Origin of the sequence: Nostoc sp. JL33, from assembly GCF_017114985.1 — a bacterium.
GTDB lineage: Bacteria > Cyanobacteriota > Cyanobacteriia > Cyanobacteriales > Nostocaceae > Nostoc.
In genome coordinates, this window is the sequence record NZ_JABXKP010000087.1 from 1 (window position 1) to 57,671 (window position 57,671).

Consider the following 57,671-nt stretch of genomic DNA (forward strand, 5'->3'; position numbering starts at 1 on the left):
AAACTTACCGAGTTTGCTTCCCTCTATTATATGTAGCTTCATATTAAATTGGTATAAGAGTATTACAAGGGACTTCCAGCACAAGAAAGATGGATATTAACCTCGTCATTAATGCGATTACCGCTTCGCTAGAACTGGCTCTGCTAAAGTATTTGCAATGATTTTACCCTTTATAATCACAAAAGTAGGACTTTGTCAATGTACAAGTCCTAAAAATTTATATTTATCAAATTACGCTCAGGCAAAAATTCAAAAATTAGAACTGTCTGCAATTTGAGAGATTTATTAAACTTGAAAAACCTTGTTTAATAGTTGCTACCTCACCTCTTACAAATACAACTTAATTAAATAAATTAGCCTCAAATACAAACCTTAGCTGCCAAAACATTGCGGTGCTAAACTTCATCCTATGACATCTAATCAACCCTCTGAGCAAGTTGTATCTGAATCTACCGCTAATGAAGCGTTTGAGGTAGAGCAGCAAGACAATACAGATAGTTTATTTCCCATTGTTGGCATTGCCGCCTCTGCTGGTGGATTAGAAGCATTTACACAGGTACTCAAACATTTGCTTACCGATACAGGGATGGCATTTGTGCTGATTCAACATTTAGACCCTAAGCACAAGAGTCTGTTGAGCGAGATTCTGGGAAGAACAACTAAAATGCCTGTCACTGAAGTGCAAGACGGCGTGACTGTAGAACCTAACCAGGTCTACGTTATTCCGCCTAACACTAAGATGATCTTATTTAATGGGGTGTTGCAACTCACGCCGCGAGAGAAAGTTGATGGTAAATATATGCCTGGTGATGCGTTCTTTACTTCCTTGGCAACAGATCGAGGGCGCAAAGCGATCGCAGTGGTTCTATCTGGGGCGGATGGAGACGGTTCACTGGGGCTGAAGGCAATCAAGGCAGCCGGAGGCGTGACTTTTGCTCAGTGTGAAGACACGGCAAAATTCGATAGTATGCCTAATACTGCTGTTGCCACAGGGAATGTCGATTTTGTGCTGCCGCCTCAAAAAATCGCAGAGGAACTGGTAAACCTCAGTCGCAATGCTTTTCTTTGTGGCTCATTGCCGCTGCTCAGTGTTGAGAAATTGCCCGAACAGGGAGATGCCCTGGCAACTATTTTTGTATTATTGCGATCGCAAACTGGCGTTGACTTCAGCCACTACAAGCCCAACACCCTTGATCGCCGAATCCAGCGCCGAATGCTGTTGTATAAACTAGAACGCTTGGAGGATTATGCCCAGTATTTGCAAGAGAATTCGGCTGAAGTCAAGGCGCTCTATGAAGAAATTTTGATCCACGTCACCCATTTTTTCCGCGATCCCGAAGCATTTCAACTGTTGAAAGAGCGAGTCTTTCCCACTATCATGCAAAACAAGTCGGCAGCGTTGCCGATTCGGATTTGGGTAGCAGGGTGTTCGACGGGCGAAGAAGTGTATTCCATCGCTATCTCCTTGCTGGAGTTTTTGTTGGATAAAGTAACCCAGCCGCCGATCCAGATTTTTGCCACAGACATCAGCGACATGGCAATTGAAAAAGCCAGATCAGGCATTTATGCAGAGAATCAAATGGTGGAAGTCTCACCAGAGCGCCGCCGCAGATTTTTTAATGCCCTTGAGGGCGGTAAATATCAAATTAACAAAGCTGTCCGCGAACTATGTGTGTTTGCTCGACAAGACTTGGGCAGTGACCCCCCTTTTTCCAACTTAGATTTAATTAGCTGCCGGAATGTACTGATTTACTTAGACGCTACGTTGCAAAAACGGATATTGCCCATCTTTCATTACAGTCTCAACCCGACTGGCTTTCTGCTACTAGGAACTTCAGAAAGCACAGGTAAATATTGGGACTGGTTTACTCTGATTGATAAAAACTATAAAATTTATGCCAAGAAACTAACTTCAGTTCGTCCAACTTTTTCGTTCGTTACCAGCAATTATCCGATAGTAAAAGTGGACGAACCAAAGCCGAGCAATGAGAATCCATCAGATGAGTTGGATTTAGAGAGAAAAACTGACCAACTAATCTTGAATCGCTATGCCCCCGTGGGTGTGGTGATCAACGACAAGATGGACGTGCTGCAATTTCGGGGAGAAATCGATCTTTACCTAAAACTTGCACCTGGGAAACCGAGTCTTAACTTATTCCAAATGGTGCGCCAAGGCTTGCTCATCGAGCTACGGGCGACAATTTATCAGGCACAACGGCAAAAAATTCTAGTTAGAAAGCAAGGGTTACGGATTGAAGAGGGCGATCTTTCCAGAATCATCAATCTTGAGGTGATTCCATTCAAACCTGCGACTAAGGAAGAATTCTACTTTCTGGTTTTATTTGAAGAAGCCCCACCCACAGTTAGCAACCTCAGTCCGGTAAATTCTGAAAGCTCAGAGCCGGGAGATATAGAGCGTGAGATTGTTCGGCTCAGGCAGGAACTCGCAACCGCCCAGCAAGAGCGAACTGCTACTCAAGAGTATCTGCAAGCGGTGATCCAAGAGCAAGAAGACATCAATCAAGACCTGAAAGTTGCCAATGAAGAAATCCTCTCCAGCAATGAAGAGTTACAAAGCACCAATGAGGAGCTAGAAACTGCCAAAGAAGAGATTCAAGCAACCAACGAAGAACTCAACACAACTAATGAAGAACTTCGTAGTCGAAATCTGGAATTACACCAAGTTAACAACGATCTCACCAATTTGCTTGCGAGTATCAATATTCCGATTTTGATATTGACTTTGGACTTACGGGTTCGACGTTTTACGCCAATGGCGCAGCGGCTTTTCAATTTAATTCCCGCCGATGCTGGACGACCCTTGAGTGACATCAGAGCGAATCTCGATCTTCCTGACTTAGAAACTCTAATTTTGGAGGTACTTGACACACTCGGTATCAAAGAATTAGAAGTCCAAACTCTGGAGGGACATTGGTACAACCTCCGCATCCGTCCTTATCGCACCACAGAAAACAAGATTGACGGTATAGTGTTGGTGTTAATAGATATTGATGTTCTCAAACGCAGTGCAGCAACCTTAGAACAAGCCCGGAATTACGCTGAAGCGATTGTGGAGACGGTACAAGTGCCGTTAATCGTGCTTGATTCTGATTTCCGGGTGAACAAAGCCAATCGCTCGTTTTATGAAACATTTCAGGTTTCACCATCAGAGACAGCGCAATCTCTGATTTTTGAACTAGGGAATGGTCAGTGGAACCTGCGCGGACTACAACAGATATTAGAAGACATTCTGGTTAACGATACCACTGTTCAAAACTTGGAGGTGGAGCATCGTTTTGAGCGGATTGGGAAGAAAATCATGCTGCTCAATGGCTGGAAAATTATTCAACAGGGAGATGCCGAAAGGATTTTGCTGGCGATTGAAGATATTAGCGATCGCAAACAGTTTGAGTTAGAGCGATCCAAGCTTCTAGCACAGGAGCAGTCAGCCCGTCAACAGGCCCAAATTGCCAACCGAGCCAAAGATGAATTCCTGTCGAATCTCTCCCATGAACTTCGTAACCCGCTCAATACTATACTGGGCTGGGCGCAACTTTTCCGCAGCCGCGATTTAGATTCTTCAGCAGTAACTCGTGCCTGGGAAGTGGTGGAGCGGAGTGCTAAACTGCAAGCTAAATTAATCGATGATCTGCTGGATGTCTCACGGATTACGAGTAGAAAGCTTCATTTAAATACTCGTGTACTCGATCTAGTTTCAGTAGTGGATGCCGCCATTAAGTCTATAGAATTTTCCGCAGAGGCGAAAAGCATTCAAATTGTTTTACAGTTGAACTCGGCGACAGTTGTCGGAGATTTTGATCGCTTACAGCAAGTTCTGTGGAATTTACTTTCTAACGCGATTAAGTTCACTCCACCCGATGGGCGAGTGGGAATTATGCTCGAAGCTGTAGATAGTCACGCCCAAATTCGAGTCAGCGACACAGGAATTGGCATCCGGGCAGACTTGCTGCCCTATGTTTTTGATCGCTTCCGCCAAGGAGATTCCAGCAGCAGCAAAACAACTCAGGGACTTGGATTGGGCTTGTCAATTGTCCGTGATCTGATAGAACTTCACGGTGGAACAGTTCAAGCACAAAGTCCAGGCGAGGGAAAAGGAACCACGATCACCATCAGGCTGCCTCTGCGCTCAATGCCACCGAAGATTACACGGCTAACTTAATTTAGAGCCGAGCGTTTTGTGGGAGACTCTGGACACATTAAATGGTAAGACTCAATCCCTTATCCTTGAAGGATTATGCATCTTAGCTGTAGATGATCAAGCGGACAGCCGCGATTTAATCAAGTGGATGTTAGAAGACTTTGGGGCTGAAGTAGTGGTTGTTACATCGGCAAAAGAAGCGATCGCGGCTTTAACTGAATCTCCTGGCAAATATGATCTGCTTCTAGCAGATATTGGGATGCCAGAGGAAGATGGTTTCTCCCTGATTCGTCAGGTTAGAGAGCTTGAGGCTGAAGTTGGGGGACAAATTCCAGCAGCAGCAATCACTGCCTATGCTACCGAGCAAGAGCGGCAAAAGGCGATTGATGCTGGTTTCCAAATGCATCTAGCTAAACCGATTGATCTGACTCAATTGGTATTGGTGATTGCAAATTTGAGTGGACGAGCCACAGATGAATGAGTGCTATTTTTGAGCTGGGGGAGATGGGGCGGTGAAGAGGAGATTATATAGAGCAAAAATATATACTTATAAGAGCGCATCTGCTATGCACGAAAATTGGTGAAAGAGTTGACCTGGGGAACATCCGAGAGTGAAGATAAAAGGGTTAGATATCTTGTCACAGTACTAAGCACATCTGATATCGGCTTATTTCCTTTCATTTCCCTACTTTTGGGGTAAAGAGGAAGGATAGGGGCGATACTTATTAACGCGGCAAAAAACTTAAATAAGTACGCACGGATTGCTAAGACGTGCGGCAGTCGCTACAACGGGGAGCCACCCCCTTGCGGAGGTTCCCTCCGTTGGGGGGAGTGGCGTGGGAACCCCCCCAACGCGCTGCCTTGCCTGGACGCAGAGGGTTAAATGCGCCGTTGCACCCCGATGAAGCGTCAAGAAATAGCTGATTAAATCAAATTCAAGCGATTTAATTATATATTTTGTAGCAGATAGTTGTGGAAAAGAAAATGCTAGGTGTAAATGTTGTTATGAAAGTTGGCGATCGCGTCCGCGTTAAAGAGTCGGTAGTAGTGTATCATCATCCTGAACATCGAAATCTGCCTTTTGACATCAAAGGCACTGAAGGCGATGTAGTAGGTATTGCCACCCAATGGCGAGACAGACCTGTAAGCGCTAATTTCCCGCTTGTAGTCCAGTTTAGTAAAAAGTTTAAAGCCCATTTACGTGAAAATGAATTAGAAGTCATCTAAATCACTCATCGGCGGCGAAACCACTGAAAAATATTCAGTTCGCCGCGCATTCTTTTAAGGTCTTGGCGGTTCTGTTCTGCTATTGTATAATACCATTCACAATAACGCTGATACTCTGACCGTGACCGAACTTCGTGGTAGAACTGGTGGGTTGTTTGGTGAGCGGCAAAAGCTTCCTCAACTTGGGGTTGAGGGGATGGCATAATATAAGGTAAATTTTTAGACATAAAGTTAAGAGTGGGGAGTGGGGAGTGGGGAGTGGGGAGTGGGGAGTTTTCAATTGAGGGAATTACCGCACTTTATAATTAATAACTCATAACTCCTAACTCCTAACTTTCTAACAACTCCTAACTTGATTAAAGCCAACCGCGTAAGCGATAGATAAAAGAACCAATGTACTCTTTTAAAGCGCTGGTAAATTGGTGTAAGTTGTCGGTATCAGGTAATAAATTCAGTATAGCGGCTTTGGGCGTGCTGCCGAGTTCTTGCAAATCACGCTCACTAACCAGAAAATCAGTCGGTGCAGGAATGGCATAAATTCCTTGACGCTGGAAAATCTGAAGCGATCGCGGCATATGCATTGCAGAAGTAACTAATAATACCTGACGAATGCCACGCAATGACAAAATTTTTCGGACATTCACTGCATTTTGATAAGTATTCAGAGATTCAGATTCTTGGACAATCGCCTCAGATGGAATACCAATAGATGTAAGTATTGTTGCCATATCTGCCGACTCTGGTGAACCACCTCCACGCCAATCAATGCGACCTCCGCTGAGAATGATTATAGGCGCTTTTTTTTGGCGATATAGTTGTGCGGCATAAATCACGCGGTCGCCTGCTTCACTCAAATCTACAGTAGGTCTTGGGGGAAAAGCTGATTTAGTTGCGCCACCTAAAACCACAATTGCTTCTGCGACTGGTATTTGGGCGGGTGGAATTTGCCTTTCTAGCGATCGCACTAATGATTTAGCGATCCAAGCATTACTACAAAATAGCAATAAAGCTAGGGCAAAAGCAATTGCGATCGCCGCAGTGCGCGGTCGTTTCCACAACGTCACCAATGCTACTAGCAAGCTTACGCAGGCTAGTCCTAGTGGATAAAAAAATAGTGGCAGTAACTTGGATAGATATAAAAACATAGTGGGGAGTAAGAATTTTAAATTTTAGATTTTGGATTAAAGAATTGAAACTTAATCCAAAATCTAAAATCTAAAATCCAAAATTGAATTGGCCAATGCCCCAATTATTACTTTTCCCAAAACCTGAAATTGATAGTACTTCCAGGAGCGCGACGGTAACGGCGGCCGGCTCTTCTTGATTGCCGTTTGTTCATCCTCTCGTTTGTTGGTTCAACTTCCTCTTCGCCCTCTTCTGGTTCTTCAACTTGCAACTGAGTTCTAGTTGGTTCCTTACTTCCCCACCAAGCAGTAATCCAGCCTCCAGCTAAAGCCCCTATTCCACCTAGCAAGATACTCATGGGTGCTGGATACCCTAAATATACAAAGCCAAGCATGAAAAATAACCAATATTTCAATCCTGTATCGACACCATCAGAGGATGCTACAGTTGGAGCCTCAGTGCTATTATTGGTTACATTTGTGATCCAGCTTAAGATGAAACCACCAGTGATACCTAAGAAGATGCTCAGGGCTGGTGCAGAGCCGGTCATTATTAATATAAATATTAAAAATGCTCCAAATAAGAGCTGAGAAAAGAAACTGGGAGAAATACTAAAAAAGTCGTTCTTTTTGTCTGCCATAGAGTAAAAAAGCTATTGGGGAATTACTGCTTTTAATTGTGCCTGTTGTGGTTGAGTTGTATCTAAAATTTTTACGTAGGATTGTTCTTCTTCAGTGAAAGGTTCAGCTTGTTTGATTTGTGAGGCTAATAAATCGGCGGTAGCATCAGCGATATCACCAGTGCGATTGTTCAAACGCTCTTTTAGAACTTCAAGAGGTGCTGTGCATTGGATAATCTGAAGCGGAAGTTGGTGCTTTGTAGCTTGAGCGATCGCATCTTGCCGTAACTGCTGTCTATCATACTTGGCATCCAAAATCACCGAAAAACCTTGATTAGCCAGTATAATTCCCAATTCCAACAGCCGTGTGTAAGTTTTCTCGGTCATCTCTGGTGTATACAAATCATCGCCACCCTTTTCCCACAGAGGAATTCCTCCTAGATGTTTCCGCACCGCATCCGAACGAAGGTGAATCGCCCCCAGTTGACGAGCTAAATACCGTGCTGTGGTACTTTTACCAGAACCCGACAAACCGGACATCAAAATTAGTTGTCCCAGCTTTGGTTTAGTGTAGTCCCAAGCCTGTTTGTAATAATCAGCTGCGGTTTTTGCCGCCTCTTCCTTTACCGTTGCGGGTACATTCGGATCGTCTAGCAAAAATGAATTTACTTTTGCCCGGACATAAGCCTGACGACTTAAATACAAAGGCAATACCTGTAAGCCTTCCCAATCTCCAGTTTGCTCGACGTAGGCATTCAAAAACGCATTACCCAAGTCTTGACGTTGCCGCGCCTCTAAATCCATCACGGTGAACGCTACATCGTACATCACATCGACAAAGCGAAACGGCTCGTTAAACTCAATGCAATCAAACAGCAGGATTTTGTCGTGCCACAGTGCAATATTTCTCAGGTGTAAATCCCCGTGACATTCACGAATATAATCGTTATGAATTCTGTTAGCAAATAATTCTGGACGTTCTACAAAAAAGTTATCTGTATATTGCTTTGTTTCTAGAAATTGCGCCTGCGTCTGAGGGCCACCAATATACTTCTCAGCTTGCTGATAATTCTCATCAATTGCAACCCGAACTTCTGGCACTTCACCAAAACTGCGAATATAATCATTCGTCTGTGCTTCGGCATGGTATTGAGCCACCACCCGTCCTAACTCTTCTAGGTGTGTTTCATTTAAGTTACCCTGTTCAAAAAGTGTACTTAATAGAGACTCTTGAGGAAACTGGCGCATCTTCAGCACGTATTCTACAGCCTCAGTCTTTCCCCCTAACTGATATTGCTCTCCTACCAAAGTTATGGGCAAAACTTCTAAATACAATTCACCAGCACCCCGTTGATTTAACCGTAACTCTTCCTGACAAAAATGCTGCCGCTTCTCTAAGGTGGAAAAGTCCAAAAAGCCAAAATTCACAGGTTTTTTCAACTTATAGGCATAATCCCCAGTTAACAGTACATAAGAAATGTGGGTTTGAATTAGTTGAATAGGTTCTGTTACCGTATGGGGATAAAATCCAGGCTGCAACATTTGCTGAATTAAAGCTGGAAGAGTTACTTCTGTCATCTCTTTTCTTTCTTCTCTAAATACAAAAAAACCAGGAGTTCTCCCCTGGCATGATCAAGAATTATTACACAGTTTATCTAGCTTAAGTAACTGCTTCAGCTTCTGGCTCAATATCCTCAGCGCTGATTTGCGGCGGCAAAACGCTAACAATAAGTCGCTCTGGTTCAGCTAGAGGTGTTACACCTTCAGGAAAAACTATATCACTAATACTTAAGCTGTCTCCCATTTGCAGGTTAGTGACATCGATTTCAATTACCTCTGGGATATTTTCTGGCGCACAACTCACTTGCAATTCAGTGATTACGGTGTCTAACACACCACCATCTTGTTTAACACCAATAGCAGTTCCCACAAAACGGAACCGAACTTCTACAGTGGTGTCACCGTGGCCCGCAACCGCGAAAAAGCTGAGATGGTAAGGCGTACCTTTTGCTGGATGGATCTGAAGTTCCCGCAGCAGGGCTTTGCCGCGCCAAGGTATATCAGTCACGTTTAAATCAATCAAAGTGTTGTTGACTGAAGCTCTTTTGAGCAAGCGCTCAACAGTTTTGGCCTCAATAGTCAAAGAAATAGACTCTGTACCCTTGTGACCGTACAAATTGGCAGGTATCAGTCCAGAACGACGCAAAGCTCTAGGCTTGCTGCCTTCTGGGCGTTTTTGAGATTCGACTGTAATAGCCATAGAAGTTGTCCTTTGTCATTTGTCAGTTGTCAGTTGTCATTTGTCCTTTGTCCTTTGTCATTTGCTAATGACCAATGACTAATAACTAATGACTAATTTACGCACTAAGTAAGGTAGCAGGTGTACCGTCGGGGTGCAATAAAGCGCGTTTGGGGCCGTGGATGGGGTCTTCTACAATTATGGTTTGATCGCGGCTTGCTCCTAGTGAGACGATCGCGATCGGGACTTCCATCAATTCGGCTAAGAATTTTAGATAGTCCAGGGCTTGCTGTGGTAACTCTTCTAGGGTGCGGCAGTGAGTTGTTGACACTTGCCATCCTGGTAAGGTTTTGTAGATGGGGCGACATCTGGCAAATTTACGGGAACTGGTGGGGAAATATTCGGTGCGATCGCCATCTATGTCATAGGCGACACAAACTTGGATTGACTCTAATTCATCGAGGACATCCAGTTTGGTGAGCGCCATACAATCCATGCCGTTAATCCGCACCGCATAGCGACCGATGACCGCATCAAACCAGCCGCAACGCCGTTTGCGACCGGTGGTTGTGCCAAATTCGGCACCGCGATCGCACAACAATTCTCCCAACTCTCCATCCAATTCCGTGGGAAATGGCCCCTCTCCCACCCGCGTTGTATAGGCTTTCGACACCCCAATTACCCGGTCAATCATTGTCGGCCCTACCCCTGTACCAACGCAAGCCCCGCCCGCCACAGGGTTAGAGGAGGTAACATAGGGATAAGTTCCGTGATCTAGGTCAAGGAGCGTACCTTGTGCGCCTTCAAACAAAATATTGCGCCGTCGCCCAATCGCATCGGATATTTTGTACGATGTATCAACAACGTAAGGCCGCAAGCGTTCTGCATACCCCAAATACTGTTCAATCACCTCTTCTGGATCTAGAGGCGGCAAGTTGTAAAGCTTTTCTAAAATGACGTTTTTATAATTAATCGTCCACTCCAACTGCTCACGTAGCCCATCCGGGTCCATCAAATCTAAAACCCGAATGCCTATACGTTCAGATTTGTCAGCATAAGTCGGCCCAATGCCCCGCCCTGTTGTGCCGATCTTATGGCTTCCACGTCGTTCTTCAGATGCCTGGTCAATCAACCGATGATAAGGCATCGTTACGTGGGCTGTCTCAGATATCAGCAGGTGGTCAGTGGAAATATTTAATTCTTTTAGTTGGTCGAGTTCTGCGATCAAAATCTGTGGATCGATCACTGTTCCACACCCGATTATGCAATCGGTATTTGGATACAAAATACCAGAGGGAATCAAGTGCAGCTTAAGGGTCTGACCTTTGACTACAATCGTGTGTCCAGCATTGACACCCCCTTGGTAACGTACCACAACATCTGCCGAACGGCTGAGTAAGTCAGTTATTTTACCTTTTCCTTCATCGCCCCATTGGGCACCTATGACAATGACGTTAGCCAAGAGCTTATTTTAAGAAGTAAAGTTTCCACAAACTATAATTTTTAACATATTCTTTGAATCATGTCAAGCTAATTCTAGAACAATCTAGCTGTTTTCAACAAAGACCAATTTTATCAACTCTGTCGGCATAAGAGTCCCCCACTAGTACGCCACGGCGTAAATAGAGCAACCATTTCAAATCCCTCTGATAGCTTATTCCATAATACTTTTGAATGCGTGACTTCCGCCTTGCGGTACTAGCTTGTCTGGAGTAGATATATTATCTGGCTTTGTTTTGGATTTACGGATAATGCGGGGTTAATTAAAATTCCAAACATAGAGACTTTGCAATGCAATATCTCTAAAAACATTATGGATAGGCAACTGATCTTATCCAACTGCATTCGCTATACTTACTACTAAAAATGAATTTATATTAAAAATTAGCGGATTTATTTGTGAATCTTATGTATAAATTATCATTCCCAAAAATCCAGATATTTACAACTTTAACAGATTGTATTTTGCTACCCGTGTTATCAAAATTCTTAAAATATTCTCAGTATTTGTTTTTAATCTTTAATCTTAACTGATGGAGGTCATCTGCGGCAGAAAGGGCGATCGCATGATCGAAAAATGGTATCGAGTCCCAAAGCTGAAAGCAATATTCCTCCTAGCATTGGCAGTTGTATTTACTAGTGCTGTAGTCTCATATAGCAACACTGTTAATTTGATTCACAACCAGGAATGGGTGAGATACTCCTACGAAGTTGTTACCCAGCTTGAAAGTATCCAACTTACACTCAAAGATGCTGAAACTGCACAACGTAATTATTTAATTACAGTAGATGCAGATGATTTACAAACCTATATTGCAGCTGATCAACAAACTAATAATAATATTCAGATTCTCAGCAAGTTAATTGCTAAGAACCATCAAAAGCAGCAGTGGATTTCTTTGCTGGAGCCGAAAATTACCAACAGCCTCAAAATGCTGCAACAAGAAATTTCCCTCAGAGAAAACCAGGGATTAGAAGTAGTTCGGCAGCAAATCTTATCTGATAAAGATAAGCAAATTGGCAAAGAGATCCAACATCTGATTCACGACTCTTTAAAGGTGGAGCAAAATTTATTACAGCAGGTAATGCAGGAATCACAAGCAAGTTCCCAAAAGGCGATAGTTACATTTTTTATCGCTGCTATTGTGGGTTTGGTGCTGGTGACTTTGCTGTATGATTTCTTGTGGCGTTATATCAGGCAACTTCAGCAGACGGAACTAGCTCTACGCCAAAGCGAAAATCGTTTACGAGCCATGATAGATGCAGAACCAGAATGCATCAAGTTAATTGCCAGGGATGGCACCCTTTTAGAAATTAATGCCTATGGGCTGGCAATAATGGAAGTGGAAAGTGCTGATGTTTTGATTGGTAAACCAGTTGATGCCCTAATTGTACCAGAGTATAGAGCAGCCTTTGCCGAATTGCATAAAAGTATCTGCCAAGGTAACAAGGGGACTTTGGAGTTTGAAATCGTTGGATTTAAAGGTACTCGCCGCTACATGCAAACTCATGCCGTACCACTGCGTAACGAATCTGATCAGACGTTCATCCATTTGGCACTGATGCGAGATATAACCCAGCAAAAACAACTAGAAGCTCAACTTTTGCGATCGCAACGTTTGCAGAGTATCGGCACTTTAGCTTCTGGTATCGCCCATGATCTCAACAATATATTATCTCCAATTTTAATGTCAGTTCAACTGTTGCAGAAGAAATTGCCTGATCAGCAGAGTCAGCAAATACTGCAAACTTTAGAAAATAATGTTAAACGCGGTGCTAATTTGCTCAAGCAAGTTTTGTGCTTTGCACGGGGCGTTGAAGGCAAACGGACGATTTTGCAAATTCAGCCTTTGATGGTAGAAATTGAGCAAATTATCGCTCAAACATTCCCCAAAAGCATCATCTGTCAGATAGATATCCCCAAAAAACTATGGTACGTCTGTGCAGACACAACTCAACTACATCAGGTGCTGATAAATTTAGTAGTCAACGCCCGCGACGCTATGCCCAATGGCGGTATTTTAAGGATTGCGGCGGAAAATGTGGTGATTGGTGAACATTCTGCCCAAATAAATATTGATGCCAAAGTGGGTTCTTATATTGCGATCGTGGTGACGGATACTGGTATGGGGATGTCTTCGTTAGTCCAGCAACGGATTTTTGAACCATTTTTCACTACCAAAGAGGTAGGCAAAGGTACAGGTTTAGGACTTTCTACGGCGTTGGATATTATTAAAAATCACGGTGGTTTTGTGAATGTTTACAGTCAGGTAGGCAGAGGCACTCAATTTACAATGTACTTGCCTGCCTCAACATCTAAAGACGCACATTCACTGTCTCCAGAACTGGAATCAGTTATAGGAGATGGCTAATTGATTTTGGTGGTGAAAGTATCACAGACTACAAAAAATCCTATCAACCAAAACTTTCTGTCCACGTTGGAAATTGGTTCAGAACTTACGCAAAATACCTCTCAAACTCTTATTCCTCCGTGTTCTCTGTGCCTCTGTGGTTCGATTTTCCCTTACCTGTGCGTAAGTCCTATGGTTAATAGAAATAAAAAATATTAGTTAATATGATATGCCGTTATCACTATTGTCTTATCTGGACTATATACAGACTCGACTCTTGGGTATTCGTTATGAATCCACCATACTTTTATTCTATTAGACTGTGCAGGTGCGCTACCTGAGATTGAATATCCTGCCTGAGTCATTAAGGTTTCAAAAGTATTTGAGTCGAGAACCGTACAATTAAAAGCTGTTAGTCCCTGTATCTGATGTCTGTTTAGGGTCATAGCTACCCTGGTAAGTCGTAAAAATTCTATATCCTGGTAATACTAAAGCAATTCCAGTGTAACTGTGAATTTTACCGGGATATTTATAGGGAATATCATCTGGTACGCTCCCACCAATGCGAAAACTAAAGCCAAGTAGCCATATATACAAACCAGGTAGTAGTAAATCCATGCTATATGCAATAGCTCTCATTGCCTCATTTTCTTTGAAAGAAGCACAATTTCTGGCTATAGCGAATTTTTTGGAGATATTTTTCAGGTTTGTGGTTTCTAACATCGTCTTTCAATCCCCGATAGGGATTTAGATTTAGTAAGTTTCAAGCGTTTCAATCCCTATAAGGGATAAGGTGTTTTGCAACATATACCCTCCGAGGGTATATGTCAAGTTAAAAGTTTCAATCCCTATAAGGGATAAGGTGTTTTGCAACAAAAAATTATGACAACTAACAAGTTAATTGATTGTAGTTTCAATCCCTATAAGGGATAAGGTGTTTTGCAACTTTCAATTGGGCGAGGCAATAGGTACATTTAACCTACGTTTCAATCCCTATAAGGGATAAGGTATTTTGCAACCTTATTTGAGGGATTGTTTCAGGAATGGATGGAATAGTTTCAATCCCTATAAGGGATAAGGTATTTTGCAACATACATACACACTACATCAATCTGACTTCAGCACAGTGTTTCAATCCCTATAAGGGATAAGGTATTTTGCAACGGCTGATCTTTGAAAGCTTTACTGTATTTGGGTTTTAAGGTTTAGTTGCGCGTATGCGTACATAATAGCAAAGTTTTCAAGCTCTTGTAAGAATGGAAAGTCTTTAAAATACTTATACCGCAAGGTGCGCGACAGTTAATCGAATAGGGCTTTTGAGAGCATTTTTACCATCAGCTAAAAATTAGCGATCGCCTATTAACAATGGGAACAGCACCTTTAAACGGTTAACTTCTGCTTGTGTTTCTGTTACACTATTAAGTTTTTAAGACTTAACTTTGTTTGAGCTAACCGCAAGTGGATTAAAAGTGAGAAAAATTAAACTACTGAGTTTGATATTAATTAGTTTGGCAATGGCGTTATGGTTTAATTTGCGTTTCTCAACACCGTCAATACCAACTGTGGCATCTTCACCACCAAAAACTATCCGCTACTTCGAGCGCACCTTGCCCCAAAGCATAGCTCATATCGTGTTAATTCCAGCTAATAGCAGATTTTTGGTAACTCCTGCACTATCACAGAAGCTAGCCACTGTAGAGGAATTCGCCCAGAAGCATCGAGCCGTAGCTATTTTGAACGCAGGCTTTTTTGACCCAGTTAACCAAAAATCTACATCCTATGTTGTCCGACAACGCAAGTTGGTCGCTGACCCCAAGGAAAACGATCGCTTGGTGAACAATCCCAACTTAAAATCTTACCTGGGTCAAATATTCAATCGCACAGAATTCCGCCGCTACTTATGTGGGAAAACTATCAGCTATTCGATTACGCAACACAGTCAGTCACCACCAGCAGGTTGTCAGTTAGTCGATGCTATAGGTGCAGGCCCAAACCTATTACCAGAACTCACGTTAGCACAAGAGGGCTTTGTAGATAATGCCACCAAACGAGATGCACTTGGCAGCAACCAACCCAATGCCAGAACTGCCGTGGGTATCACCCGTGATGGCAGTGTTGTGTTAGTTATGGTGGCTCAAAAATCCTCGGCTCCCGCTAATGGGGTGTCCTTACCAGCATTAGCTGATTTTATGAAAACTCTTGGTGCTGATAAAGCGATGAACCTGGATGGAGGGAGTTCGTCTTCGCTTTATTACAATGGCAAAACCTTTTACGGTAAGATTGATTTGGAGGGAAATTCTATCAAGCGTCGCGTGAAGTCGGTTTTGCTGGTTCAGGAAAACTAGTATTCAACACTATATATTGCAGCGATTGGGCTTTATTGGGGCTATACCTACCCACTGGTAGATTTTTACCATAGCAGCAATCTGGCGATCGCAATTGAGTCACAATGATAAGAGACAATCATTGAAGGTGCTGTCATGCCTCGTCTACCTCAAATTGTTCAGAACTTGTTCCTTCGTTTTGAAGGTTTGTTTGGTGTTTTATTCCAAAGTGTTTCTAATTTTTTCGGAAAGATATTTGGTTTTTTTGCCCAGCTTTTCGGATTTACTAGCTCTGGTTATTTCTTGGAACCTGATGAGGCGCAAGCCATAAAGCAAGCTTCAGCAAAACAGGCAATTGAAACGAATCAGGATAACACTGCTAAAATTCCTGCCACTAACCGCCGTAGTCCTAATGCCAAAATTGACGACTACTACCTCAACATGGCTCGTGATGTCAAAAAGAACTAACAAAAGCCATCAACTGGAGGGCTTGTGATTAGATATTGCCTCCGGTGAAAGCTTTGCGCCATCACACTGCCAATTTTTCCTCTCAGAATTTTATAAATTGCTGCCGCCTGCACTGGTGTAGTGTGAGGGCGCTTTTCTTTAAAAATCATCCAGCCACAATTAATGGATTGGTATGTGCGTAGGCTAGCAAGAACCGCAGGCATCGCACCTTTAATAAAAATTAGGGCCAGTTTGAGGCTGGACAATAGCTAGAGAGATTGTTGAAATTGAATATTTTCTTGATTTTTAACTTACCAAATCAACCAAGGCGTTGCTCCGAAAGCGGACTATAGATGAAACTGAGCAGCCGCGATAATTTTCCGATGTGAATACTGATAGTGTGATATTAGCTTGACCGGGATCTAAAATGCGTTTTACCTTGCAGGTTTGCATTTTGTTGTTGCAGTAAGCAATAATGCGATCGCCAGCCTTGACATCCAACGCTTGAATTTTCAATTAATACCAACCTTGTCAGGAGTTTGCTTAGTTAAAGGAAAAATATATTGCTATATTTTACTTGCTCAACAATAAGAATGTCTATTCAGTGTAGCACAAAAATTAAGATCATTAATATTATCAATTTAATCTTAATAATGTCAACCTTATTTATGCTCAAAACACTATTAAATGCTGGATTTTCAGAAAATAAGCATAAAATCCCGACCTTGGCGCAACTTCTAGGTCGGAGCCTCTGTTGAAAAATCCAGATGGTGGGATGCTGGAACTTCTCTGGAGCTAAATTTTTTTGGGTACAGATTTTTCTTCCGATGTTTTTGTTACAATAATTGATATTTTTACCTAAAAATACCACTATGGCTTTATATGCTGAATTACATAGACATCTGGGCGGCTCGGTCGTACCGCGAGTTTTATGGCGATATTTCGAGCGACATTCTTCGGAGTTGATTTCCCGCTTTGGTGACTATTCCGAATTTGAAGATTTTTATACCCGCCCACGCAACACCCTAGATGAGTATCTAGAATTACACACTCTGGTAGAAAGTGTGCAAACTGTGGAGACTTTGCCTTACTTTATCTATCGCTTAGTGCGGGGTGCTTACATATTTGAAAATTTGGCTTATCTAGAACTGCGCTACACTCCCTATTTGCGGACACCTGAGCATCTGAATCAATCACAGAGAATTGACAAGATGGCAGAAATTGTGCAAGTAGTAGGACTTGCCAGCCACCAGCCAGAATATCCGATTGTTACTAGCCAAATTCTCTGTATGCACACGCGCCTACCCTATGAGGTGAACAAGGCGATTGTTGATTTGGCGGCGCAAAATCAACAGTATGTCTGTGCAGTAGATGTAGCGGGCGGTGATAGCTATTACGCCGATCGCTTAGAAGAATGGATTAGCTTATATGATTATGCGCGATCGCTGGGCGTTAAGACCACGGGACATCTATATGAAACCACTGCCGGTTGTTACCCAGAACTGTTACCCTATTTGATGCGGATTGGTCACGGCATTCAAATTCCCCTACTATATCCAGAGCTACTTAATGATGTGGCTAAACGCGGACAATGTTTGGAGGTTTGTCCGACAACTTACCTGAAAACTGGTACTTTGCAGGATATACGTCAACTGAAATTAGTTTTTGACCGTTGTTTTGATGCTGGGGTAGATATTGCTATTTGTACTGACAATGCTGGGTTGCACAATGTGCGTTTGCCATTTGAGTATGAGAATCTCTTGACTTACGACATTATTAATTTTGCACAACTCCAAGCTTGTCAAGATGCAGCTTTCCGCCACGCTTTCGCTTGGCCTTACAGTCAGCGTCCCGCATCCCTGTTGAACGGTTTGCTTAAACCAGAACCACCTAAAGTTTTGGCAATAAGGGATAGTAATTAACGATCACCTAGAGGTAAGCAAAAAGTCAGGTAATTTAATGTTAATTAATGTTGCAATCAGTGATTTTTTTTGATGTCCTAGAGAAAGTTGTAATGGACAATAGATATTTTGCAAAAATCAGTGTTTGAGAAATTAAACCACAGATGCACGCAGATAATTCATCGGTGTTTATCTGTGGTTCCTTTTTCGCTGAGAAAGGATTTTTGCTATAAGTCTAAAAGGTTGTTTGAAAAGTCTAATTTATTACTCACCGGGCGACTGGAAGTCGCGGCTACACATACAAAACCCACCTCCGTGGGTTAAAAAACCTTAATTTTGAATTGATTTCTCTGCCGACTTCACTTGTTCCCAGAAGCTATAAACTATAATTTATGGCATCTACTATTCAAGCTCTACCAACAGAAGTCGTATATCTGATTACAGCTGGTGAGGTAATCGACTCTTTAGCATCTGTGGTGCGGGAATTGGTAGAAAATTCCCTAGACGCAGGTGCAATGCGAATTGTGGTTTCTCTATGGCCGCAGCAATGGCGAATTCGTGTGGCAGATAATGGTTGTGGAATGAACTTAGATGATTTGCAACAAGCAGCCACAGCCCACAGCACCAGTAAAATTCGCTCTAGTGCCGATTTATGGAAAATTAACAGTTTAGGGTTTCGTGGCGAGGCGTTACACAGTTTGACGACTCTGGCAGATTTAGAAATTTTGAGTCGTCCTGTGGGTGGAAAATTAGGATGGCGGATTAGCTATGGGGATGGTGGGGAAGTTGTGCAAGTTGAAGCAACTGCGATCGCACCTGGTACAGTGGTTACAGTTTCCAATCTTTTCGGTAATTACTCATCTCGTCGTCAGGGATTACCCACAACAGCACAGCAAATCAAAGCCGTGCAAGCCACAATTCAACAAATTGCCCTATGTCATCCCCACGTCACCTGGCAGATTTGGCAAAATGATCGTCAATGGTTCACCATCTGTCCTGCTGTCACAACTGGGCAACTGCTACCCCAGATTTTACCGCAGGTGCGACAAGGTGATTTGCAAGAAGTGAAACTTGAAATACCCAACCCTCCAAACTCTTGTACAGACGCGATTAATCGCGTCTCTCCAAACTCAGCACTAAATTTAGTGGTAGGATTACCCGATCGCTGTCATCGTCATCGTCCAGATTGGGTGCGTGTAGCTATTAACGGCAGGATGGTTAAGACACCGGAACTAGAGCAAACGATATTATCAGCATTTCATAGAACATTACCACGCGATCGCTATCCAATTTGTTTCTTACATCTTGCGATTTCCCCGGATCAAATTAACTGGAATCGCAATCCCGCAAAAACAGAAATTTACCTCAACGAAATCATTTATTGGCAAGAGCAAATTACCCAAGCAATTAATCAAGCACTCAGCATCTCTTCTACCAATTTTAAAGAAGCTGTCCATACAACACGAGTTAGTAAATTACTCAAAGCCGCAGAAGCCAAAGGCGGCTACAATTTCAATCCTCAAAATCCCAAGCCTTGTACAGACGCGATTAATCGCGTTCCTAATTCCTTAAAAGCTGTCGCTCAAGTTAGCAACACCTATATTGTGGCGGAACATTCAGGTGGTATGTGGTTAGTGGAACAGCACATCGCCCATGAGCGAGTTTTATATGAGCAATTGTGTGATAATTGGCAACTTGTCCCTATGGAACCGCCAATCATTCTTTATCAATTATCACCAGCGCAACTATCGCAACTAGAACGCATCGGTTTAGACATAGAACCCTTTGGCGAACAACTTTGGGCTGTCCGTAATATACCCGCACCTTTGCAGCAACGAGACGACTGTGCAGAAGCAATTTTAGAACTTAGTTGGGGGGGCGATTTACAAACAGCCCAAGTAGCTGTCGCCTGTCGCAGTGCGATTCGTAATGGTACATCGATGAATCAACAAGAAATGCAGACACTTTTAGATAATTGGCAACGCACTCGCAACCCTCGCACCTGTCCCCACGGACGTCCAATTTATCTATCCTTAGAAGAATCAGCTTTAGCTCGGTTTTTCCGGCGTAATTGGGTAATTGGTAAAAGTCATGGAATTTGATGTTTTCAGTAAGTGTACACACAAGTCGAATTACCCCCCTTAATCCCCCCTTGTAAAGGCGGGAAAAAGAAATCTATCTTGTTCCCTCCCCTTTACAAGGGGAGGGTTAGGGTGGGGTAATTCGAGGACTGGTAGTGATTCGATAACTTGTGTGTACACCGTAGCCTTTTAGGAGAGGGGTTAGGTCTATTTGCATACCCGTACCTCACCGGATTGAAAATGGCTATAGGTTAATCAGTTGTTGCTGTAGTCAATCCCAACTTTTTATCTAAAAAATCTACTTCTAAGGTATTCCCGTTATCGCGTAACCAGTTTTTTGCAACTTGATAGTTAGGAACTTGAACGGCGACTATATTCCAAAATCTAGAGGTGTGATTACTTTCTAAAAGATGGGCTAATTCATGCACAATTAAGTAATCAATCACAAATACTGGAGCTTTCATAATCCGCCAGTTAAAGTTTAAATTATTATTAGGTGTACAACTGCCCCATCGGTATTTTAAATCAGAGACAAGTATTTGATTAAATTGCACACCCAAGGATTCAGCAAAGTCTTTTACTTTCGGGGGAAGTTTAATATATGCGCGTTTGGTGTACCAATCCCGGAATAATTGAAAAGCATTCTCCTTATGACAGCGTGATATCAAAAAGCGAGAGTGAAAGCGCACATCAGGAACTAAATCATCGGTAATTTCTAAGCGGTAATTTTTACCTAAATATAACAAAGTTTCCCCAGATACAAATTCTTTGTAGGTGGTTTTATCTGGGTATTTTTGGGTATGGTTTAGTTTTTCATAAAGCCAGAGTTTCTTAGATTCAATCGCTTGGTGAATTTTCTCTTCAGATAGCCCAATAGGAGCGCGAACTAATATTGTTTTATCTCGTTCTACTGAAAGGGTTAGGCTTTTACGTTGAGGCGAATAAATAATATGATAATCTAGCTTCATTGGTTATTCTCTACTCAACTTAGCATGGTTTTCTTTTGACCATTCTAGCAGACGAGAGATAAGTTCTTTCCTTTGTTGAAAAATATTAGGATAGTCAACAAAATCAGGAGAAAGGAACAGTTGTTGTAATTCTCCTTTCAGTCGGTTTTGTGCTGGAATTGAAGCCCAAAATCCAGCAGTTTGAACTTCTTGCTTAATCAAATTGAAGGTATGTAAAGTTAAGTTGACATTTTGGGTTATTTCATCTTCATTAAGTTCGCGGTTCTCAAATAGTTGGGCTTTAAAAATACGAAAGATTGGCATTTGAGTTTTCCGATCTAGCCCATAAGTGTTTTCCTGTTCCTTTGATTTAATCTCCTTTCTTAGTTTTTCTACTTCTTCATATATGCGTTCCCAATTATCTTGAAAATCTGTTAATATTTGTTCTAGTTTTTCCGAGAAGGAAAGGAATAATTCTGGATCTTCGTTAAGATTTAAGTTGATGTAATTCTTAATGGCGTGTTCTACTATAGCGGCTTTAGTCTTTGTGCGGGTGTGGCTGTTGACAAAGGTTTCAAAGTTATCATCTAAAAGATAAATTGGGGCGATTTTCTGCTCAATGCCGCGAGATTTGAGAAATTCATCTGCTATATTACGCAATTTCTCAGGTATGCCTTTAAGACTAAGACGCGCATAGCCAAAGTTTTTATAAGCTAGGCTATTAATCGCAATAAAATTTTTGTAATCTTGCCAGTAATCTAGGGCTTCTTTACGTGGCATAACTACATTAAAGGCTTTGGTTAGTTTTTTAAAGGCGAGAATATATGCAAAGCGGATATCTTCATCATAGAATAAATCATAGAAGGCATCGGCATCAGAAAAATCTGTTAAGTTGTATTGTTGTAAGAAGTTCCAGATTTCTCGATGGGCTTGCATTAAATTGTTAATTTCTTGTTGTTCGTTGCGGATTTGGCTAATGATTTCTTGTTGTTCTTTATTTTGATAAGTATCTAAAGCTTTTTTGAGATGATGTCCAATGCCAACATAATCAACAACAAAACCTTTATCTTTGTGTTCTTCTCCTACTCTATTGACACGGGCGATCGCTTGTAATAAATTATGATCGCGAATCACTCTATCTAAATACAAAACTTGCTCGATAGGAGCATCAAAACCCACCAATAGCATATTATTGACGATAATTATCCCGACTTTGCCATTGATGGAAGTATTGCCGGCTGCTTCAGTTGAATCAAAGGATAATTTAAAGCGTTGAATGCTGGTAGTGTGATAATTAGGATTCGTGTAAGTTTTAATATGAGGCAAATCGTTATTATTGCCAGAAATAACTACAGCCGTCTCTAATTCTCGCAGTCTGGCTATATTGATATTCAGGGGATTGTTGACTGATAATTCTGTAATTTTGGCTTGAATGGCTGCATCTAAACATTGTTTATATCTACAAGCTGCTTCTCTGGATGTAGCGACGACTTGGGCTTTAAATCCTCCAGAAAAGACATATTCAATATAATGATCTACCATATCACGGGCTTTTGCTTCGATGATGGGCATGGCTTCTAAATAAGCGTCACGAGTTCCATAACCCAAAATTTGCAAGCGTTCGTTTAAATTATATTCACTGAAAACATCGCTAAATTTAGCATCCATTCCGGCTTTATCGCTAATTTCGGCGTTGTGGGTACGTCCTTCGTAAACAATTTCTAAGGTTGTTCCGTCTGCAATCGACTCTTTCATAGTGTATTTGTCGATATAGTCGCCAAAGGTTTCTTCGGTTTTATCTATGGGAGTTCCTGTATAGGCGATTCTGGTAGCATTGGGTAAAGCACGGTCTAAATTTGTCCCCAGTTGGGTATATTGGGAACGGTGCGCTTCATCAATCATCAGTAAAACATTTGGACTTTCGTTTAATTTGGGGAAAATTATCTCTAAGTCTTTTTCTTGGAATTTTTGGATCATTGCCATGACAATATCGGGCGTATCATTGGCAAGTAGTTCGTGTAAACTTTTATTAGGTTCGTCTGGTTTGGGTTTTATCCATTCGGCTAATTTGATATTTTGCCCAATTCCTTGACTTGTCCCTTGTAATTGGTCTTGTAGTTGAGTTCTATCGGTAATAAAAACTATTTTCCAACTACTTAGTTGGGTATGTTTTCGCATTTCTCGCACCATAAACAGCATGGTTAAAGATTTGCCTGAACCTTGGGTATGCCAAATAATTCCACTGCGTTGTTTGCGATTGTTTCCGGTAATTAAGCGTTCAACTGCTAGTTTGACGGCGCGGAATTGTTGGTATCTGGCAACAATTTTGATGGTTTCGCCTTTGTCATTATTGCTAAATATCGTAAAAATTTGAATAATGCTTAAAATGTTTTCTGGGTAACACATCCCTGCAACCAATCTTTGTTGGTCGTTGGGGGATGTACCTTCTTTAATTTGAATATCACTTAATTTAAAAGGATGGGGATCTATCCAACGAAAGAAGCGTTTTTCGCTGCGGGTGGTAATTGTGCCGAACTTCGCTTCTTGTCGGCAAGTCGTGATAATAAACTGATTATAATAAAATAGTTCTTGGTTGCCTTCGGATGTTTCGCCGCGTTGTTGACTATAGCGCATTAATTGGTCAATGGCTTCGGGAATGGCATCTTTAACTTTTGGTGATTTACATTCAATCACTACGACCGGAAGACCGTTAATAAATAATGTGATATCAGGAATAATATGATTTTCTGTGCCTGGAATGCGGACTTTAAATTGAGAGATGGCAATAAAGGAGTTATTTTGTAAAAAGGTTTGAGGGTTAAAGTCAATATAGCGAACGGTGGGGCTTTGTTCTTGGGTATTGTGGTTAATGGAGACGCTGGTATTTTCTAGGAGGAGGTTGAGAATATATCGATTATTTTCGATTAAGGTGCTTCTGGGAAAGGTGGTAATTTTTTGGACGACTTCGTTTATTTGTTCGTCTCGCAGGAATGGGTTAATTTTTTGTAAGGCTTGTTGGAGTTGGGGTAAAAGGATAACTTCGCCAAAGTTGTTACGGTAGCTATCGCTGGGTTTTTGTTGGTGCATCTCTAGGCGGATGACTGTCCAGCCTAAGCTTTGTAGTTGGTTTAATAAGGGTTCTTCAACGTGGTTTTTTTCATCCAGTCGGAGGTTTTCTCTTTGGCTTTGGGATGCACTCATGATTGTTTAAGTCAGTTAATGAGAGTTAGTTAATTCTTCAATTAATTGGTCAGGAGTAAGAATTCGCGGTGCAACAACGGGGAAATCTTGAGGATTACGGGTAATAATCGCATCTAATTGATTGACTACCGCAGTGGAGTATTGAATGGCATCTTCAAAATCCTTAAAGTTGGTTGTGAAAGCCATTGTAATTACAGCCTGATTTACTGTAGCAATTCGACAAAAGGTAGCTATTTCTTGCAAAAACTCAATAGCTAAATCTCGACCCTTCTGTTTACGGATAAGATAGTAAAGGTCACTAATGGTTGATGCTGAAATGTAGCCTTCTATTTGTCCCTGTTCAACAAATAATAAAACTGTCTCGCTATTAGTGAAAAAAGGCTGTCGTTCGAGGGCAATATCTATAATTATGTTCGTGTCAAGCAAGACTTTCACAGATTATGTTTTTCCTTCAAATATTCCCATTTAGCTTGATCTGGATCAAAATCAGGTGGTGCGGGTTGGGTTTTTTCAAACCAGTTTTGTAAAGCCTTAATTTTAGTTCGTCTTCTAGGTGTTTCTGGTGCTGTTTCACTTGCTACGGTTGTGGTATTATCAAGCGTATCCGTAACTTGCCAAACTACAATTTCTACATCTCCGGGGGGTAAATTCAGGGGTTCGGTAATTAGCAATTTACCAGATGGATCAATTTTGCCTTTGAGTTTGTATGCTTGCATAATATTTTTCATTAGACTCTATTTTTATATTATCTCGCGTTAGGTTCGTCAACGTGGTTTTTTTCATCAAGTCGGAGGTTTTCTCTTTGGCTCTGGGATGCACTCATGGTTGGTTTGTTAGTAAGGGTTTAACGGAGGTTTTTCCGGTTAGGAGGTCTTGCATTAAGCCGGTTTTTTGGACTTGTAATTTCTTTTTATAATTTTCTTCGTGTGTGAGGTACTTATCAATTTTTGTAATAATTTCAACTATGTAATTCTGTTCTTTAATTTTCGGTACAAGGATAGGGAATTTAGTAATTTCTCCAAGTGTTACAGTTTTTTGAGCATTACCTATAGCAACTTGATCAGCATACTGTTTAGATTGATTAGTATTAAGCCAAAATGTTAAATACTCAGAATTAATTTTTTTAGGATCAGGAAGAATATAAGCTATGTGTCTTTGAAAACTAAATTTCTTATCGTCTCGGACTAATGCAGCGTGTCCATAAGAACCAACAGCAGTATATAAAATCAAACCAGGTAAAGGTTCACGACCTTTTGAAATTAAAGTATATGTTTCTTCTGAAATCTTAGATGTTTCTTCCCACAAAATTTTTCCATCTCTTATACAAGAAACATATAAAAATGGAACACCATGATCTGATGTTTTTACTGACTGGTGTGAGCCATCAGTAATTTTATTGCATAAAGTATCAAGTGTTACTATATTCCACTCATCGGGAATCATCCCTAAAGGCGATCGCTTAAATTTATGAGTTTTTGGATCGCGCAGTTGACCATTTTCATCTATCCCGCGAGTCAGGAGGTCTTGCATTAACCCGGTTTTGACTCTTTTATACTTGGCGATGAGGGTTTCTGTTTGTGCGATCGCTTTATCTACTGTGTCTAATATTCTTGTTATTTGCTGCTGTTGTGGAATAGGTGGTACGTTTATATGTAAAGACAGCAGTTCATCAATACGAATACCTTTAACTGTTGAGCCAATTGCTAAAGATGCTAGTTTTTGACGATAAAAATTAAGTAAAACTAATAAATATGTAGAATTTATTTTATCTGAAGGATAGAGGGCTTTTAAATCTTGATTTATTGCTACAGGTACAACAGCAATAACAGCCCTACCCACTGCCATCCTAGTACAAATTAAAGGTATTCCAGCTTCTATAATATTTGATGCACTATTTATCAAGCCATTTTTAGTTATGTATTCTTCTGTTTGATACAAAACTTGCACATCATCCTTAAAATCTTTTACAGAAGCCCAAGGTATATCACCAAACCAATAATCACTTCTAGAACGTGAAGGAGTTCCCCCACCAACTATATTATTGATAACATCTTTTAAATTACAACTTATCCAATCTTTCGGAATCATACCTAAAGCTGAATCCTTAAACTCTCGATTATCATCCAATTGATTAACCACTACTAACCCTATAAAAAATTAAATATACTTTGTAGGTTGGTTGAGGAACGAAACCCAACAAAAATAAGGAAATGTTGGGTTTCACTGCGTTCTACCCAACCTACTAGATAGTGACAGTACCACCAGCAGACAAAACTTGTTTTGCTGTTAATTGTAAATTTGGAAACAGAGAGGAAACAAGTTGAGCATCATCTTGAAACAATTGCTTTTGATACTCATCTTCTATTAACTTACAAATAGTAATCGTTGGCTGCTTGGTTTTGCCAATATATTCTCTACCACCTAGCCCCAAATAATCTATAATCCAATATTCAGGTACACCTAGTAAAGCATAATCTTCAACTTTACGAGCGTAGTCATTCTGCCAGTTAGTACTAACAACTTCCGCAATTAATTTAATTGATTTTCCTGATGTAATTACAGGTTCTTGTTGCCATAACGGTTCATTAATTAGTTGTGTTTGATCGAGTACAATCACATCGGGGCGAAAAGCCGTACTTGTTCCCAATAGTTTAATCAAACAGCGATGGGGTGTAAAGTATGGTAAATTATGGCGATCTATTTCTACATTCAGTTTTCGACTCGTAAAAGATGATACTTGTTCATGGGGGCCTGTTGGTTCCATCTCGATTAATTCCCCATCAATTAGTTCATAATTATTGTTGTCACCATATTGAGTAATAAACTCATTAACATCAATTAGTTTTGGTGCTGACTGTACCATGATGATTTTTCCTCATAATTATGTATTAAGCTGTAGGTTTAGTTTCACTGCGTTATAGCTAACCTACAATTATAGTTATTTTCAATCCGGTGAGGTACAAGTATCCAAATAGACCTAACCCCCTAACCCCCTTCCCGAAGCGGGAATGGGGAACAATTCAAAGCCTCTCTCCGCTTCGGGGAGAGGTTTGGAGAGGGGTTTCTAGTATACTTTGCGACTTTTCAAACAACCTCTAAATATAATTTAGCTTACTCAAAAAATCATTTAACTCTTGTAAAGTCTCCTCCCGTTCCCGTTCCACCGTCCCAGCCGCCACCGCATATTTATCCCAAAAATTATCAAATACAAAAATCACCGTTCTTCTAATTCCATTTAAAAATCTATCTAACTGTTCAGACACTAAATCATGATGTTTTTGCAAAATCAACTCCTTCGCTTCCTCCTCCGTAATTACACCGCCAAAACTTGCCATTAAATCCTGAATATTCACAATTCTCGCTTCTAGCTTTTTAATATCCCCCGTCAAAGCTGCAAATTTTTTCTTTTTCTCCTTATCCTTTTTAACTTCCTCTTCCGTCCCCAACTCAACCAACTCTTTCCTAGCTTGAATTAATAACTGTTCATGTTCATAAATCTGATCCTCAGCCCCAAACTTCTTTAATAAAATCTTTAACTCAAACTCCAGTTTTTTTTGCTTGAGAGTTGCTTTAAAATTCTTTAACTCATCCTCTGTTTTTTTAAATTGTTTCAAAACTTGCTCATATTCCTTTAACTCCGCTTTTAACTCCTTGGCATTTTCCCCAGGAAATAAAGGTAGAGCGATTTTGTCTTTACTTTTTTTAACCCTTGCCGTTAATTCATCCTTCATTAACTTTGCTGTAATCTTTTCATCTTCCTCTGCTTCATACTCTAATAATTCTTGTGCCGTTTCCAGCAACGACTCAATCTCAGCATCCTTTTGAGCGATATCACTTTCTAACTGCTCAATTTCATCAGCTTCAGCTTGAAAAAATGCCTTAATAATATAAAAATCAGGGATTAAAGTAGGACTCCAACCATTTTGGATAATCGTTTTTAAATCATATCTAATATTGTCCCACCAATTAACAAATACACCCGCTACTTGAAACAAATCCAACACATTTACAGGCACTAATTTCTTTTTCAAAGAATCAATCAATTCTTGTCGGACATGAGGTAATTGATTGCCATTTTTAACCTCTCGGTTTTGCCCTCTCTGATCGGGAGACGGGTGTTCGTTAGGACGGGGTAAAATAGGTGCTAAACTAGCAAAATCATCCTGAGCTTCTTGCCACCAATCAACTAACAAACTATCCATATTATCAATAATTTGACATAAATCTTGATTGCTTTCAATCAGAGTTTTTAAATCATCTTTTCCCTGAATACGATCGTGAAAAGCATAATAATCAGCATCTTTATCTTGAAACACTAAATCAGATTTTAAACCCAACTTTGCCAGTATATGAGACTTAGCAGCCACTTCCCGTTTAGGAATACCCCCCAATAAATGCGCCCTGACATCTTCCGGTTCGGGTTCTGGGGTATTATCAACATAACGACGCACGTTAAGATTCCAATCATTCCCCTTAATTTCTGCAATATCCACCAACCGAGAATATTTGTCTATTTCTTCCTTACGGGTAAAGATATAATCAATTTTTTCAATATCTTCAGACCTTAAAAAATTACGATTCTTCCCTTCTCCATATTCAGCATCAGCATTAATAAAAAATACCTTATTTTGTAGTGCATCTGGCTTATTTTTATTCAATACTAAAATCACCGCCGGGATACCAGTCCCATAAAATAATTTTTGAGGTAAGCTAATAATACCTTCAATCACTCCACCATTATCTTGTAACATTTTCTCGCGGATTTTCTTTTCATCACTGCCGCGAAATAACACCCCATGAGGCATAACTACCGCCGCCCGTCCATCCTGTTTTAAACTAGCCAGAATATGCTGCACAAACATTAAATCAGCTTTTTTTGTTTCCGGCGCAAATCCATAACTAAAACGGTTTTGATGCTGAAGTGCGGCACTATTATAATTTTGAGCAAAGGGCGGATTAGCAATGACAATATCAAACTGGTGTATCTTGCCATCTTTGACATTAGCCGGAGAAACTAAAGTATCTCCAAATTCAATATGACCTTTAAAAATATTGTGCAGAATCAAATTCATTTTACAAATAGAAACCACCGTACCATCATTATCCTGTCCATGTAATTCCAGATTTTGCTCATTTCCCCCTTGTTCATTAACATACTGCACCGATTGAATCAACATCCCCCCAGAACCAGCAGTGGGGTCATAAATACTCATTTTTTCCTGTGGTTTTAATAACTGCACTATCAACCGCACCACAGAACCAGGAGTATAAAATTGTCCGCCTTTTTTACCCGAACTATCAGCAAAAAATTTAATCAAATACTCATAAGCTGCACCTAATAAATCAGAAAATTCAAAGTTATCATTAATTAAAACAAATTTAGGATTATTAAAATGGTCAATCAATAAGCGTAAATCTGGGTCTTTTACAACTCGTTGATTATTGATTTCTCGATTAAAATTAATATGTTTAAGTACTCCAGAAAGTACGGAGTTTTCATCTTCTAAAGCATTTAAAGATTTATTGAGCATTTCTCCAATATTGCTCTGTAGATTCTTAATGGCGGGTTGTTTTACGCCATTCTCATCTATAAAACTCTCGTGCCATCGGGCGCGATTGGGAACAAAAAAAGTCTCACCGTAGCTAATTTTTTCTGTTAATAACTCATTAATAGTATCTTCGGGCAGATGCCGATAATCTTTACGAATTTTAGCCCGTTTTTCATCAAAAACATCAGACATCCGTTTCAAGAACAGCATCCCAAAAATATATTCTTTATATTCGGATGCATCCATTTTGCCCCGCAGAATATCCGCCGCTCCCATTAAAAAGTTTTCTAACTGGGAAAGTGTAATTTTATTTGTATTCATTTACGTTAATGCTTAAATCTTTATAAGATTTAAGTAATTTATAGGTGGGATTTGAGGGAAATTCTAATTTACTCCTTTTTGGCCTTATAGATCCCCCCTAACTCCCTTTAAAAAGGGAGGAAATAAGAAAATCCAGCTCCCTCCCCAATATATCGGGGAGGGTTAGGGTGGGGTAAAACCCAGATTTATCAAGCAACAGCGTCTTGCTTAAGCTTTCGCGCCGGACGCTTGCGATCGCTTCGACGAACGCCCCCCGCCATTTTGTACTCATCGCTATTCTTGCCATACTTTGCAGCTACACTAAGTAACATGTGTTCTGTTAGTTCCATCAGCGACTTTTCGGTAACTTCTAAGGCTTCCTGAGTCATATCCACGGTGGAAAGGCTTGAGTTATAAGCTTCCAACTTATCTTGCGTTGTTTTGATGAGGGCTGCAAAGGAGTCAGTTGTTACCCCATTGCCTAAGTCTAAGGTGGGATTGATCGATTTCAAAGCTGCAATCCGACGCTGCGCTTTATCAATTACTTTAGACCCGCGTTTTGGACGTGACATAAATTACCTTTCTGTTATTAATAATGCGCCAGGATAAAAACTGACTTCTACCCTGGACTGTACAGCACTACGATAAACAGAATTAGGGTTAATTGACAGCCGCATTATTCGGTATAAATTGATTTATTTATTACAACTATTTTAAGTCATTTTACGTAAACTCTTGTAGTTTACCCGAATTCAATAAACAACTGCCCGAATTCAATAAACGACTGCCCGAATTCAATAAACGGCTGTCCGAATTCAATAAACGACTCCCCGAATTCAATAAACGACTGCCCGAATTCAATAAACGACCGCCCGAATTCAATAAACGATTGCCCGAATTCAATAAACGACTGCCCGAATTCAATATATAGCGCTTCTGGGTTGAGTTAAATACAGACCTAACCCCCAGCCCCTTCCCTGCAAGGGAAGGGGAGTATGATTCAAAGCCTCTCTCCTTTTAGGAGAGAGGAATGGAAGTGAGGTCTAAGTATATTGCATACAACTGAGAACCGCTATAGGAACTTATCGCAATCTTATTTGAGTTGTAAAAATTTTTGTTATGGTCGTCCTTGACCAGTTGTGATTACAAAGGACAAATGACAAATGACTAATAACTAATTACATCTTCACGCCTAAATCTATGTGAAAATACTTATAAAACTATTGACAAGTATAAAAATATACTATATCTTGAAATAAGAAAGGCGATCGCGGACTCTTGGCCGAGGGCGATCGCCTTTCATTTAACCCCTACAATTGGAGTCAAGTATGATCATTGCACAAGAAAAAAAGTTTGCCAAATCACAACAAAAGCAGTATTTACCGACTCAAGGCAACAACGCATCGGCTCTGAATCTATCTGACCAAAAGCCATTGCCAAAGAGAGAACCGATTAAACATTTATTGATTGGTTCACCAAAAGCCGTTACCAGCACAATTCACTTGTTGCAAGTTCTCGGCTATGCCAGCGTTGGTGATTGGAGTGCGCTACTACCAACAGGTAATCCAGATGAAGTTATGAGTATTTTAAGCCGTCAGATTTTGATGCAATAACTCAGTCAAATACTCTCAGTGTCCAGATCCCCGACTTCTTTAAGAAGTCGGGGATCTAACTTTCTATTTAGTCCCCTCCCCTTTATAAGCTACGGTGTAGACACATCTGTGTACAACAAAATAGATCCTCCTAAATCCTCCTTTTTAAGGAGGATTTTGAGAGGTCTTTGCCCCCCAATTTATCGGGGGTTGAGGGGATCAAAAAGCTGTGGAGCAACTTTAGAAGACTTGTGTGTACACTGTAGCCTTTATAAAGGGAGGGTTAGGGTGCAATACAGTTCAGTTAAGCTCACTTTCAGATTTTACGCCATAAAAAACCCCACTAACTTATAGAAAGTGGAGCAATTAATGTTACAAATTTAGGAGTCAATCATCGGTAAAATCGCTATTTGCAGCCGACAAGCGAAATTAGTCTAAAGATTTCTTAAGTTCGTCTTTAATATTTTCTACAGTGTGACCAACTTGGGCTTCAGCTTGCTTTGCTTGTCCTTCAGCTTTCTCTTGGGGATTACCGGTTATTTCACCGACAACCTCTTGAATTTTGCCTTCAATATTTTTTGCAGTAGCTTCTACTCTTTTTTCGACACTCATGGTTTCTATTTCCAGCTTGTAGTTGATTCAGCTATTACATAAACTAACAGGAGCGTATTATTTTTCACTTCCATCAACGGAGAGAAGAATTTGTGAGATTATGTATCTTAAGATAGATACGGGGTGCGACGAAACACCCATCTGAAAAAATATAAAGAGATCATAAATCCGCGGTGTCCAGATCCCCGATTTCTTGGAGAAGTCGGATATCTAACTTTTCACGAAGGATTTAGGACTGCTATATGCATCTTCATAGAGAATTGGTATTAGGACTTACGCAAGAGGTACGGAATAACGAACCACAGAGGCGCAGAGAACACGGAGAAATCAAAGGCAAAGAGATATTTTGTGTAAGTACTAGGTATAAGTAAAAGCAAATTTTCAACAAAAGGAAAGTAAAGGAGTGACAACAAAACCTCAAAAAAATGTATGGAGGAGTGAGATTAATGACATCATTCGGGGTGCTTGCGGAGGTTTTTTATTTGGTATACCTTTACTGTACACAATGGAGGTTTGGTGGATTGGATCATTGGTAAAACCACAACTGATGATGATGGCGATCGCATTCATGTTTATTGTGGTTTACTTGCTCAATCAGACAGAAGGTTTTCGCAAACGCAGATATAGCTGGCTAACTGCTCAAGTGGCAATGGATACGATAGAAGCGATCGCGATCGGACTAGCTTGCTCTGCGTTTGTGTTGCTACTATTGCAAGAATTGACGCCAGAAACTTCCCTAAAGGAATCTTTAGGTAAAATCATCTTTGAAAGTGTGCCCTTTGCTCTCGGTGTGGCATTAGCTAACCAGCTTTTGGGAGATACTAGAAATGGAAATGCCAAAGCAGAAGCAACCGATCAGGTAAACAGGACAACCAAGAACAAAGAAGATGAGTTACAGGCCACCTTTGCGGATGTGGGTGGAACCCTGATTGGTGCAACCATAATTGCATTTAACATTGCTCCAACAGATGAAATTCCTATGCTTGCAGCCGCAGCCTCGCCACCTTGGCAGTTGGCAATGATCCTCACATCCTTGCTGATTTCTTATGGCATTGTATTTCAGGCAGGCTTTTCTGACCAGCAAAAGCGCAAACAGCAAAAGGGAATTTTCCAACGACCAGCGAGTGAAACCATTATGTCCTACCTAGTGTCACTACTAGCAGGCGCTTTTATGCTGTGGTTCTTTCAAAAATTAACTTTTAGCGACCCTTGGACAATGTGGTTAGATCACACATTGATGCTGGGCTTACCTGCAACTATTGGCGGTGCAGCCGGAAGGTTAGCAATATGACTAAAACAGAACAACAATCAAAGCGCTCAATAGCTGAGTGGGTAACATTTAGCGTCGCCTCACTTATCCTCGCAATCATTGTGAGTCTAGTGGGCTACACTTGGCTAAACGAAAAAAATCAACCTCCCATCCTTTCTGTTACCAAAAAACAAACAATTCGGGAAATTGATGGACAATTTTATGTTCCCTTTGAAGTTGTCAATAGTGGAGGAGATACAGCTGAGTCAGTTCAAATTATGGCTGAGTTACTGATTAACGGCAAAGTTACAGAAACAGGAGAGCAACAGATCGACTTTTTATCTACTGGAGAAAGTGAAGAAGGCGCATTTATATTTAGCCAGAACCCACGCCAAGGTCAGTTAAATCTGCGTGTTGCTAGCTATAAATTGCCATAGGGAAGATTTCAAACCGCAGTTAACAAATAATTTATTTCTTGAAAATCCTTAAGCTTTAACCTTGGCTTTTGACCAGACACCATTTTCATCTTCATCATATTGCTGGTGAACAGTCTCCCAAGCAGCTTGTTCAGCCGTAAATTCGTCACTTTTCTCATTGAGTACAGCGTTATAGCGCTCAATGAATGTATTCTGAGCTTCATCAGAAAGATGAGCGCGAACCTCAGGCGATAAGTCCTGTGGACTGTTGCACTGTCCAGAACAAGAACGAGCCAGAGTTTTCTCAATCGTGCTAACTTCTTCAGCGCCAGCACTTTCAAGCAGCAATTGAAATTCGCCAGCGCGATCGCTCGGAACTTCTGCCATCAATAAGAACTCGCCAGCTTCTAAGCGAGTTTGGTAGATAGCCGCTTTATCTTCTGGCATGCCCAAAGTAGTTAGAACTGATACTAGACCGGCACCTGCACTACCTGCGATCGCTCCACTAGCAGCCCCCAACAGCACTGCACCAATAGGCCCTGCTGCCACGATTGGCCCGACAAAAGGAATAAACAGTACACCTACACCCGTCAGCAAGCTGAGAAAGGAACCAAACAAGGAACCAAAAACTGCCCCTGTTCTCAAACCTCCCAGAATCACATCTTTTTTACTGATAAAGCCAGCAATTCTGGTTTCCGACTGGAAGTTTCTCCCCAAGACCGAAATATGATCTCTAGGCACACTCCTGTCTAGTAAACGTCGAATCACATCATCAATTTGCTTCTGTTCTTTGAATACAGCAGAAATAGTCCGTTCTGCTTTATATACTTCTTGCATTTAAATACTCCTTGTTATTATCAGGACTTACGCAAACAATAGCTGAAAAGAATGATTTTTAGGTAGGGGCAATACCCTGCGGTCAGCTAAAGCTACATGAATTGCCCCTACCGTGTGTAGTTTTGCGTAAGTCCTAATTATGTTGTTTTTGGAATGAATATAGTGAATAGGTAGATGCAGGCAAATTCCTTTCACACCAGTTGAGGGAGGAATCAATCCTCCCTCAACTGGTTTGACAAACAGCGTCAACTGTTAACGTTATGAGCTACACACCGACAGGAGTCTTGGCACCTTCTGCTGGCTGTCTACCATCTGGGCCCAGTGCTTCGCCTTCAATAAATGAACGCAGCATCCAAGCTATCTCTTCATGCTGTTCCAGCAGTGCAGTTAAAAAGTCAGCAGTTCCCTGATCGTGGAACTTTTCACCAGACTGATCCACATGGTCTCTTAAGTTACGAATAACCTGCTCGTGATCATCCACTAGATTAGCTACCATCCCCGTTGCGGTGGGAACATTACCAGCATGTTCCTTGAGGGTAGCAAGTTTGAGAAATCCCTCTAACGTACCAACTGGGAAACCGCCCAAAGTACGAACCCGCTCTGCCAAGGCATCAATATTTAGAGTCAGCTTTTGGTAGTGTTCTTCCCAAAGCTGGTGCAAAGAGCGGAACTGAGGCCCAACGACATCCCAGTGATACTTTTTGGTTTTCACCAACAGTAGATAGGCATCTGCCAAATCTTGATTTAACAGATTAATTACACCTTGACGCTGTTCTTCAGTCAAACCAATGTTTATCGCACGCATTGTTTTCCATCCCTAAGCAAAGTTATCTATTAACTTCTCAAATTTTAGACAGATTCCACATCAACCAAAGGAAGCATTGTTAGCTTAAATTAATTAGGCTATGATAATTATGCCTATGCCTTAATAGGTAGTATTAAACCCATAATCTAGTAATTAGCGAACTTTATTGATTTCTTCAGGTACAAAAATAAAAATATTAAATCAATCTAAATAGTTAATCAAAACTATTTAAACCCAGTTTAACCAAAGATGCTCAGGGTGAACATAAGCTAAAACACATCCACGAAAGCATATTAAAAATTTTTCAACATCTTGTGGGGTGGGCATCTTGCCCGCCTTGACGGGAGCAACTTAAATGCTGATTAGCTTACTTTTATTTTATGCTTAATTGCAGTTGCCAGCTTTAGATTACTAATTAGTAATGGGTCACTGCTTCTACGCAATCACCCATTACTACCGAAAAATTACCAGAACTATTAATTTAGTTACTTACCACCTGTAACTTTCTCCAACGCATTCTTTATAGTTTCTTCCACTGAGGTTGCACTCTGGGAATTTTCTGGACTCTTCTGCTTGTCAATATCGGCAGCTCCCTGAACCTCATTTAATCCTTCGTTAGTCTCCTTTTGAGTCTTTCTCAATCCTATTGGTGGTGCTTTACCGGCTTCGTCAGTTTTGCGCTGAATGTCAAGCAGTTGTGTAGTACCTTCGGTCGTGTCACTTTGGTAGCTATCGATCGCAAAAGCAGGAAAAACACTAGATAACAATAGTAAGGCGCAAGTAAAAGCCACAACTAGAAAACGTACTGGGCTTAAAATAGATAAAACAGAAGCAATAATTTTCATTTGAAATCCTCGAGAACAGCTTTAACAACCCAGAACTTTCACTGAAAGAGCGTAAGCTCACACTTTATTTGATAAACTTGAGCAATAATAAAAACAGCAAGCTACGCTTCAATCTGGAAGTTCTTTAGAAACGAACCTTGCGAAGAAATTGTCTTTGTATTTCTGCATCGAAACAGTAAGGGATAATAAGCAAATATCACCTTAATTCTTTAGCAAAATCATCATTACCTTTACGATTGACATTCTTCTCTCAAAGTCCCCTATTTCTACTTGTACTTTGAAAATGCTAACGCCTGCATCAATCTATAGAATGAAATTTTATATATCTATAGTTGGAATAAAATCAGTCTCTAGGTAGATCGACTTAATCTAGTTTTGGCAGGTTAATCGCTCTATTATTTATGTTCAGTTAGCTTGCTTTATCCAATCAAAGCACTTTCAGGAATATGCACCTTAGAGGATATTTGTAAAGTATCAAGTTCTATAAATATCCCCTTTAACGTGTCGCCCAAGTCCCCACCTTCTCTGCGAGACGCTAACGCGAACAATGTACTCTAATGCTAGGTATAGGGAGCGGGGGTGTTCGCGAACAGCGTCACAAAGTGAGTAGGGCATAGGCGTGTTGTTTTTTTGCGTCAGCAAAAACAAATACGCTTATGGATGACGAATCCTGCTTGTTTTTCTGATAGAATTAATTGGTGTTGACCCTCCGGGTTCAAAATCCATAAGAGGGAAACCCTCAAGACCGCGTTTTTCACCATCAATGCCATAAGCGAAAACCAAGCCAACAGGTATATGTTGCAAGAGAAAGATTTGGGTCTTGGGAACCACGACTCCTGATAAGAGGAGGGAATGTCAGACTTTCTAGAACTACGGAGTTCTGGAGGCTATTCCCGATGAATTGGGAAGCTCCGTCCGTCTTACGGCGGAGTACTTCACCCCACGCTACTTGCTCCAGTTGCAGAGAAGTCGGAGGGGTGGCTTCCGCCGTTGCCATCTGAACTTCAGGGGAGATCCTAAGACCGCAGTGGCTCCCTTTAAAAACGGCGGTAAATAAATCTTTCCTTTAAAATTGATAAGTCTGGCTTATTACCTCTTCTATTGAACCTACGCAATGGAACATTTCTATTAGTTCATGGGATCTTGTTTTTCGCTTCGCCAGCAGTACTTTTAACGGCGTTAAATAATCAACATCTGGATCATTTCCCAAGGCAATTTCGGCTGCTTGCAAGACTTTTGTCGCATTGGCGAAAATATCCTCGTTGTCAAAGCCTTCTTTTGCAGAAAGTTGGTGTAATGCTGCATCAGGTACAGTTGCTCTACCCAGCAAGGTTTCATCTAACACCAAACCTTTCAATAATGTCAGCAAAGCTGCATAGATAAAAAAATCATCACAACTATCACAAGCCTTAAATTCGATGCGTCCTACTTCAGCCGGAATGCGGGCGATTTTTGTTAAGGAAGGTAGGCTATTAATCAGTTGTTCCTGTTTTTGAACAAAAACCAGGGCAGCTGGTCTTTTTCCGGTTCTGATAAATGTTCGTACCGATAGCCCATCCCATAAACCTCCCTTATAAAAAGGGGAACTATAACTAAAAGGGACGATATAGGGACTGTAATAAGTTAACTTTCTGCCAATATCAATCACACCTTCAGTAGATAAATCTGCCACTGAAATATTTAAATCTGGCCCGTATGACACCATGTGAATATTAGCAGTTTGCTCGTCAGGATAAGCCTCTAGCTGTTTGATTTCATAATCGTTTAATGGGGGTTGAGGTTCAAAAAGCGGATTGTAGGGATTAAAACTAACTAAAACTGGTGATAAACCAAAGTTAGCAGCAACCTCACGTAGTAAGCGAAAACTTTCTGATAATTCAGTAATAGCGCCTTGAATATTAGCATGTATAGTTGTTCTAATTTCGATACCTTTAGCATGGCAGTCTATCACCTTATCGGAATCTGCAAATCTTTCAAATCCCTCAATGTACCATCTTTTCATCTTAATACCCGCATCCCCAACCCGTAGTTGAGGATAGTCACTGGGGTATGTAGGTAGCCTTTCAATAATTTGATTGAAATCAGCAAACTTTGTGTGGGAAAAGTCAGCAAACTTTCCTTCTTTGTTTAGGAAAGCGACTTCATGCTCAATGCCAAATAAAAACATTATGTATACCTTTATTGTTTATTGAAGTAAGTGCATACCGAGTTGTCGAGGATAGTTTCTCGTAAACAACAGCCTATCTGATAAAATTTCGTAGTAGTAAGTTGATAAAATTTGTAATCGATCGCTGTAATAATCTCAGATGATTTAGGCTCTACTATAATTGGATCTGCTGTCTGAAACTCAAAAATTCCAGCCCAGAGGGGAATTAGCAGTGTTTCTTAAATATGACGCTGAGGTTAACTTTAGTTTTATTCATGAATACCTCCACAACACGATGAAATCTTGCTTTTCACTTTAAGTAGAAAAGATTCTCAAGATTACTCCCAGATGGATTTTACCTCAAGACCGACTGTTGCGATTTGAAAACTTCTCTGGTTTATCGTAAATTAAAGGGTTTAAGTCCCGCAACGTTAACACGTAGCTCAAAGGCAGAGAGGCTCCGACTTTGCTCAGTTTCAGTCGAGGTAAGAGGATGTTTGAAAAGTCTAATTTATTACTAGCTCTAGCGATTATAAATCGCGGCTACACAGGTAAAACCCAGTTCCGTGGGTTAAAAACCTTGATTTATCGTTAGTCCACGCAGGTGGACGAGAGTTTGCGTAGTAGCGAATTTTATTCGCCCAATACTTTTCAAACATCCTCTAAGAGTCTCCTTATCTCAGAACTTGCACCAGTCCCCACGACCGCCTCAGAATGAATTCACCAGGCTTATAGCTAAAGTCTTTTAAAGAAGACTAAGTAAGGGTTGTAGTCCACTAAGCGTGGACTTGAGCTATAAGAAAAGAGAATAAATTTTTAGGCGGGATAGGCAGGTGCAAGATATAACTTATGTAACTCTCTTCTCTACAAGACGCGCAAGGGAGAATGCGTGAATGTGTGAATGCATAAATTGTTAAGTCTGTATGGAGCGATGCCCACGCCTGGCTACGCCGGAGCACTTTCTTGATTTTTCTGGGCTGCCCCTCCTATCTTCATAGTCACTAGGTAGGATAGCTTAGTATTGACTGAGGAAAGCTTGAGACGTAACGTTTTATGACAAGTACCGTTCAATCCCCCTACAGCAGCGAACAAATTGCCGCTTGGTTGCGTGGACTGCTCACCATTGCTTGGGCAGATGGTAATTTTGATGCCCAAGAACAGGAATTAATTACCAGCATCACAAAAGATGAATTAGCTTTTGGGATTAAATGGGACTCACTAGAGGTAATTACGCCAGAGGAATTAGCCGCAGCGTTGGCTAAAGGTACGCCAGCATCGGAAAATTTCTTAAGGACAGCAGTGATGGTAGCGATCGCAGATGGTATCTATTCTGATTGCGAAGATCAGGTTATGCAACAATTCTGCCAAGCCTTAGAACAGCCGGAGAATTTACTGGAAGCCTTGCGCCACACCCTGGAACACCCACAGCAAATTAACTTAACAATCCCTAGCCCTAGGCTTACGAAGCGTCAAATTAATGCACTACACCCCCTGCGTGAGTGGCTGGATGGGCTAGATATCCAAGACCCCAGAGTAGCCCGCTTTTTGTGTAAAATGATTCCCTCCCAGTGTCCCTTTGAGCGGGATGTCACCCTATTTGGACGCAAGATTGTCCACATCCCGCCGATGTGTAAAATTAACCCGTTGTATGAGCAACTGGTGGGCTTACGTTTTCGCGCCCTCTGCTATCTGGCAGATAAATGCGGTGAAGATATTTCATCATATATTTAGTTAAAGTGATATAGTGAGAGGTTATAATTTTTAACTCCTAATTCCTAACTCCTCACTTTTCACTATTATTTAAGTATGCAATTTATCGACCAAGCAGAAGTTGAAGTTGAAGCCGGTAAGGGCGGCGATGGTATTGTCGCCTTCCGGCGAGAGAAGTACGTGCCGACTGGTGGCCCCTCTGGTGGTAATGGGGGACGAGGTGGTTCGGTATTTTTCGTTGCCGACGAAAACCTGCAAACCTTGTTGGACTTCAGATACAACCATCGCTTTCAGGCAGAAAAGGGTACTCGTGGTGGGCCAAATAACTGCACTGGAGCAGCAGGAAAGGATTTGATCATCGAAGTTCCCTGTGGTACAACTATTTATGATGCTGAAACTGGCGAATTGCTGGGGGATTTAATTGAGCCTAAGCAGATTTTGCGGATTGCCCAAGGTGGTAAAGGCGGACTGGGAAATCAGCATTTCTTGAGTAACCGCAACCGCGCTCCAGAATACGCCCTCCCAGGATTACCAGGGGAAATAAAGCAGCTGCGCCTGGAGTTAAAACTTTTGGCAGAAGTGGGGATTATTGGCTTACCAAATGCTGGTAAATCCACTCTAATTTCATCTTTATCTGCGGCACGTCCAAAAATCGCAGACTACCCATTCACTACCCTGATCCCCAACTTGGGTGTAGTGCGGAAACCTACTGGCGATGGTACTGTTTTCGCCGACATTCCCGGACTAATTGAGGGAGCAGCCCACGGGGCAGGGCTGGGACATGATTTCTTGCGCCATATCGAGCGCACGCGGGTACTACTTCACCTAATTGATGCCACTAGTGATGATGTGGTTAGAGACTATAACATAATTAAGCAAGAATTACAAGCTTATGGACAGGGTTTAGCAGAACGTCCGCAAATTTTGGCGCTGAACAAAATTGATGCAGTTGATCGGGAAACTGTGAATTTGGAGGCGTTAGCTACCCAACTTAATCATCTCTCCTACGCACCAGTGTTTGTGATTTCAGCCGTTACTCGCACCGGCTTAGAGCCAATGTTACAAGAAATTTGGGGAATTCTCGACCAAATGAAGGTTGCCCAAGAAGTGGAGGTATTTAGCTGACGAAATAATCAGGAATTATCTTCAGGTGTCCTAGACCAGGGGAATCTTAATTACAAACTCAGCGCCTTGTCCTGGCTGCGAAATACATTCTAAGGAACCACCATGTCTTTCTGTAATGATCTGGTAGCTGATGGCAAGCCCCATCCCGGTACCTTTGCCGATGGGCTTGGTGGTAAAGAAGGGGTCAAATAGTTGATTTTTAACATCTTCTGGGATTCCGAATCCATTGTCGGCAATCCTAATTATTAGCTGATTTAGCTCCAGTAGTTGGGTGCAAATGCGAATTGTCGGAATTGGGAATTGGGCATTGGGCATTGGGCATTGGTTATCCCCATTATCTCCCTTGCCTCCCTCATCCCCCTCATCCCTTATCCCCACTCCCTCTTCTAAAGCATCGATCGCATTTGACAAAATATTCATGAATACTTGGTTTAGCTGGCCAGCGTAACATTCAACCGGCGGTAGTTTGCCGTATTCTTTGATTATTTGAATTGTCGCGCGCTGGTCATTAGTCTTGAAGCGGCTTTGCAAAATCATCAGAGTACTGTCGATTCCCTCATGGATATCAACAGCTTTCATTTCGGCTTCATCTAAGCGCGAAAAAGTTCGCAGGGAAAGCACAATCTCTCGAATGCGGACTGCACCAACTTTCATTGAGTTTAGTAATTGTGGCAAGTCAGACTTCAAAAAGTCCAGTTCGATTAGCTCTGCAAAATCCTCAATTTCTGGCACAGGTTGAGGATAATGACTTTGGTAGAGTTGCAAAAGTGAAAGTAAATCTTGGGTGTATTCCTTGGCAGGAGTGAGGTTGCCATAGATAAAATTCACCGGGTTGTTAATTTCGTGTGCGACTCCTGCGACTAGTTGACCCAAGCTGGACATTTTTTCGCTTTGAATTAACTGAGTCTGGGTGCGTTGAAGTTCGCGGAGTGTTTCTCTGAGGTCTTGGGCTTGTTGTCGTAGTTGCGCTTCCGATTTTAGCAGGGCTTCCTTGGCTTGTTTAGGTTCTGTGATGTCCCTAGCAATAGCTACCTGACAGAAAGGCTCTCCTGTTTCAGGATGTTTAACCATAAACATGCTGCAATCAGTGGGAATTTCTATACCTGTTTGAAAATGTCTATGGCGAAACTCGCCTTGCCAAAAACCATGTTGAGATATCAAAGGAATAATTTGTTGCTGAAACTCTGCAAAAGCTTTTGGTGAATGAAAATCAATTATTGACTTGGTTTTGGCTGCTTCCAGGCTACTAATTCCCACCATCTTGAGTCCGGCGGGGTTCACATGGAGAATTTGCCCTTCCATTGAAGCAATGCCAATAAAGTCGCTGCTGTTTTCAATCAACGCTACAAATTTTTGCTGTTCCTCTTCAGCTCGTTTGCGTTCTGTGATGTCCAGCACCATTGAGGCAACGCCAATCACCTGGCCATCAGGAGCCACTAACGGGTTGTTATACCACTCACAGACCATCGTCCTGCCATCTTTAGTAACGTTCTCGTTGACACTAAAACTTCCTCCACGTTGGGTTAACAGGGCGGTGATAATCTCATTTACGTGCTTTCTAACGTTTTCAGGTACTATGATCTCAAAAGAATTCCCCAGCATTTCCTCTGTGGTGTATCCAAAGATTCTTTCTGCTGCCCGATTCCATGTCTGAATCTCAAAGTTGGTATTCCATTCAATAATGGCTAAAGGTGTTTGTTCAACCAGCAACGCCAGCCTTTGCTGTGAAGCCCTGAGTTCTGCCTCTGCTTGCTTGTATTCGGTAATGTCGCGATAATACCAAATCCTACCGTAATAGTCTCCTAAAAATGATGTGTCACCACAAACTCCTTGGTGTTTACGCACGGGTGCAGAATAGCGGTCAAAAATCTTTCCAGATTTCAGGAAAATTTCATCACGGCTGCTTTCCTCTACATGCTGGGAAAGATACTCCACCTTAGCCAGAAATTCGTCTGGATTAATTAGTTGGTCTAGTACCCATCCCAGGAGTTGGCGATCGTCCCGCGTTTGGAGCACTACCGCAGGAATTTGCCATAGCTGGGAGAATTTCTGATTAAATGATGTAACTTGACGATTTTCATCAATAATCAGAATTCCGTCGATAGAAGCTTCTTGTTGAGCTTGCAGTAAAGCATTAATCCGGTGTAAGTCTGACTCTGCTTGCCGGTCTGGTTTTTCCAGGGTTTCCGGAAGTGCCTCGCTCTTTTGCATGAGTTTAGTAAGCTCAGTAACTCTGCCAGTCACATCCAGAACATTCCCGGCTTCATTCTGTAAAATGATGTCTCGAATACTACCTACCAGAAATTTATTACCAGTCTCATCCTGAAAGCAAGACTTTTTTGTAGAGATGAGATGGGTTATACCCTGAGCATCGGTAAAAAGATCCTGGTTCTCATTAGTAATATTTGCGGTGAAAACCAGTTCATCTTTTTGCCGGAACACATCAGCTTCTGCTTGAGGAAAAAAATCATAGTCTGACTTGCCAATTAATTCTTCTCGGCTATGACCGACGAAATCACAGTAGGTATCGTTAAGTAATACCCAGCGATGTTGACGGTCTTTGACAAAAATTGGGTCAGATATGCCATTGATCATCTGATGTAGAAACGCCAGGGAGAAATTTTGCTGCTGCGTGTTTTGTTTTTGCGCGGGGTTATCTAAGAATCTAGGATGGTTCATACCCGAATTTATCTCTAAAATTGAGCAATAAAGAAACCTCTAAGAAGGTTTTACTACGCAAAACCGTCCCTCTCCGACTCGGAGAGGGACAGACTTGAACGAAAGTTCAAGACAGGGAGAGGTTTGTCGAACTCACGTTTATTTAGCTCCCTGTGTATCAGCATGAGTAGTATTTATTATTCCCAGATTAAATACGGATGCAACAACCAAACCAATCTCTAACTTTTAGTGTTTGCACGGGATTGGGGACTAGGGACTAGGAAGATTTTATTCTCTACGGGCACAAAGACAGACTAGCGATGCCTGCTTTGGGCTATGCCAACGCATTGATCAACTGTGGCGTGGCTTTTTTGATTAGCATGATTGATACAAATGCTTAAAAGCCTTGCTTGCTGGTAAAAAAACGGAGTTAGACTAGAACCACAGGGTAACAATCAGAGGAATATTATGATGAGCGATCGCGACTATACACTAATCATTGATAAAAGCGGTAGTATGTCCACACCCGACCAAGTGGGTGGTAGAAGTAGATGGGAGATCGCCCAAGAGTCTACTCTCGCCTTGGCAAGAAAGGCCGAACAGTTTGACCCCGATGGCATCACCGTTTACGTGTTTTCCGGTAGATTTAAACGCTACGATGATGTCACCTCAGCCAAAGTCGCCCAGATATTTCTCGAAAATGACCCTGCTGGGACAACAAACTTAGCAGGTGTACTTCAGGATGCACTTAATAACTACTTTCAACGCAAAGCAGCCGGCAAAGCGAAGCCAAACGGAGAGACAATTTTAGTGATCACCGATGGTGAACCAGACGATCGCAAGGCTGTGTTTGAAGTCATCATTCATGCGACTCGCCAAATGGAACGTGATGAAGAATTAGCAATTTCGATCATTCAAGTAGGTTCAGATGCTCAAGCAACTAAGTTCCTCAAAGCTTTGGATGACCAGTTGCAAAGTGTCGGTGCTAAATTTGATATTTGCGATACCGTCACTTTAGACGACTTAGAAGAAATGAGTCTTGTAGATGTATTGAGCAACGCAATAACTGATTAATGCGTTGATCGCCGCAGTCTAGTAAATATTAACTGGAGAATTGAAGAATGCTAGAAAATCGTGACTATACCTTGATTATCGACAAAAGCGGCAGCATGGCCACCCAAGATCAAAAGGGTGGTAGAAGTAGATGGCTTGCAGCCCAGGAATCTACTTTAGCTTTAGCTAGTAAGTGTGAGCAATTTGACCCAGATGGCATCACTATTTATGTATTTTCTGGTAGATTTAAGCGATACGAAAATGTGACATCCAGCATAGTACCGCAAATTTTTCGAGAAAATGACCCCTCTGGTACAACTGATTTGGCAGGTGTGTTAAAACACGCAACTGATGATTACTTACAACGCAAAGCAGCCGGTCAAACAAAGCCAAATGGTGAAACAATTTTAGTGGTTACTGATGGTGAACCGGACGATCGCAAAGCAGTAATGAAGGTGATTATTGAAGCTTCTCGGCGCATCGATCGAGACGAAGAACTAGCTATTTCCTTCATTCAAGTCGGCACAGATCCGCAAGCTACCCGCTTCCTCAAAGTCTTAGACGATGAACTTCAAGGTGCTGGTGCTAAGTTTGATATTTGTGACACAATTACTATGGAAGATATGGAAGATTTGAGTCTATCGGAAGTGTTGCTCAATGCCATTAATGACTAGCTCTACTATTTATAGGAATTGCAAAAATGGATTCCATTGATAAGCTGTTAGCTCAACTCCAAACTGAATACAAAGAAGTACAACCAGAACAGCAGTCAAAATCAGCCACAGCCAAATCCTTTATCCCACCATCGCCAAAGTCGGCATCTTTAATGGATAATCTTTTGGCAGAACTTAAGGCTGATTTTGCAGAAGAAGATGCTGCTATTGAGTTAAAAAGACACCAAGAACTAGAACAAGAACGAATTCGACAAGAACAACTCAAAGCCAAACAACTAGAGGTTTTGCAAGTGCAGGCAAAAGAATGGTTAGCCAAAGTAGATCCACTTTCATCCGAAGGACTTTGGTTTGAAAGGTTTGCTGAAAGTTATTCCTCAAAATTAGAGGCAGCGATTGAATATTTAAGAAGCAATGATTAAAATAATTCGTAATTCGGATAAATCTGCTAGCTAAAATTTCAAGTTAGCAATTATTATTTATTACTTCTAGCAATCCTAAATAAGTTACGAACAAAAAGATCCCCGACAACTTTTACGAAGTCGGGGATTTGAGCCTGTTGGTGGAGAGCAAATAAAATATGATCGCTATATGCTCAATATTGATGGTGATTTCTTTGAGCGAAATGTTGAACAGCCCATTCATGCATCGCATAGAGAATTGGTTGCAAAGCCTCTCCTAAAGGCGTTAGAGAATATTCTACCTTGGGTGGAATTTGGGGATAAACTTCTCGATGAATAATGCCGTCTTCCTCCATTTCTCTGAGTTGCTGAGTCAGCATCTTTTGCGTAACTCCAGGTAAAGCCCGTTGCAACTGACCAAACCGTTTTACGCCAGTCATTAATTCTCTAATAATCAAAACTTTCCAGCGTCCGCCAATCACCTTTAGGGTAGTTTCTACCTCACAAGTCAGCCTGAGATGGTTTTCTGCTTCAGCTTTCATAGTTTTTTGTGGGAAGTACAGAGGCAAGACTTCCTGCCTTTCAAGCTAGATGTTGAATGTTCTCAACTTTTTTAACATTAGATACTCAAGGATATCTATAATTCAATACACTTGGGCTAGTGATATTTTACCCCGGAAGATCCCCCCAACCCCCCTTAAAAAGGGGGGCTTAATCCTTATTTTTTAAGGCTTGCTCTAATATCCCTCCTTTTTAAGGCTTGCTCTAATTCCCTCCTTTTTAAGGAGGGTTAGGGAGGATCAAGCCTTAACTAAACCGTATTGATCTATCATTACGTAGCTACCAACTCAGAATCGATTTCCGACGGCGCACTATCCTGGACTAGCGATCGCGTTTCACCGTTACGCTGGAGAATACCGCCAACCATTGCCAACAAGGCGTTTACCTTGCGGGTTCGCCACATATCTACAAGTTTTTGCACTTTAGTAGCAGACATCCGTCGCATCATCGCTTCGTAAAGATAAGCAGCATGTCCAGTTTCATCTTGGGCAATAGAAAGCATTCCTAACTTTAAGTTATGAGCGGTTGGCTCGTTATCAGGTAATACTTTCGCCATCCGTGCAAAGTCTTTACTAGCATCTAACTCCAGAATGTATGTGCTAGCCATAAATACATCCCAATCAATCACAGCAGGTTTTAGCTGTTCTTGAGTGTAGCCTTCAAAGAATGCTGCGAAAAAGGGACTACGCTGTTGTGATTTTTTTGGGGATGGAGTTTGGGGTTGACGCTTGAAATCTATAACTTGTTTATTCACCTGTTGTAAGGCGTGGGCAAAAATTTGACCATGCCTAGTTTCATCTGATGCATGTTTTGCTAGTTTTTCGGCTAGCCATGTATCGCCTTCAGCAGCTGCGCGATCGCTAAGTGCAGATAAAAACGGTACAGAGCCAGATTCGGCCAACTGAAACCCCGCAAGGATGTTGGGGCGGGTTTTAGAATCACGAATTTGAGCAGCAGAGTAATAGGCAAAGACACCTGAACCAGCTAAATGCAGAACGTGAGTCAAGAAGTTCATCAGAAATTCCCACTGGCAATTGGAAGGTTACAATTCTTATTATCTCAACGGTTAACAAATATATCTTTTCATTTTGCTAGTATCATCCCACAGAGGTAATGCAGGTAACTTTGAATGGAGAAATTAATTAAACCAGTGCGATATTGGTTTTGTGCAACTATCATAATTTTGGGTTTGATAGGCTGCGATCGCTTTACCGCTACTTCTGGAGAACCGGTTGAGCGAGTGAGTGATGGCGATACTATAGTAGTTAAAGATACCAACGGCAAAAATTTTAGTGTGCGCTTTGCTTGTGTAGATGCGCCAGAGATAGCTCATACTAACAAAGAAAAGCAGAGTAAACGCATTAGCGATCGCAATCAATTTAGTTGGGGTGTAAAAGCCCAAAAACGCGTCGAAGAACTAGTGCAACAAGGAGGCGATCGCGTGACTTTGAATATCACCGATAGCGATCGCTATCAGCGCAAAATTGCCGAAGTCCGGTTAAAAAATGGCACTTTTGTACAACAGGTATTGTTGCAAGAAGGTTTAGCAAAAGTGTATCGTCCCTATTTAAATAAGTGTCCTAGTAGAGACTTAGTTGAACAAGCCGAAGCTAAGGCGAAGGAACAACGGCTTGGCGTTTGGAGTGATACTAAATTTGTGAATCCTTGGGAATATCGCAGCTTATATAAAAAGTAAAAACTTCAAAACTCCTACTCCTCCCCCCAAGTTTGCAGTTGCAAATAAACTAGTACCAGCGTCACAGCTAGTAACACCGTCGCTGCTGCTGCTGCATAACCAAAATCAAACTGAGCAAAAGCCTCTTGGTAAATGTAGTAAACCAGCAAATTAGTCGAATTCAGTGGCCCACCTCCAGTCATCACATAAACTTGCTCAAAACTCCGCAATGTAAAAATCGCGGTAGTGATGATTGCAAATATCACAGTCGGGCGCAATCCAGGCAGAGTAATATACCAAAATTGTTGCCAAGCATTTGCTCCATCTAAATCTGCTGCTTCATAACGACTGGGAGGAATTGCTTGCAACCCGGCTAAAAAAACTACCATATTGAAACCTAATTGTTTCCAAATACTCATTAGAATAAGTACTGGCATTGCCCAAAATGTGTCTCCTAGCCAGGGTATGGTTGGAATGCCAAAAAAATCTAAAAGTCCGTTAACTGGCCCTGATGTTTGAAACAGCCAGCGAAATCCCAAACCGGCTGCCACAAGTGAGATAATTGAAGGGATAAAATAGGCACTTCGCAGGGTTCCCCGCAAGGGAATGGAACGGTTTAATAACACTGCTAATCCCAAAGAGATAACTAAGCTGGGAATGATCGTGGCAACAGTAAAATAAAAGGTGTTACCCAAAACTTGCCAAAAATCGGGGTTGAGTAGCAAGCGCGTATAGTTTTTTAAGCCTATCCAATAAGTACCTTTTAAAGTGAAACTACCAGCAGTGAAGCTGAGGTAAAACAAATAGGCGATCGGCCAAATGATAAAAACGCCCAGCAAAATTAGTGCTGGTGTGAGAAAAATCCAAGCAGCTACTGTATCATTATCCAACCACGACTTAGTATATATTTTTGACATCTATAATCCCTCTTAGCTGTTATGACCCTTCGCCCTGATTCTACCCTTAGCTTAGTTTCTCCTAGCATTAGCGATCGCCAACAAATCCGCCCAATCCAATATTGATGCAAGCCGCAGTATCAGTAATGCCGGATGATACACTAGAAACATTCCACGCGCGGATTTAAATTATTACCCCCCTTAATCCCCCCTTATCAAGGGGGGAAACAAGAAAATACGGTTCCCTCCCCTTTATAAGGGGAGGAACGAAAAGACTTGTGTTGTGAACGAAAAGACTTGTGTTGTGAACGAAAAGACTTGTGTTGTGAACGAAAAGGCTTGTGTTGTGAACGAAAAGGCTTGTGTTGTGAACGAAACGCTATTTTTCTGCAAACTCAAACCAATCCCAAATGCAATTTCAACGCCGCATCAATTAGTACCATCATCTCTTCGTTTAAACTACCTAATACTTCAGCAGTAATTCGTTGCTTAGAAATTGTTCGCACTTGCTGCGCCTGTACTTTAGAAAGCTTCGTTAAACCACTAACCTCTGGATTAAGCAAAACTTCAAAGGGATAAACACGGCTCACATTAGAAGTAATCGGTAAAATTGTAATAGTGGTAGCAGCACTATTATTTATATCATTACTGACAATTAGCACTGGACGACGTTTACCCATTTCTGAACCCATGACCGGACTAAGATTTGCGTAATAAATATCACCCTTACGGGTTCGGCAGTCGCTACAACGGGGGGAACCCCCGCAACGCGGTGCCTCACCACGTTTCATCTGTTAAACCATCTGCCACTGTCACATCCCAATCGTTATCAACTTCAGCAGACGCTTCTCGGTAAGCTGCCTCTAATTCTCGGTTTCGCAGTAATTCTAATGCTTCTTCAATTACTTGAGAACGAGATTTACATCCTTTATCCGGCTTGTAATTTTCGACAAACTCCACTAAAGACGGTGGCAAGAAAATAAAGAGTTTTTCTACATTCATCTTCCTACCAACTAGTAGCAAAAATAATTCGTACTAATATTCTAGCTTACTAAAGCGATCGCACTTTCCCACAGGCGATCGCTTGGGTAAGCCCTTGGCTCATAATTATCTCTATATAGCAATACGGTTCAGTTAGCGATAATTGTAGGTTGGGTTGAGGAACGAAACCCAAACAAGCCTTGATGATGTTGGGTAACACTAAAGTTCAACCCAACCTACACAAATTCTTTCCCACTGCTGTAAGTCTATTTATAGCTGCCTACTCACTTTGATTTTTGTTAGCTTTATCGATTTGTTGGTGGAGCAACAACAGCTTTCACAACTACAGCTTTGACACCTTTAATTTCCTTCGACAAACGTTCAATTTTAGCAAGTTGATCTTGATTGTTTACGGTTCCGCCTACAGTAACAGTCCCATCTTCTGCTGCATCAACTGTTATTAGACCATTAGGTATATTAGCTTCTAATTTGGAGCGAACTTCACTTGCTAGGTCTTTTAGGTCTCTCTGTGTATCACCACCAGTAGCATTATTACGTTGTTCGCGAGCGCGAATATCTTCATTGAGCTGTCTTCTACGGGCTTCACTTTGTGCATCTTTTTGAGAAGCTTGTGTTGTTTGAACAGTAGGTGCTTGTGAAGAAATAAACTCTGGGCTAGACAAGGGAGTAGACTGTGGATTGTTACTACTAAAAATTGCACCCGCTAGCACTGCTATCACTAAGCCTGCTCCTCCTAGTCCTACCCATAAAAACTTTTGTCGGGTTATTCGCTCTTGAGCCGATTGAGTGGGTTGAGCAGAGCTTGACTGCTGAATCGGAGATTTAATTAATTCTTGGCGATATTCTGCTTCCTGTGGCTGGGGTTGTTTCTCTACCTGCTGCTTTAGTTGTACAACTTCTTGTTGTTTTTCTGCCTCTTTTTGCTGCCTGATGCTCTGTTGCTGTTTCCGGGATTCTACTTGTGAAGATGATTGAATAATAATTGCTTCGATCGCAGATGTTTCTGCATCATTTAGTTCTAAAATTCGTTGAAAGCGCTGTAGTTCTTCACGAGTAACATCGCTAAGAGGATATTCAAACTGAATTGACTCTCTAAACACCTGTTCATACTGTTGCAGCTTTTGCTGATGTTCCTCGATCGCAGCAATAATTGGATTTTCAATTGCAGTCACATTCCGAGCAGTCAGATTCAACGCTTGATGACGTTGGGTTAATTGAGAGCGTTTAAAAGCACTGAGCGGATATTCTTGCTGAATAGCCTCTGTAAACTCCTGCTCATATTGCCTCAAGTTTGCTTGATGCGTTTCAATCTCCGCATTAATCCGCCTCTCGATCGCTCCCACATCCCCTTTACTCAACCCCAATGTCTGCCACGTTTGCTGCAACTGCTTCCGCGTCACCTCATCTGGATAATGCTGGCGCTGCGTCGCCTTCACAAACGCCTGTTCGTACTGCTGGAGTTTTTGATGATAGCTTTCAATCTGTGTTGTGATTTGCGCTTCAATTGGTGCAACATCTACATCCGTCAATCCCAAGCGCTGCTGCTGTTGGCGTAAGTCAGTCCGGGTTGCCGCACTGAGAGGATATTCTCGCTTCGTGGCAGTCAAAAATAGCCGTTGGTAATCCTGGAGTTTCTGGTGATATGCCTCTACCTCAGCCGTAATCTGAGATTCAATCGCGGCAATATCTCTATCCGCCAGTTCTAATTGCTGCTGGGTTTGCCGTAAGCGATCGCGGCTTGCTGCACTCAGGGGAAACTCCTGCCGCAGTGCCGTTGTAAAGGCTTGCTGATACGTTTCCAAGTTTTGCTGATGCGTCTTAAAGCGTGCAGTCACTAGTGCCTCAATCGGCATCGTGTCTTCATTTCGCAGCCCCAAAGTTTGCTGGAGAATTTGCAGATCGTGGCGATCGCTATCGGTAATTGTCTCGTCTCGCTCCAGTAGTTCAGTAAACACCTGCTGATACTGCTGGAGTTTTTCGCCAAACTCCTTGCGATACGGTTCCAACACCTCATCTTCGATCGCCTTCGCCTCATCTGTCTCCAATCCCAAGCGAGTCCTCTGATAATCCAATGTGCGACGACCAACAAGAGAAATTTCGCCTCGGTGAATAAATCGCGCTACCTCTTTACGATATCGCTGTCTTGGATCGCCCGGAGCCACCTTTGTCAGCCGAATTTTAAAGCCTTCTCGAATTGCATAGATTTCCGGCTTCATCGCAGGTTGAAGTTCTCGCACCTTCTGACTGGCGTACTCATGGAGTTCATCAATTGAGATAAACTCATCTTGATCGCGATCGGCTTCGCCCGACTTGATCCCTTCAACCAAAAAACGAGTGTAAATCGATAAATCTTGCCCTTGCTCCTCAAAGGAATATTGAGTCGAAGTAGAAGAAGTCAACACGGCTCGTCCTTCACCACCTAACTGCTCCCGGATGTCAATCGTGCCGTCATCTTTGGCAGACATCCCCTCAGCAAACGCGCCACTAAAGCAACTATCCAGTATTATCACCTGCCGCCGGGAGCGGCTTTCGCTCATGCGATCGTGAATAAAATTGGCAGACACCGACGTTGAGCGAATCAATTCGCCCTGCCGCGTCTTACTGGTGTTGCGAGTCGCCAGATACAGCCTACCGCGATCGTCTTTGATGCCGTGTCCCGAAAAGTATAGCAGCAGCAAATCATCCTTGTGCCGCCCAGAGAATAGCGTTTCGATCGCCATTTCTACAACTTGTCGTTCAGGATTTTTTAGCAGGGTAATATCTGACGCGGAAAACCCGCCCATCTCGCTATGCAGCAGTACACCATACACTGCTTCCACATCTCTAACTGCACTGGGCAATGGGTTCAGCCCTGGCTCATACTCACTGACCCCAATCAGCAACGCTACCTTTGCCATTTAACTCACCTATACCGCAATCAAATCTTCTGCTGCTTTAATCTCTGTGTTGTTCTCTTGATACCAAGTATTAGAATATCACTTATATCAATTGGACGAGTTATGAGCTAAATCTTTACAGCAAAATTTAATCAAGCGTAGGCGTAGCCCGTCGTAGACATCGCAACATGAAAGTAGACATTGCCGAATCAAAGGATGAAATTTTACTTATTTATGTGATAAAAATCTAGGCGGCTACTGTACCATTATCCAACCACGACTTAGTATATATTTTTGACATCTATAATCCTTCTTAGCTGTTATGACCCTCCGCCCTGATTCTACCCTTAGCTTAGTTTCTCCCAGCATTAGCGATCGCCAACTAGTCGCCCCTTTAAAACTGGGAATTATGGCTTCTGGGAACGGCAGCAATTTTGATGTAGTTGCTCAAGCCATCCAAGATGGGCAGCTAAATGCTCAAATTAAAGTTTTAATTTACAATAACCCCTCAGCTAAAGCAGCCGTCAGAGCAACCAATAGAGGCGTAGAAGCTGTTTTATTGAATCACCGCAACTATAAAAATCGAGAAGAGTTTGATCAGAAAATTGTGCAGACATTGCAGCACTATGATGTAGAATGGGTGATTTTGGCAGGTTGGATGCGACTATTAACATCAGTTTTCATCGATGCCTTTCCTGAGAGGATTATTAATATCCATCCTAGTTTGTTACCTAGTTTTAAAGGAATCCATGCTGTAGAACAAGCTTTGGCATCTGGGGTAAAAATCACTGGTTGTACAGCGCATATAGCTTGTTTAGAAATGGACAGTGGGCCAATATTGATGCAAGCCGCAGTACCAGTACTGCCGGATGATACAGCAGAAACACTCCACGCCAGGATTCAAATTCAGGAACATCGGATTTTGCCACTTGCGATCGCTCTGGCAGCTTCTTCGTCAAAAGTTACACTAAGCGTAACGTAAAAATACACATAGCGTTAGGACTTAGGCACTGTACAAATGCATCGTGATGTGCAATAAATTCTATTGAGGAAGTTTTCAGGCTTTTCTTAATTATCCTGCGATGCCTACGGCGGTAAACTACGCAAATAGATCATGCTGTAGGGGCACAGCAATGCTCATGGGTGTCAACTTAAGGTGAAAGCTAGCCTAGAATCGGCTTTTAGAGATTGTCTGGTTGTTGTCTGGTTGTCTCGTTCCCAGTCTCCGACTGGGAATGCCTAATGGGAGGCGGAGCCTCCCTGACTTGCGGCAGAGCCGCAATTGAAGAGCATTTCCAGCCAGAGGCTAGAAACGAGGTTTTAAAAGGGTTTGGGCTTAAGTTGACACCAATGAGCTTTTTCTGTGCCCTTACGAAAGATATGGTTTTTAACCTTGATTCATATTTGGTATTTCTTGTTAATGCGTAAGTCCTACAATAGACCTCTTGCAAAAGTCCCTAACACCCTACGCCCAACCCCTCCCCGCTCTTCGGGAGGGGAGACAAAGCGTAGCTTTGGCGGGGTGGGGTTCTTATTTTTTATTTATACAAGAGGTCTAATAGACAGATGTACGCCCTTACTTTTTGCTCTCCCACAAACCTATTAATTAGAGTTAGCTTCAGTAGCTTGATACGCTTGTAAAAGCCTAGCATGATCGAGAGTAAATCCTACTTGCATCGCTATCTGGGCAAATAAATCAATCTCAGGCTGTTGCCAATCGCGGGGGCCAGAACACTGATGTGCAATTAACAAACCAAATAGCTGGTCATCTTTGATAATCGGTGCTACTAAATTTGCTTTCACAGCAAAGGATTCGAGCAGTTTAATGTGACAATCAGCCAAACTTGACTCATAAATATTGTTGACTGCGACAACGCGACCAGACTGGTACTTTTCTACATAGCCTTGAGTGAAACAGGGGTCTTCAATCTTAGACCGCAAAACTTTGGGATAACCTGAAACCACCGATTCGGCAATTATAATTCCCAACGAATTAGCATAAAAGCTATAAACCAATACTCGGTCAGTACCCAGTGCTTTGCGAACCTCTTCCACAGTGGTTTTGATAACATCCTCTTCGTTAAGCGATTGGCGAATCTTGCGGATAATATCCACTAGTAACTGACTTCGCATACTTTCTGCTTCAATTCGTTGCAGCAGCCTAGCATGGTCGAGAGCAAATCCCACTTGTACGGCTATCTGGCCAAATAAATCAATCTCAGATTGTTGCCAATTACGGGGCTTGGAGCATTGATGTGCAATTAACAAGCCAAATAGCTGTTCATCTTTAATAATCGGGGCTACTAAATTTGCTTTCACAGCAAAGGATTCGAGCAGCTGAATGTGACAATCAGCCAAACCGACTTCATAAATGTTGTTTATAGCTAGAATGCGACCACGCTGATACTGTTCTACATAGCCTTGACCGAAACATGGGTCTTGGATTTCAGATTGCAAAACTTTTGGGTAGGTGAGAACAACTGATTCGGCAATCACAATTCCAGACCAATCAGCGTTAAAGCTATAAATCAGTACTCGGTCAGCACTCAGTACTTTACGAACCTCTTCTACAGTGGTTTTGAGGACATCCTCTTCATTGAGCGATTGGCGAATGCTGCCGATAGTATCCGCCAGCAACCGACTTTGCACACCTTCAGCATCGATTCGTTGCAGCAGCCTGGCATGGTCGAGAGCAAATCCCACTTGCATCGCTATCTGGGCAAATAAATCAATCTCAGGCTGTTGCCAATTACGGGGTCTGGAGCATTGATGTGCAATTAATAAGCCAAATAGCTGTTGATCTTTGAGAATCGGAGCGACTAAATTTGCTTTCACAGCAAAGGATTCGAGCAAGCTAACGTGACAATCAAGCAAATCGGCTTCATAAATGTTGTTTGTAGCTTGAACGCGACCAGACTGATACTTTTCTACATAACCCTGAACAAAGCATGGGTCTTCGATTTCAGACCGCAAAACTTTGGGATAACCTGGAACCACTGATTCGGCAATTATAATTCCAGACCAATTAGCGTTAAAGCTATAAACCAGAACTCGGTCAGTACTCAGTGCTTTCCGAACTTCTTCTACAGTCGTTTTGATCACATCCTCTTCGTTGAGCGATTGGCGAATGCTGCGGGTAATTTCTATAAATACCTGAGCTTTATCTGCCTTCGTATCTACCTGTTCTAGAAGCTTGGCGTAGTCAAGGGCAAATCCTACTTGCATCGCTATCTGAGCGAACAAATCAATTTCAGACTGCTGCCAAAAACGAAGCCTAGAACACTGATGTGCAATCAATAAACCGAATAGCTGTTTGCTTTTGAAAATTGGTGCTACTAAATTAGATTTGACACCAAATTGCTTCAGCAACTCAATATCACCATCACTGAGATCGGCTTGATGGATATCATCAATAGCACGGATGCAATCATTCTGGTATTTTTCTATATACCCTGCCTCGAATCCAGGGTCAGAGACTGTAAACCCTAAAATCTTTGGTAAACCAGGTGCTACTGATTCCGCGATAAAGGTTCCATTAGAGTTGGAGCTAAAACAAAAGATGCTTACGCGATCAATGCTTAGAGCTTTACGAATTTCTTCTGAGGTAGTTTTGAGAACATCTTCTTTATTGAATGATTCTCGAACCCATCGGGTAATTTTTATTAATACTTGAGAGTAATCAGCTTCCGCTTCTTTCTCCTGTATCAAAACTGAAAGTAGCTCAGTGAATAAGTTGATGTTTCTCTCTAACATCACTAATTCATCTTCGCTAGAGATGAAAATTTGAGTATAATCACTGTCTGGACGTAGCTTATTTTTTATAACATTAGAAATTGCCGCAGCGTTGCTGACTCGATTAATAGCTCGATTTGTCACAGAAACAGCGATCGCACCTGCCAAAATTGCTGTTACCCCCATACCAGTTAACAAGAGTGACAGTTCTTCCTCTAGAGCTTCAGTTTTTGTTGAACGTTTCGGACTCTCTTCTCTGACTCGCGGAATTTGTTTGGTAATTAAATTAATGCCGTAGTAGTAAGTAGCTGTTCCAATTGCAACCACAGGAAGGACACTGATGCTTAGTGCCCAAACTATTGCTTTAGTCTTTAAACTCCATTTTTGTTGCCACAGCCTTTGTTGACGATTCTGTCTTGCTTGGTTTTGAGAAAAAGACTGACTCATAAATCAAACCTGGATTGCTGCAATTTAGAATCAAGTAAATAACCTCACCACCAAATTCTACACAAAACTTACTAGTTTACGAAAACGGCAAAATAGCCAAGGAAAATTAATCGAATCGTTATAAAAATTGAAGCTGTCATTATGAACACGAAAGCTGTTATAAGTAAAGTTAAAGCTGTGTGTTCACAGCTTTAACTTTACTTATGAATGATCCGATTGTGGTTATAACAACCTAATTTGTTATAAGTGAAATTGGCGGTTAGAAACCGCGTCTACACAAGGCAAAACCCACCTCCGTGGGTTAAAAAACCTTAATTTTTTTTGACTTCCGCCTTGCGGTACTAGCCTATGCACTAATCCCTACTCAAAATTTATTTTTTAATTGCCGCAAT

General features: G+C 41.6%; 51 protein-coding genes, 1 pseudogene and 1 CRISPR repeat array (1 of these 53 running past the window's edge). Of the genes and pseudogenes, 18 read left to right on the top strand and 34 right to left on the bottom strand.

The window, feature by feature from the left end; all coding sequences use genetic code 11:
- Positions 1–409: 409 nt before the first annotated feature.
- From HWQ23_RS25440 to HWQ23_RS25450, 3 genes are all read left to right on the top strand, one after another.
- Positions 410–4,180: a chemotaxis protein CheB gene (locus HWQ23_RS25440; RefSeq protein WP_292834535.1), complete on the top strand. Its 3,771-nt coding sequence runs from the start codon at positions 410–412 to the stop codon at positions 4,178–4,180.
- A 16-nt stretch (positions 4,181–4,196) separates the two neighbouring features.
- Positions 4,197–4,640, top strand: a complete 444-nt coding sequence (locus HWQ23_RS25445; RefSeq protein ID WP_292834538.1) for a response regulator — start codon at positions 4,197–4,199, stop codon at positions 4,638–4,640.
- A 524-nt stretch (positions 4,641–5,164) separates the two neighbouring features.
- The gene (locus HWQ23_RS25450) at positions 5,165–5,386 is read left to right on the top strand and encodes a ferredoxin-thioredoxin reductase variable chain (protein ID WP_292834722.1); all 222 of its coding nucleotides are present in this window, start codon (positions 5,165–5,167) and stop codon (positions 5,384–5,386) included.
- A 5-nt stretch (positions 5,387–5,391) separates the two neighbouring features.
- Here the strand turns inward: HWQ23_RS25450 and HWQ23_RS25455 are convergent, their stop codons facing one another.
- The 6 genes from HWQ23_RS25455 to HWQ23_RS25480 all read right to left on the bottom strand — a co-directional run bounded on the left by HWQ23_RS25455 (position 5,392) and on the right by HWQ23_RS25480 (position 10,831).
- The gene (locus tag HWQ23_RS25455; protein ID WP_292834541.1) at positions 5,392–5,613 is read right to left on the bottom strand and encodes a hypothetical protein; all 222 of its coding nucleotides are present in this window, start codon (positions 5,611–5,613) and stop codon (positions 5,392–5,394) included.
- A gap of 129 nt (positions 5,614–5,742) precedes the next feature.
- A complete protein-coding gene (locus HWQ23_RS25460) occupies positions 5,743–6,531 on the bottom strand; it encodes a YdcF family protein (RefSeq protein WP_292834543.1) in 789 nt (262 codons plus the stop codon).
- Between the two features lie 107 nt (positions 6,532–6,638).
- A complete protein-coding gene (locus HWQ23_RS25465) occupies positions 6,639–7,151 on the bottom strand; it encodes a hypothetical protein (protein WP_292834546.1) in 513 nt (170 codons plus the stop codon).
- A 12-nt stretch (positions 7,152–7,163) separates the two neighbouring features.
- A complete protein-coding gene (locus HWQ23_RS25470) occupies positions 7,164–8,708 on the bottom strand; it encodes a bifunctional aminoglycoside phosphotransferase/ATP-binding protein (protein WP_292834549.1) in 1,545 nt (514 codons plus the stop codon).
- Between the two features lie 82 nt (positions 8,709–8,790).
- Positions 8,791–9,390, bottom strand: a complete 600-nt coding sequence (locus HWQ23_RS25475; RefSeq protein ID WP_292834552.1) for a 50S ribosomal protein L25/general stress protein Ctc — start codon at positions 9,388–9,390, stop codon at positions 8,791–8,793.
- 97 nt (positions 9,391–9,487) lie between these two features.
- Positions 9,488–10,831 (bottom strand): adenylosuccinate synthase, encoded by a 1,344-nt coding sequence (locus tag HWQ23_RS25480; RefSeq protein WP_292834555.1) that lies wholly within the window; start codon positions 10,829–10,831, stop codon positions 9,488–9,490.
- Between the two features lie 571 nt (positions 10,832–11,402).
- Here HWQ23_RS25480 and HWQ23_RS25485 point away from each other — a divergent pair.
- A complete protein-coding gene (locus HWQ23_RS25485; protein ID WP_292834558.1) occupies positions 11,403–13,241 on the top strand; it encodes a CHASE3 domain-containing protein in 1,839 nt (612 codons plus the stop codon).
- A gap of 381 nt (positions 13,242–13,622) precedes the next feature.
- Here HWQ23_RS25485 and HWQ23_RS25490 read toward each other — a convergent pair whose 3' ends face one another.
- Positions 13,623–13,943 carry a hypothetical protein gene (locus tag HWQ23_RS25490; RefSeq protein ID WP_292834560.1) on the bottom strand — a complete coding sequence of 107 codons (321 nt, stop codon included), beginning with the start codon at positions 13,941–13,943 and terminating at the stop codon, positions 13,623–13,625.
- Positions 13,944–13,989: 46 nt separating this feature from the next.
- Positions 13,990–14,384: direct repeats of the CRISPR family, unit length 36 nt; unit sequence GTTTCAATCCCTATAAGGGATAAGGTATTTTGCAAC.
- Positions 14,385–14,689: 305 nt separating this feature from the next.
- Here HWQ23_RS25490 and HWQ23_RS25495 point away from each other — a divergent pair.
- A complete protein-coding gene (locus tag HWQ23_RS25495) occupies positions 14,690–15,565 on the top strand; it encodes a phosphodiester glycosidase family protein (RefSeq protein WP_292834563.1) in 876 nt (291 codons plus the stop codon).
- 135 nt (positions 15,566–15,700) lie between these two features.
- Positions 15,701–16,012, top strand: coding sequence for a threonine dehydratase (locus tag HWQ23_RS25500; RefSeq protein ID WP_292834565.1), 312 nt, complete (start codon positions 15,701–15,703; stop codon positions 16,010–16,012).
- Here the strand turns inward: HWQ23_RS25500 and HWQ23_RS25505 are convergent.
- The gene (locus HWQ23_RS25505; protein ID WP_292834568.1) at positions 16,009–16,215 is read right to left on the bottom strand and encodes a hypothetical protein; all 207 of its coding nucleotides are present in this window, start codon (positions 16,213–16,215) and stop codon (positions 16,009–16,011) included. The two genes, HWQ23_RS25500 and HWQ23_RS25505, sit on opposite strands and share 4 nt — an antisense overlap.
- A gap of 82 nt (positions 16,216–16,297) precedes the next feature.
- A complete protein-coding gene (locus tag HWQ23_RS25510; RefSeq protein ID WP_292834571.1) occupies positions 16,298–16,507 on the bottom strand; it encodes a hypothetical protein in 210 nt (69 codons plus the stop codon).
- A 356-nt stretch (positions 16,508–16,863) separates the two neighbouring features.
- Between HWQ23_RS25510 and HWQ23_RS25515 the strand changes: the two genes are divergently transcribed.
- Both HWQ23_RS25515 and mutL read left to right on the top strand, forming a co-directional pair.
- Complete coding sequence (locus tag HWQ23_RS25515; protein ID WP_292834574.1) at positions 16,864–17,913, top strand: adenosine deaminase; 1,050 nt, start codon at positions 16,864–16,866, stop codon at positions 17,911–17,913.
- 371 nt (positions 17,914–18,284) lie between these two features.
- On the top strand, positions 18,285–19,994 hold the full coding sequence (gene mutL, locus HWQ23_RS25520; RefSeq protein ID WP_292834577.1) for a DNA mismatch repair endonuclease MutL: 1,710 nt from the start codon (positions 18,285–18,287) through the stop codon (positions 19,992–19,994).
- A 230-nt stretch (positions 19,995–20,224) separates the two neighbouring features.
- Here mutL and HWQ23_RS25525 read toward each other — a convergent pair whose 3' ends face one another.
- The 8 genes from HWQ23_RS25525 to HWQ23_RS25560 all read right to left on the bottom strand — a co-directional run bounded on the left by HWQ23_RS25525 (position 20,225) and on the right by HWQ23_RS25560 (position 30,542).
- On the bottom strand, positions 20,225–20,941 hold the full coding sequence (locus tag HWQ23_RS25525; RefSeq protein WP_292834580.1) for a M48 family metallopeptidase: 717 nt from the start codon (positions 20,939–20,941) through the stop codon (positions 20,225–20,227).
- Between the two features lie 3 nt (positions 20,942–20,944).
- Entirely contained in the window at positions 20,945–24,121 is a 3,177-nt protein-coding gene (locus HWQ23_RS25530) for a type I restriction endonuclease subunit R (protein WP_292834583.1), read from the bottom strand.
- A gap of 15 nt (positions 24,122–24,136) precedes the next feature.
- Positions 24,137–24,556 (bottom strand): type II toxin-antitoxin system VapC family toxin, encoded by a 420-nt coding sequence (locus HWQ23_RS25535; RefSeq protein ID WP_292834586.1) that lies wholly within the window; start codon positions 24,554–24,556, stop codon positions 24,137–24,139.
- Positions 24,553–24,837, bottom strand: coding sequence for a hypothetical protein (locus tag HWQ23_RS25540; RefSeq protein WP_375466622.1), 285 nt, complete (start codon positions 24,835–24,837; stop codon positions 24,553–24,555). Before HWQ23_RS25540 ends, HWQ23_RS25535 begins: the two co-directional genes overlap by 4 nt.
- 103 nt (positions 24,838–24,940) lie before the next feature.
- On the bottom strand, positions 24,941–26,260 hold the full coding sequence (locus HWQ23_RS25545; protein WP_292834592.1) for a restriction endonuclease subunit S: 1,320 nt from the start codon (positions 26,258–26,260) through the stop codon (positions 24,941–24,943).
- A 103-nt stretch (positions 26,261–26,363) separates the two neighbouring features.
- The gene (locus HWQ23_RS25550; RefSeq protein WP_292834595.1) at positions 26,364–26,984 is read right to left on the bottom strand and encodes a Uma2 family endonuclease; all 621 of its coding nucleotides are present in this window, start codon (positions 26,982–26,984) and stop codon (positions 26,364–26,366) included.
- A gap of 232 nt (positions 26,985–27,216) precedes the next feature.
- A complete protein-coding gene (locus HWQ23_RS25555) occupies positions 27,217–29,991 on the bottom strand; it encodes an N-6 DNA methylase (RefSeq protein ID WP_292834598.1) in 2,775 nt (924 codons plus the stop codon).
- Between the two features lie 188 nt (positions 29,992–30,179).
- Positions 30,180–30,542, bottom strand: a complete 363-nt coding sequence (locus HWQ23_RS25560; RefSeq protein WP_292834601.1) for a hypothetical protein — start codon at positions 30,540–30,542, stop codon at positions 30,180–30,182.
- A gap of 762 nt (positions 30,543–31,304) precedes the next feature.
- Between HWQ23_RS25560 and HWQ23_RS25565 the strand changes: the two genes are divergently transcribed.
- A complete protein-coding gene (locus HWQ23_RS25565; RefSeq protein WP_375466623.1) occupies positions 31,305–31,583 on the top strand; it encodes a hypothetical protein in 279 nt (92 codons plus the stop codon).
- A gap of 408 nt (positions 31,584–31,991) precedes the next feature.
- Here HWQ23_RS25565 and HWQ23_RS25570 read toward each other — a convergent pair whose 3' ends face one another.
- Positions 31,992–32,174, bottom strand: a complete 183-nt coding sequence (locus HWQ23_RS25570) for a CsbD family protein (protein ID WP_292834607.1) — start codon at positions 32,172–32,174, stop codon at positions 31,992–31,994.
- 403 nt (positions 32,175–32,577) lie between these two features.
- Between HWQ23_RS25570 and HWQ23_RS25575 the strand changes: the two genes are divergently transcribed.
- Entirely contained in the window at positions 32,578–33,465 is an 888-nt protein-coding gene (locus HWQ23_RS25575; protein ID WP_292834610.1) for a TIGR02587 family membrane protein, read from the top strand.
- Complete coding sequence (locus HWQ23_RS25580; protein WP_292834612.1) at positions 33,462–33,860, top strand: TIGR02588 family protein; 399 nt, start codon at positions 33,462–33,464, stop codon at positions 33,858–33,860. Before HWQ23_RS25575 ends, HWQ23_RS25580 begins: the two co-directional genes overlap by 4 nt.
- A gap of 48 nt (positions 33,861–33,908) precedes the next feature.
- Here the strand turns inward: HWQ23_RS25580 and HWQ23_RS25585 are convergent, their stop codons facing one another.
- The 5 genes from HWQ23_RS25585 to HWQ23_RS25605 all read right to left on the bottom strand — a co-directional run bounded on the left by HWQ23_RS25585 (position 33,909) and on the right by HWQ23_RS25605 (position 38,493).
- The gene (locus HWQ23_RS25585; RefSeq protein ID WP_292834614.1) at positions 33,909–34,676 is read right to left on the bottom strand and encodes a ChaB family protein; all 768 of its coding nucleotides are present in this window, start codon (positions 34,674–34,676) and stop codon (positions 33,909–33,911) included.
- Positions 34,677–34,941: 265 nt separating this feature from the next.
- Positions 34,942–35,481 (bottom strand): Dps family protein, encoded by a 540-nt coding sequence (locus HWQ23_RS25590; RefSeq protein WP_292834616.1) that lies wholly within the window; start codon positions 35,479–35,481, stop codon positions 34,942–34,944.
- Positions 35,482–35,966: 485 nt separating this feature from the next.
- The gene (locus HWQ23_RS25595) at positions 35,967–36,326 is read right to left on the bottom strand and encodes a hypothetical protein (protein WP_292834618.1); all 360 of its coding nucleotides are present in this window, start codon (positions 36,324–36,326) and stop codon (positions 35,967–35,969) included.
- Between the two features lie 760 nt (positions 36,327–37,086).
- Positions 37,087–37,323 (bottom strand): hypothetical protein, encoded by a 237-nt coding sequence (locus HWQ23_RS25600; RefSeq protein ID WP_292834621.1) that lies wholly within the window; start codon positions 37,321–37,323, stop codon positions 37,087–37,089.
- 69 nt (positions 37,324–37,392) lie between these two features.
- Entirely contained in the window at positions 37,393–38,493 is a 1,101-nt protein-coding gene (locus tag HWQ23_RS25605; protein ID WP_292834624.1) for a glutamate-cysteine ligase family protein, read from the bottom strand.
- A 1,032-nt stretch (positions 38,494–39,525) separates the two neighbouring features.
- Between HWQ23_RS25605 and HWQ23_RS25610 the strand changes: the two genes are divergently transcribed.
- Complete coding sequence (locus tag HWQ23_RS25610; protein ID WP_292834627.1) at positions 39,526–40,203, top strand: Mo-dependent nitrogenase C-terminal domain-containing protein; 678 nt, start codon at positions 39,526–39,528, stop codon at positions 40,201–40,203.
- A gap of 75 nt (positions 40,204–40,278) precedes the next feature.
- Positions 40,279–41,307: a GTPase ObgE gene (obgE, locus tag HWQ23_RS25615; RefSeq protein WP_292834630.1), complete on the top strand. Its 1,029-nt coding sequence runs from the start codon at positions 40,279–40,281 to the stop codon at positions 41,305–41,307.
- Between the two features lie 30 nt (positions 41,308–41,337).
- Here the strand turns inward: obgE and HWQ23_RS25620 are convergent, their stop codons facing one another.
- A complete protein-coding gene (locus tag HWQ23_RS25620) occupies positions 41,338–43,986 on the bottom strand; it encodes a PAS domain-containing sensor histidine kinase (protein ID WP_292834633.1) in 2,649 nt (882 codons plus the stop codon).
- Between the two features lie 447 nt (positions 43,987–44,433).
- Between HWQ23_RS25620 and HWQ23_RS25625 the strand changes: the two genes are divergently transcribed.
- The 3 genes from HWQ23_RS25625 to HWQ23_RS25635 are packed head-to-tail and all read left to right on the top strand — an operon-like array spanning position 44,434 to position 46,111.
- Positions 44,434–45,039, top strand: coding sequence for a vWA domain-containing protein (locus tag HWQ23_RS25625; RefSeq protein WP_292834636.1), 606 nt, complete (start codon positions 44,434–44,436; stop codon positions 45,037–45,039).
- A 47-nt stretch (positions 45,040–45,086) separates the two neighbouring features.
- Positions 45,087–45,692, top strand: coding sequence for a vWA domain-containing protein (locus HWQ23_RS25630; RefSeq protein ID WP_292834639.1), 606 nt, complete (start codon positions 45,087–45,089; stop codon positions 45,690–45,692).
- Positions 45,693–45,718: 26 nt separating this feature from the next.
- Positions 45,719–46,111: a salt stress protein, Slr1339 family gene (locus tag HWQ23_RS25635; RefSeq protein WP_292834643.1), complete on the top strand. Its 393-nt coding sequence runs from the start codon at positions 45,719–45,721 to the stop codon at positions 46,109–46,111.
- A gap of 173 nt (positions 46,112–46,284) precedes the next feature.
- On the opposite strand, the gene HWQ23_RS25640 is transcribed toward HWQ23_RS25635, so the two are convergent.
- Both HWQ23_RS25640 and HWQ23_RS25645 read right to left on the bottom strand, forming a co-directional pair.
- Positions 46,285–46,632: a winged helix-turn-helix transcriptional regulator gene (locus HWQ23_RS25640; RefSeq protein ID WP_292834646.1), complete on the bottom strand. Its 348-nt coding sequence runs from the start codon at positions 46,630–46,632 to the stop codon at positions 46,285–46,287.
- A gap of 290 nt (positions 46,633–46,922) precedes the next feature.
- Complete coding sequence (locus HWQ23_RS25645; protein ID WP_292834649.1) at positions 46,923–47,666, bottom strand: ferritin-like domain-containing protein; 744 nt, start codon at positions 47,664–47,666, stop codon at positions 46,923–46,925.
- Between the two features lie 114 nt (positions 47,667–47,780).
- Between HWQ23_RS25645 and HWQ23_RS25650 the strand changes: the two genes are divergently transcribed.
- Positions 47,781–48,347, top strand: coding sequence for a thermonuclease family protein (locus HWQ23_RS25650; RefSeq protein ID WP_292834652.1), 567 nt, complete (start codon positions 47,781–47,783; stop codon positions 48,345–48,347).
- A 14-nt stretch (positions 48,348–48,361) separates the two neighbouring features.
- On the opposite strand, the gene HWQ23_RS25655 is transcribed toward HWQ23_RS25650, so the two are convergent.
- The 6 genes and pseudogenes from HWQ23_RS25655 to HWQ23_RS25680 form a co-directional block, all read right to left on the bottom strand.
- Positions 48,362–49,243 carry a carbohydrate ABC transporter permease gene (locus tag HWQ23_RS25655; RefSeq protein WP_292834655.1) on the bottom strand — a complete coding sequence of 294 codons (882 nt, stop codon included), beginning with the start codon at positions 49,241–49,243 and terminating at the stop codon, positions 48,362–48,364.
- A gap of 374 nt (positions 49,244–49,617) precedes the next feature.
- On the bottom strand, positions 49,618–50,013 hold the full coding sequence (locus tag HWQ23_RS25660) for a type II toxin-antitoxin system PemK/MazF family toxin (protein WP_292834658.1): 396 nt from the start codon (positions 50,011–50,013) through the stop codon (positions 49,618–49,620).
- A complete protein-coding gene (locus tag HWQ23_RS25665) occupies positions 50,000–50,224 on the bottom strand; it encodes a CopG family transcriptional regulator (protein ID WP_292834661.1) in 225 nt (74 codons plus the stop codon). The genes HWQ23_RS25660 and HWQ23_RS25665 overlap by 14 nt, the downstream gene beginning before the upstream one ends.
- A gap of 49 nt (positions 50,225–50,273) precedes the next feature.
- Positions 50,274–50,423, bottom strand: a complete 150-nt coding sequence (locus tag HWQ23_RS25670; RefSeq protein WP_292834664.1) for a hypothetical protein — start codon at positions 50,421–50,423, stop codon at positions 50,274–50,276.
- Between the two features lie 85 nt (positions 50,424–50,508).
- Positions 50,509–50,919, bottom strand: coding sequence for a BON domain-containing protein (locus HWQ23_RS25675; protein WP_292834725.1), 411 nt, complete (start codon positions 50,917–50,919; stop codon positions 50,509–50,511).
- A 1,518-nt stretch (positions 50,920–52,437) separates the two neighbouring features.
- A pseudogene (locus tag HWQ23_RS25680) lies at positions 52,438–53,121 on the bottom strand (caspase family protein); the annotation flags it as partial.
- Between the two features lie 301 nt (positions 53,122–53,422).
- Here HWQ23_RS25680 and purN point away from each other — a divergent pair.
- Complete coding sequence (purN, locus tag HWQ23_RS25685; protein ID WP_292834667.1) at positions 53,423–54,082, top strand: phosphoribosylglycinamide formyltransferase; 660 nt, start codon at positions 53,423–53,425, stop codon at positions 54,080–54,082.
- 620 nt (positions 54,083–54,702) lie between these two features.
- Here purN and HWQ23_RS25690 read toward each other — a convergent pair.
- Positions 54,703–57,279, bottom strand: a complete 2,577-nt coding sequence (locus HWQ23_RS25690) for a GAF domain-containing protein (protein WP_292834670.1) — start codon at positions 57,277–57,279, stop codon at positions 54,703–54,705.
- A 364-nt stretch (positions 57,280–57,643) separates the two neighbouring features.
- Positions 57,644–57,671, bottom strand: the 3' end of a protein-coding gene (locus tag HWQ23_RS25695) for a CPBP family intramembrane glutamic endopeptidase (RefSeq protein WP_292834673.1). The gene runs 575 nt beyond the window's last position; 28 of the gene's 603 nt are visible here — the last part of the coding sequence; the start codon falls outside the window, past its right edge — the gene reads right to left on this strand; the stop codon is at positions 57,644–57,646.

Excerpts from the sequence above, each read along its gene's own strand:
- HWQ23_RS25585 (WP_292834614.1), bottom strand. The coding sequence starts at position 34,676 with ATGCAAGAAGTATATAAAGCAGAACGGACTATTTCTGCTGTATTCAAA.
- HWQ23_RS25650 (WP_292834652.1), top strand. The coding sequence starts at position 47,781 with ATGGAGAAATTAATTAAACCAGTGCGATATTGGTTTTGTGCAACTATC.
- HWQ23_RS25440 (WP_292834535.1), top strand. The coding sequence starts at position 410 with ATGACATCTAATCAACCCTCTGAGCAAGTTGTATCTGAATCTACCGCT.
- HWQ23_RS25665 (WP_292834661.1), bottom strand. The coding sequence starts at position 50,224 with ATGAATGTAGAAAAACTCTTTATTTTCTTGCCACCGTCTTTAGTGGAG.
- HWQ23_RS25475 (WP_292834552.1), bottom strand. The coding sequence starts at position 9,390 with ATGGCTATTACAGTCGAATCTCAAAAACGCCCAGAAGGCAGCAAGCCT.
- HWQ23_RS25595 (WP_292834618.1), bottom strand. The coding sequence starts at position 36,326 with ATGAAAATTATTGCTTCTGTTTTATCTATTTTAAGCCCAGTACGTTTT.
- HWQ23_RS25630 (WP_292834639.1), top strand. The coding sequence starts at position 45,087 with ATGCTAGAAAATCGTGACTATACCTTGATTATCGACAAAAGCGGCAGC.
- purN (WP_292834667.1), top strand. The coding sequence starts at position 53,423 with ATGACCCTCCGCCCTGATTCTACCCTTAGCTTAGTTTCTCCCAGCATT.
- HWQ23_RS25570 (WP_292834607.1), bottom strand. The coding sequence starts at position 32,174 with ATGAGTGTCGAAAAAAGAGTAGAAGCTACTGCAAAAAATATTGAAGGC.
- HWQ23_RS25500 (WP_292834565.1), top strand. The coding sequence starts at position 15,701 with ATGCCTCGTCTACCTCAAATTGTTCAGAACTTGTTCCTTCGTTTTGAA.
- HWQ23_RS25540 (WP_375466622.1), bottom strand. The coding sequence starts at position 24,837 with ATGCAAGCATACAAACTCAAAGGCAAAATTGATCCATCTGGTAAATTG.
- HWQ23_RS25530 (WP_292834583.1), bottom strand. The coding sequence starts at position 24,121 with ATGAGTGCATCCCAAAGCCAAAGAGAAAACCTCCGACTGGATGAAAAA.
- HWQ23_RS25465 (WP_292834546.1), bottom strand. The coding sequence starts at position 7,151 with ATGGCAGACAAAAAGAACGACTTTTTTAGTATTTCTCCCAGTTTCTTT.
- HWQ23_RS25450 (WP_292834722.1), top strand. The coding sequence starts at position 5,165 with ATGAAAGTTGGCGATCGCGTCCGCGTTAAAGAGTCGGTAGTAGTGTAT.
- HWQ23_RS25560 (WP_292834601.1), bottom strand. The coding sequence starts at position 30,542 with ATGTCACGTCCAAAACGCGGGTCTAAAGTAATTGATAAAGCGCAGCGT.
- HWQ23_RS25690 (WP_292834670.1), bottom strand. The coding sequence starts at position 57,279 with ATGAGTCAGTCTTTTTCTCAAAACCAAGCAAGACAGAATCGTCAACAA.
- HWQ23_RS25460 (WP_292834543.1), bottom strand. The coding sequence starts at position 6,531 with ATGTTTTTATATCTATCCAAGTTACTGCCACTATTTTTTTATCCACTA.
- HWQ23_RS25605 (WP_292834624.1), bottom strand. The coding sequence starts at position 38,493 with ATGTTTTTATTTGGCATTGAGCATGAAGTCGCTTTCCTAAACAAAGAA.
- HWQ23_RS25505 (WP_292834568.1), bottom strand. The coding sequence starts at position 16,215 with ATGCCTGCGGTTCTTGCTAGCCTACGCACATACCAATCCATTAATTGT.
- HWQ23_RS25580 (WP_292834612.1), top strand. The coding sequence starts at position 33,462 with ATGACTAAAACAGAACAACAATCAAAGCGCTCAATAGCTGAGTGGGTA.
- HWQ23_RS25550 (WP_292834595.1), bottom strand. The coding sequence starts at position 26,984 with ATGGTACAGTCAGCACCAAAACTAATTGATGTTAATGAGTTTATTACT.
- HWQ23_RS25655 (WP_292834655.1), bottom strand. The coding sequence starts at position 49,243 with ATGTCAAAAATATATACTAAGTCGTGGTTGGATAATGATACAGTAGCT.
- HWQ23_RS25525 (WP_292834580.1), bottom strand. The coding sequence starts at position 20,941 with ATGAAGCTAGATTATCATATTATTTATTCGCCTCAACGTAAAAGCCTA.
- HWQ23_RS25470 (WP_292834549.1), bottom strand. The coding sequence starts at position 8,708 with ATGACAGAAGTAACTCTTCCAGCTTTAATTCAGCAAATGTTGCAGCCT.
- mutL (WP_292834577.1), top strand. The coding sequence starts at position 18,285 with ATGGCATCTACTATTCAAGCTCTACCAACAGAAGTCGTATATCTGATT.
- HWQ23_RS25635 (WP_292834643.1), top strand. The coding sequence starts at position 45,719 with ATGGATTCCATTGATAAGCTGTTAGCTCAACTCCAAACTGAATACAAA.
- HWQ23_RS25490 (WP_292834560.1), bottom strand. The coding sequence starts at position 13,943 with ATGTTAGAAACCACAAACCTGAAAAATATCTCCAAAAAATTCGCTATA.
- HWQ23_RS25610 (WP_292834627.1), top strand. The coding sequence starts at position 39,526 with ATGACAAGTACCGTTCAATCCCCCTACAGCAGCGAACAAATTGCCGCT.
- HWQ23_RS25620 (WP_292834633.1), bottom strand. The coding sequence starts at position 43,986 with ATGAACCATCCTAGATTCTTAGATAACCCCGCGCAAAAACAAAACACG.
- HWQ23_RS25645 (WP_292834649.1), bottom strand. The coding sequence starts at position 47,666 with ATGAACTTCTTGACTCACGTTCTGCATTTAGCTGGTTCAGGTGTCTTT.
- HWQ23_RS25660 (WP_292834658.1), bottom strand. The coding sequence starts at position 50,013 with ATGAAACGTGGTGAGGCACCGCGTTGCGGGGGTTCCCCCCGTTGTAGC.
- HWQ23_RS25485 (WP_292834558.1), top strand. The coding sequence starts at position 11,403 with ATGGAGGTCATCTGCGGCAGAAAGGGCGATCGCATGATCGAAAAATGG.
- HWQ23_RS25515 (WP_292834574.1), top strand. The coding sequence starts at position 16,864 with ATGGCTTTATATGCTGAATTACATAGACATCTGGGCGGCTCGGTCGTA.
- HWQ23_RS25640 (WP_292834646.1), bottom strand. The coding sequence starts at position 46,632 with ATGAAAGCTGAAGCAGAAAACCATCTCAGGCTGACTTGTGAGGTAGAA.
- HWQ23_RS25600 (WP_292834621.1), bottom strand. The coding sequence starts at position 37,323 with ATGGCAACGGCGGAAGCCACCCCTCCGACTTCTCTGCAACTGGAGCAA.
- HWQ23_RS25455 (WP_292834541.1), bottom strand. The coding sequence starts at position 5,613 with ATGTCTAAAAATTTACCTTATATTATGCCATCCCCTCAACCCCAAGTT.
- HWQ23_RS25555 (WP_292834598.1), bottom strand. The coding sequence starts at position 29,991 with ATGAATACAAATAAAATTACACTTTCCCAGTTAGAAAACTTTTTAATG.
- obgE (WP_292834630.1), top strand. The coding sequence starts at position 40,279 with ATGCAATTTATCGACCAAGCAGAAGTTGAAGTTGAAGCCGGTAAGGGC.
- HWQ23_RS25625 (WP_292834636.1), top strand. The coding sequence starts at position 44,434 with ATGATGAGCGATCGCGACTATACACTAATCATTGATAAAAGCGGTAGT.
- HWQ23_RS25590 (WP_292834616.1), bottom strand. The coding sequence starts at position 35,481 with ATGCGTGCGATAAACATTGGTTTGACTGAAGAACAGCGTCAAGGTGTA.